Consider the following 54880-nt stretch of genomic DNA (forward strand, 5'->3'; position numbering starts at 1 on the left):
GACCGGGACCATCATCGGACTGGCGCAGGCCCTGGGGGAAACCGCGCCCTTGCTGCTGATCGGCATGGTGGCATTCGTGCGCAACTATCCCGATGGTCTGCCGGGCGGGCTGATGGACCCGGCTTCGGCGCTGCCGGTGCAGGTCTATAACTGGACGCAGCGGTCCGATCCGGCCTTCATCGAACGGGCCTCGGGGGCGATCATCGTGCTGCTGGTGTTTCTTCTGTGCATGAACCTGCTGGCGATCTGGTTGCGCCGCAAGTTCGAGCGCCGCTGGTAATCTCGGCCAAGGAGTCCACAATGTATGATACGAGCCGCCGCGTGGAGAATGCCGTGACCCCCAACGATATCAAGATTCAGGCCCGCAATGTGCAGGTCTATTACGGCGACAAGCAGGCGCTGAAGGATGTGGACGTGGACATCCAGGACAAGACCGTGACCGCCTTCATCGGTCCGTCGGGCTGCGGCAAGTCCACCTTCTTGCGCTGCATCAACCGCATGAACGACACCATTCCCATCGCCCGGGTCGAGGGCGAGATCCTGCTGGACGGCGAGGATGTCTATGACCGCCGCGTCGATCCGGTGCAGTTGCGCGCCAAGGTCGGCATGGTGTTCCAGAAGCCGAACCCGTTCCCCAAGTCGATCTATGACAACGTGGCCTATGGCCCCCGCATCCACGGGCTGGCCCGCAACCGCGCCGAACTGGACGGCATCGTCGAAAGGGCGCTGCGCGGCGCCGCCCTGTGGAACGAGGTCAAGGACCGTCTGGCGGAACCCGGCACCGGGCTGTCGGGCGGCCAGCAGCAGCGGCTGTGCATCGCCCGCGCGGTCGCGACCTCGCCCGAGGTGCTGCTGATGGACGAACCCTGTTCGGCGCTTGACCCGATCGCCACCGCCCAGATCGAGGAGCTGATCGAGGAACTGCGGACCACGTTTTCCGTGGTGATCGTGACCCATTCCATGCAGCAGGCCGCAAGGGTCAGCCAGAAGACGGCCTTTTTCCACCTGGGTAACCTGGTGGAATACGGCGACACCGACGACATCTTCACCAAGCCCAGGGACAGCCGGACCGAAGCCTATATCTCGGGCCGGATCGGCTGATATCTGACAAGGGGGCAGACCATGAACCGCGAGAAGCATATCTCATCGGCATTCGATCGCGACCTGGAAACGATCGAGGCGCTGGCCGTCAAGATGGGCGGCATGGTCGAGGCGGCCATCACCGACGCCGCAACCGCCCTGGAAACTAGGGACGAGGAACTGGCCGAGCAGGTGCTGCGCCGCGACAGGTCCATCGACGATCTGGAACAGAGGCTGAACGACGAAGCCGCGCGGCTGATCGCGCTGCGCGCGCCCACCGCCACCGATCTGCGCATGGTGCTGGCGGTGATGAAGATCTCGCATTCGCTGGAGCGTGTGGGGGATTACGCCAAGAACATGGCCAAGCGCACCAGCGTGCTGTCGCAGATGCCGCCCATCGATGGGGCGGGCCTTGCCTTGCGCCGGATGAGCAATGTGGTGGGAAAGATGATGCAGGACGCGCTGGACAGCTATATCCGCCGCGACGCCGGATTGGCGCAGGACGTGCGCCAGCGCGATCTTGAGGTGGATCAGATGTATAACGCGCTGTTTCGCGAATTCCTGACGCATATGATGGAAGACCCGCGCAACATCACCGCCTGCATGCACCTTCATTTCATCGCCAAGAACATCGAACGCATGGGCGATCTGGCCACCGCGATCGCCGAACAGGTGATCTATCTGGTTTCGGGCGACCTGCCCGACGATTCGCGCCCCAAGGCCAACAGCGTTCCGATGGCCGATACGGACGCGGCGGCCGGAGGCTGAGGACAATGACCCGTCAATCCCCCTGTGTCCTGGTGGTCGAGGACGAAGGCGCCCAACGCGAGGTGCTGCAATACAACCTCGAGGCCGAAGGGTTTTCCGTCGTGGTGGCCGACAATGGCGAGGACGCCCTGCTTCTGGTGCAGGAGGAGCAGCCCGACCTGATGGTGCTGGACTGGATGCTGCCAAAGGTGTCGGGCATCGAGGTCTGCCGCCAGGTCAAGGCCGATCCGGCCACCCGGTCGATCCCGATCATCATGCTGTCCGCGCGCAGCGAGGAAACCGACCGCGTCCGCGGCCTGGAAACGGGTGCCGACGATTATGTGGTCAAGCCCTATTCCGTCGTGGAACTGATGGCCCGCCTGCGCACCCAGTTGCGCCGCACCCGCCCCGCCAGCATGGGCGAGCGGCTGTCCTTTGGCGACATCATCCTGGATGCCGCCGAACACCGGGTGTTTCGCGCGGGCCTGGCGCTGCATCTGGGCCCGACCGAATTCCGGCTGCTGTCCACGCTGATGGAGAAGCCGGGCCGGGTCTGGACCCGCGAACAGTTGCTGGACCGGGTCTGGGGGCGCGACATCTATGTGGACACGCGCACCATCGACGTTCATGTGGGGCGTCTGCGCAAGGCGCTGATGCAGAACGGCGGATCGGACCCGGTGCGCACCGTGCGCGGCACCGGCTATTCCCTGGGCTGAGACCCGGGATCAGGTTCGCCCGGCGATAAAGGCCATCACCTCATCCAGCCCCGGAATGGCCTCGCCCGCGCCGGGCCGCGTCACCTTCAGCGCCGCCGCCCCAGCCGCCAGCCGCAGCGCGTCGGGCACCGTGTCGCCGCGATCCAGCGACGCCGCGAAATAGCCCGCAAAGGTATCGCCCGCCCCCGTGGTATCGACCGGACGCACGGCAAAGGCCGGCTGGCGATAGACCGCGCCGGTGATCAGGTCGCGATACTCCGCACCATCCGCGCCGCGCGTGATCAGCAGGCCCCGGACCGGCAGCGGACCGGGAATCGCCGCGAACAGCGCCTCGGCCTCGCCCGCGTTCATGGCCAGGATCGTCGCATGGGGCAGAACGGCGCCTACCGCGTCGATGTCGAAGGGCGCGGCGGAATAGATCACCCGGGCGCCCGCTGTTCGGGCGATCCGGGCGGCCTCGACCTGGGCGCTTGTCTCGTTCTGGATCAGCAGGCTGTCCTGCGCCGTGATGGCCGACAGCGGCTTTTCCAGCATGGCGGGGGCGATGGCGCGATTGGCGCCCGGGTGGATGACGATGGCATTCTCGGCGGCGCTGTCCAGCAGGATGACGGCATGGCCCGTCGGCTGGTCCGCCAGCCGCAGGATGCCGGCGGTATCGACGCCGCGTTCGGTCAGCCGGTCGATCACCCAGCCGTCGCCCGCCCCCATGGCGCCCAGATGGTGGGTCACGGCACCCGCGCGGGCGGCGGCGATGGACTGGTTCGCCCCTTTGCCCCCCAGGCCGCAGACATGACCGCGCGCCGCCAGCGTCTCGCCCGGCCGGGGCAGGCGGTGCAGTCGATAGACATGGTCGATGTTGATCGAACCCAGGTTCCAGATGGCCATGGCATTTCCTCCAGGCGGATGTTGACCGAACCGTGCGGCATGTCCAGCAATGAAAAACGCGCCCCCCAGGGGGCGCGTCGGGATCCCTATCAGGCGGAAGGATCAGGTCTTGCGGTGCAGTTTCTGCTTGTGCGGCGCCCAAAGCCGCTTGTTGGTCAGATACAGAAGCGAGGTCAGCACGATCAGGAACAGAACCGACACCAGGCCCACCTGCTTGCGGTCGGTCAGCTTGGGTTCGGCCGTCCACATCATGAAGGCCGCCACGTCCGCGGCCATCTGGTCCACCGTCGCGGGCGTGCCGTCGGCATAGGTCACAAGATCATCCGACAAGGGCGCCGGCATGCTGATGAGACCGCCCGGAAAGGCGGTGTTTTCGTAAAGCACGCTGCCGGCCTGTTCGACCTCTTCACCGGTATAGCCGGTCAGGACGGCATGGATGTATTCCGGGCCGCCGATACCGTTCACCAACTGGCTGATCCCGGTGCCATAGGGACCGCTGAATCCGGCCCGGGCCTTGGCCATCAGCGACAGGTCAGGCCCCATGCCCTCGCCCACGACCGTCGGGAAATGGTCCGTCGGCAGGCGGGCGCGTTCTTCGCCCGTTTCGGGGTCCAGCAGGGGCGCCAAGCCTGCGGCATAGGCGCGGACCTGGTCTTCGGGCAGGCCGGGGCCGCCATCGTCGTGCAAAGTGCGGATCGGCACGAACTTCATGCCATGGCAGGCGGCGCAGACCTCGGTATAGACCTGCAACCCGCGCTGAAGCTGGAACTGGTCGTATTTCCCGAAAGGCCCTTCGAAGCTGAAGGCGATATCCTCGATCGTGGCGGCGCCATGATCGCCGCCGTCCTTGGCTTCCTCGCCATGCTCGTCTGCGGCCATGCCCTCGATGTCGTCATGACCCTCTTCGGCGACCACCGTGCCGCTGGTTTCGGCCGGTGCTGCGGCCTCGTCGCCCTCGGTTACGGCAACGGCATCCCCGGCGGGTTCGCCGGCGCCCTCGGGCTCGGTGGCATCGGCAGCCCCCGCATCGGCCCCGGATGCTTCGGCGGCGGGCTCATCGGTTGCTGTCTCTCCGGCCGGGGGGGCCTCGACTGCGGTTTCAGCGACCGGAGCTTCCCCAGCCGCGGTTTCCCCGGCGGGGGCCTCCCCGGAAGGGGTGCCCTCGGCAGGGGTCTCGGACGTGCCAGGAGCCGGGGCCGCATCGGCGGCAGGAGCCGCGCTCTCGGGCGCCCCCTCTGTGGTGGCCGTGGGGGCCGCCGGGGCCTCCATCGGGGTTTGTTCGGCCGCTCCGGGAACCGCGGTGGGCTCGGACGACTGGGTCGGCGCGGTCGCCGATTCCCCGGCGGGGGTCTGACCCGAACCCGCCTGGGCAGGGGCCGCGGGCGCCTGGGTCTGATCGGCCGATGGCTCGGCGGCGGGCGGCGTCACGGTTTCCTGCGCCGGCTGCGGGGCCGGGGTGGTGGTGACGGCCTCCTGGGCAAGGGCGCCGCCCCCGCCGCAGATCGCAAGGGCCAGGGCGGCAGAAAGCGTTTTTGTTCTGAGCATCATTCCTTGGCTTTCCTTACTCGGCCATGCGCGTGGGGGAATCGTAATGCGCAAGGTAGTCTTCCTCGATCGTGGCGGGCATCGGTTCCGGCTTCTCGATCACGCCCAGCAGCGGCAGGATGACCAGGAAATAGGCGAACCAGTAGGCCGAGGCGATCAGCGAGATGGTGGCATAGGGTTCCTCGGCCGGCATGGCGCCGCACCACATCAGCAGCACGAAATCAAACACCAGGATCCAGAACCACCACTTGAACTGCGGGCGATAGCGTCCCGACCGGACCCGGCTGGTGTCCAGCCAGGGCACGAGCGCCATCACCAGGATCGCGCCGAACATCGCCAGCACGCCGAAGAACTTGGCGTCGATGATGCCGAAGGACAGGAACTGGACGATCTGCACGACCCAGACATCGGCGGTGAAGGCGCGAAGGATCGCGTAGAAGGGCAGGAAGTACCATTCCGGCACGATATGGGCCGGTGTCGCCAGCGGGTTCGCCTCGATATAGTTGTCGGGGTGGCCCAGGTAGTTCGGCATGAAGCCCACCACCGCAAAGAATACGATCAGCACGACGCCCAGCGCGAACAGATCCTTCAGCACGAAATAGGGCCAGAAGGGCAGCGTGTCGCGGGCGGCCTCTTGCTTGCTGGTGCGGCGCACCTCGACCCCGGTGGGGTTGTTGTTGCCGGTGGTGTGGAACGCCCAGACATGGACGATGGCCAGCCCGAGAATCACGAAGGGCAACAGATAGTGCAGCGAGAAGAAGCGGTTCAGCGTGGCGTTGTCCACTGCCGGTCCGCCCAGCAGCCACTGCTGCAGCGCGCCGCCGATGCCCGGAATCGCGCCGAACAGTCCGGTGATCACGGTCGCGCCCCAGAAGGACATCTGGCCCCAGGGCAGCACATAGCCCATGAACGCCGTGGCCATCATCGCCAGATAGATCAGCATGCCGATGATCCAGGTGACTTCGCGCGGCGCCTTGTAGCTGCCGTAATACAGGTTGCGGAAGATGTGCAGGTACACCGCCACGAAGAACAGCGAGGCGCCGTTCGCGTGCAGATAGCGCAGCATATAGCCGCCGTTGACGTTGCGCATGATGTGTTCGACGCTGGCGAACGCCATGTCCACATGCGGCGTATAATGCATCACCAGGACAATTCCGGTAACGATCTGCAGCACCAGGCAGAACATCAGCACGATGCCCCAGATCCACATCCAGTTCAGGTTCTTGGGCGTGGGGATCATCAGGGTGTCATAGATCAGCCCGACGATCGGCAGGCGGCGGTAAAGCCATTTTTCCGAACCCGTCCTGGGCTCGTAATGGTCATGCGGAATTCCGGCCATGAAAAGCCCTCCTCAGCCCAGTTGGATGGTGGTGTCGCTGATAAACTCGGCGACGGGAATATGCAGGTTCTGCGGTGCAGGGCCGCGGCGAATGCGCCCGGCGGTATCATAGTGCGAGCCGTGGCAGGGGCAGAACCAGCCGCCGAAATCGCCGGCGCCGTCGCCGATGGGCACGCAGCCCAGATGGGTGCAGACGCCGATCTGGACCAGCCATTCGCCGGCCTCGTCCAGGGTGCGGTTCTCGTCCGTGGCGGGCAACGAGGGGTCGTTTGCGTTCTGCGCGTTCTGATCCATCAGGTCGGTCAGCGGAACGGCACGGCCGGCCTCGATCTCCTCGGGGGTGCGGCGGCGGATGAACACGGGCTTGCCCAGCCATTTCACCGTCAACTGGGTGCCTTCGGCGACCCCGCTGACATCGACCTGGATCGAGGCGAGCGCCTGGACATCGGCCGAAGGGTTCATCTGGTTCACAAGCGTCCAGGCGGCGGCGCCGGCGGCCACGGTGCCTGCGCCCGCCGTGGCGTAATAGAGGAAATCCCTCCGGGTGCCTACGTGTTCGTCTGCGTGGGACACGGGTGTATTCTCCAATTCCAGGCCGGGACCGGCCGATACGACAATCCGGGCCGCGTATCGTCGCAGCCTTCGCGCCCGCGGTTCTAGCCTTCAATTATGTGTCAGTCCAGCGGGTAAGCCAGCCTGTTCGGGCCGAGGGTCCGGGAGGTGTTGGAAAAGTGTCGCGGGCATTTCGTCGCAGCCCTGCGCGAAACGGGCATCAGCCCCCGGCCGCAGGGGTCGCGCCGCCATGGGGATATTGCGTGCCAGAGGTCAGAGCAGCCTCTGGCTGCGAAAGCTGAGTTCGCGCGATTTGCCGATGATCAGGTGGTCATGGATGGTGATTCCCATGCTGTCCGCGGCCTGGGCGATGCGGGCGGTCATGGTGATGTCGGACTCGGAAGGGGTGGGATCGCCCGAGGGATGGTTGTGGACCAGGATCAGGGCCGAGGCGTTCAGTTCAAGCGCGCGGCGGATGATTTCGCGCGGATAGACCGGAACATGATCCACGGTGCCACGGGCCTGTTCCTCGTCCGCGATCAGGACGTTCTTGCGGTCCAGATACAGGACGCGGAACTGTTCGATCTCGCGATGGGCCATCGTGGTATGACAGTAATCCAGCAGCGCGTCCCAGCCTGACAGGACCGGGCGGTGCATGATCCGGGCCCGCGCCATGCGCTGCGCCGCAGCCTCGACGATCTTGAGTTCGGTGACAACCGCGGGGCCAACCCCGTCGATCTGTTCCAGCCGCGTGGCGGGGGCTGTCAGCACGCGGTTGAAGTCGCCGAAGGCTTCAATCAGGCGGCGGGCCAGCGGCTTTACGTCTTGGCGGGGAATGGCGCGGAACAGGACCAGTTCCAGCAGTTCGTAATCCGGCATCGCGGCGGCCCCGCCCAGCATGAAGCGGTCGCGCAGCCGGGCGCGGTGATCGGCCAGATAGGACGGCGCCTTTCCTTCCGGAACGGGGGACACCATCGCCTCGTCCGATGCGGGTTGGAACAAAGGCAACGATATTTCGGCAAAGGTGCGATTCGGGTCCATGGCGCCACCATTGACCCGCAAATGTGAAGGAAGGGTTAACGCCGTCCGTCAGCCCCGCATCCCGTCCCAGAAGCTTTTCACCTTGTTGAAGAAGCTATCCGACTGCGGGCTGTTGTCGGCCTGTTCGGCCTCGAAGTCGCGCAGCAGCTCGCGTTGGCGGGGGGTCAGGTTCACGGGGGTTTCGACCACCAGTTCGATCAGCATGTCGCCCGCCTCGCCAGCGGCGCCGGGGCCGTGGCGCAGCGGCGGCATCCCCTTGCCGCGCAGGCGCATCTGGCGGCCCGACTGGCTGCCTGCAGGCACCTTGACCCGGGCGCGGCCGCCGTCGATGGTGGGCACCTCGACCTCGCCGCCCAGGGCTGCGGTCGCCATGCTGACCGGCACCTGGCAGGCCAGCACCTTGCCGTCGCGCAGAAAGATGGCGTGGTCCCTGACCTCGATGAAGATGTACAGATCGCCCGCCGGGCCGCCGCGCAACCCGGCCTCGCCCTCGCCGGCCAGACGGATGCGGGTGCCGGTTTCGACCCCCGCCGGGATGTTCACCGACAAGGACCGTTCGCGTTCGATCCGGCCCGCGCCGTGGCAGGCCTTGCACGGATTCTTGACGATCTGGCCCTGGCCGCCGCAGGTGGGGCAGGTGCGTTCCACGGTGAAAAAGCCCTGCTGGGCGCGAACCTTGCCCATGCCCGCGCAGGTGGGACAGGCGGCGGGCTGGGTGGCGCCCTCGGCCCCGGTGCCCTGGCATTCCTCGCAGGCCGTCGATCCGGGAACGCTGATGGATTTCTTGATGCCGGTATAAGCCTCTTCCAGGCTGACGCGAAGGTTGTAGCGCAGATCCTGGCCGCGTTGCGCGCGAGAGCGGCCCCCGCCGCCACCACGCCGGCCCATCATGTCGCCGAACAGATCCTCGAACACATCGGCAAAGGCGGTGCCGAAGTCGCCCGGATGGGCGCCGCGTCCATTGAAGCCGCCGCCCATGCCGCCATCGAAGGCCGCATGGCCGAAGCGGTCATAGGCTGCCTTTTTCTGGTCGTCCCTGAGGCAGTCATAAGCCTCGTTGGCTTCCTTGAAGCGGGACTCGGCCTGGGGATTGTCCTTGTTGCGGTCGGGATGCAGTTCCTTCGCCTTCTGGCGATAGGCCTTCTTGATTTCCTCGGCCGAGGCCCCGCGCGTCACGCCCAGAACCTCGTAATAGCAACGCTTGGCCATTTTCTGTCCTGTCTTGTTCCCCAACGAAACGGCCGGCCCGCGTCATCGCACGGACCGGCCCCGAAAGGGTGCGGCCCGGATCAGCCGCGCTTCTTGTTTTCGCCCAGGTCTTCGAAATCGGCATCCACGATGTCGTCGTCGACGTTGCGGGGCTGATCGCCATCGTCATCGCCCGCGTCGCCCGCACCCTGCTGCGCCTTGTAGATGGCCTCGCCCAGCCGCATCGACGCATCCATCACATTCTGGATGCCGCCGCGGATCTTGCCCGCGTCGTCGGACTTGAGCGATTCCTCCAGCGCGCTCACGGCCAGTTCGATCGCCTCGACCGTCGATCCGTCCACCTTGTCGCCATGATCCTCGAGCGATTTCTTGGTGGAATGGATCAGGCTTTCGGCCTGGTTCCTGGCCTCGACCAGCTCGCGGCGCTGCTTGTCGGCGTCGGCATTGGCCTCGGCATCCTTCACCATCCGCTCGATATCCTCGTCGGACAGGCCGCCCGAGGCTTGGATGGTGATGTTCTGCGTCTTGCCGGTGCCCTTGTCCTTGGCGCTGACCGAAACGATGCCGTTGGCGTCGATGTCGAAGGTCACCTCGATCTGCGGCATGCCGCGCGGCGCGGGCGGAATGTCCTCGAGGTTGAACTGACCCAGCAGCTTGTTGTCGGCCGCCATTTCCCGTTCGCCCTGGAACACCCGGATGGTCACGGCATTCTGGTTGTCCTCGGCGGTCGAGAAGATCTGCGACTTCTTGGTCGGGATCGTGGTGTTGCGGTCGATCAGGCGGGTGAACACACCACCCAGGGTCTCGATGCCCAGCGACAGCGGCGTCACGTCCAGCAGCACCACGTCCTTGACATCGCCCTGCAGAACGCCCGCCTGGATGGCTGCGCCCAGGGCCACCACCTCGTCGGGGTTGACGCCCTTGTGGGGTTCCTTGCCGAAGAACTCGGTCACGGCCTCGATCACCTTGGGCATCCGGGTCATGCCGCCGACCAGGACCACCTCGTCGATGTCGGATTTCGACACGCCGGCGTCCTTGATGGCGTCCGCCACCGGCTTCATGGTGCGCTTGATCAGGTCGGCAACCAGGCTTTCCAGCTTGGCGCGGGTCAGCTTGATGACCAGGTGCAGCGGCGTGCCGCTGTTCTTGTCCATCGAGATGAACGGCTGGTTGATTTCGGTCTGCGACGACGACGACAGCTCGATCTTGGCCTTCTCGGCAGCCTCCTTCAGGCGCTGGAGGGCCATCTTGTCGCGGGTCAGATCGACACCGTGTTCCTTTTTGAACTCCTCGGCGAGGTAGTTCACGATCCGCATGTCGAAGTCTTCGCCGCCCAGGAACGTGTCGCCGTTGGTGGACTTCACCTCGAACAGGCCGTCGTCGATCTCCAGGATGGTGATGTCGAAGGTGCCGCCACCAAGGTCATAGACGGCGATGGTCTTGCTGTCCTTCTTGTCCAGGCCATAGGCCAGGGCTGCCGCGGTCGGCTCGTTGATGATGCGCAGAACCTCGAGGCCGGCGATCTTGCCGGCGTCCTTGGTGGCCTGACGCTGCGCGTCGTTGAAATAGGCGGGCACCGTGATGACGGCCTGCGTCACCGGCTCTCCCAGATAGCTTTCGGCGGTTTCCTTCATCTTCTGAAGGATCATCGCGCTGACTTGGGCGGGGGAATATTTCTCGCCCTTCACCTCGACCCAGGCGTCGCCGTTGCCGCCATCCACGATGTTGTAGGGGACAAGTTTCTTGTCCTTTTCCACGGCCTCGTCGCCGATGCGGCGGCCGATGAGGCGTTTCACCGCAAAGACGGTGTTGGTGGGGTTCGTGACCGCCTGGCGCTTGGCCGGCTGGCCGACAAGGCGTTCGCCATCCGTGAAGCCCACGATCGAGGGCGTGGTGCGGGCGCCTTCGCTGTTCTCGATGACCTTGGGCTGGCTGCCGTCCATGATCGCGACGCAGCTGTTCGTGGTGCCGAGGTCGATGCCGATGACTTTTGACATGGGTCTGTTCCTTCTTGCGGCGATTTTTCTGGACTTCAGGTCCGTTACGGCCCCCGAGGCCCGATCCCAAAATGCATGAACGCGTCCGGCAGGCCGGGCGCTTCGGGGGTGTATATAGGGATGGTTTCAAACCCCGCAAGCACCGCATGCAGGCAATTTGCACCGTTCAATCGGCTGCGCCCCAGCTCAGCGATTCATGGCGGCGGGTCGTGAAGTTGATCAGCAGGCCCAGCATCAGCGCCGCCAATGAAAACCACAGCCCGTAGAACGGGTCGGTCCTGAGAGGGTCGTAGTTGATGAACAGAAAGCCCCGCTGCTGGTCGATGATGTGGAACAGGGGGTTCCACATGAACCAGGGCAGCAGCAGGCCGGGAACCAGATTGCCCACGAACATCTTGCCCGAGGCGAACATGTTGACGCGCTGAAAGACCGTGGTGATCAGCCGCGACCCGCGCGGCGACCAGGGCCGGATGCCCAGAAACACCACCCCGATACAGGCGCCCGACAGCCAGGACAGCAGATACATGGCAAGGCAGCCGGGCCAGAACTCCACCTCGAGCGGGGCGATGGACACATGATACAGCCACAAGATCGCGATGCAGCCGATCGTCTGGCGATACAGCACCGCCAGCGCCGCCGCCGTGATCAGGATCGCCGGGCTAAGCGGTTCGTGCTTGCCCAGCCCCCCCGAGACCGAATGGCTGCCCGCCACCGCGCCCGTTGTCTGCACATGGATCATGAACATGAAGATCCCCGACAGCATGTACAGCATGAAGTCGCCGCGGATCGGGGATTGGCGCACCCCCATGACCAGATAGATCGCCAGAAAGGCCAGCAGGAAGATGGCCGATTGCGCCACGGTCAGCAGCAGGCCGACAATGGCGTTGCGATGGTCGTTGCGCAGGTTGTAGACGGTCTGATGATAGATCAGGCCCAGCCTGCGCCCCGCCGCCGCCAGCATGGTGCCGCTTTGCCGCTGGCTGAACACGATCCGCACCTGTCCCTGGTTGCCGGTGGCCGGCAGGCGCTTGCCCAAGCCGTTGTGCCCCACCATAAAGGTGATCGGCCGTTGCCACAATCGGCCAGGCCGCGCCGCATGGGCCGTTTCGGAAGGAAACTGTATGGAATTTGAACGACTCATCGGGGAAATGCGGCGCCTGGCGCTGCAGGCCGGCGCGCGCATCATGGAAATCTACGAGGCCGAGGATTTCGACATCCGCGCCAAATCCGACGAATCGCCCGTCACCGCCGCGGACGAGGCGGCTGACGCGCTGATCTCGGCCGGGCTGCGGGCGGCCTTTCCCGACATCCCCCTGATCACCGAGGAGCAGGCCGCCAGCCATAGCCAGGCCGCGCAGACCTTTCTGATCGTCGACCCGCTGGACGGCACCAAGGAGTTCGTGCAGCGGCGCGGCGATTTCACCGTCAATATCGCCTATGTGGAAAACGGCGTGCCCCTGCACGGCGTGGTCTATGCCCCCGCCAAGGGGCGGCTGTTCCACACCACGGCCGACGGCCGCGCCGTCGAGGAGCATGGCCCCTTTGGCGACACGCCGGGCCAGACCGTGGCCATCGGGGTGAACCCCATTCCCGACAATCGCGCGCTGATGGTGGTGGCCTCGAAATCGCACCGGGACGCCGCGACCGACGACTATATCGCGCGATACGGCGTGCGCGACATGACCAGCGCGGGATCGTCGCTGAAGTTCTGCCTGGTCGCCACGGGCGAGGCGGATCTGTATCCCCGCCTGGGCCGCACGATGGAATGGGACACCGCGGCAGGCGACGCGGTCCTGCGCGGCGCGGGCGGAGAGGTGGTGCGATTCGACGACCACACGCCCCTGACCTATGGCAAGCCGGGGTTCGAGAATCCGTTCTTCATCGCCTATGCGCCGGGCGTCCTGCTGGTCCGGGGCTGAGATGTCGGTCTGGATCGTCATTCCCGCGCGTCATGCCTCGACCCGCTATCCGGGCAAGCCGCTGGTCGATCTGCGCGGTGCCTCGGGGCAGGCGCGCAGCCTGATCCGGCGCAGTTGGGACGCGGCGATGGCAGTGCCTGGCATCGACCGGGTTGTGGTGGCCACCGACGACGACCGCATCCGCGATCATGCCCAGGGCTTCGGGGCCGAGGTGGTGATGACCAGCACCGCCTGCCGCAACGGCACCGAACGCTGCGCCGAAGCCGTGACCCGGATGGGCCTGCCCCCCGACATCGTGGTCAACCTGCAAGGCGACGCGCCGCTGACCCCCGCCTGGTTCGTCGAGGATCTGGTATCGGCCCTGCGCGCCGATCCGGGATCGGACGTGGCCACGCCGGTCCTGCGCTGCACCGGGGCGATGCGCGCCGACCTGATCGCGGACCGCCGGGCGGGACGCGTGGGCGGAACCACGGCGGTCTTTGGCCAAGACCGCCGCGCGCTGTATTTCTCCAAGGAGGTGATCCCCTATGGGGGGGACGATGTCGGCCCCGGCGATCCCAGTCCGGTCTTTCATCACGTCGGCGTCTATGCCTATCGCCCCGCGGCGTTGGCGGACTATTCCCTGTGGGGGGAAGGGCGGCTGGAACGGCTGGAAGGGCTGGAACAGTTGCGCTTTCTTGAACAGGGCCGCCGCATCCTGTGCGTCGAGGTCGAGGCGCGCGGCCGCCAGTTCTGGGAGCTGAACAATCCCGAGGATGTCCCCCGGATCGAAGCCATGATGAAGGCGATGGCCCAGGACTGAATGTTCGCGGCGGCGCGTCCGTTGATTTATGAAAATGCAATGTGCTTTGACGATGATAATAATGGCGTCATTCCGCCGGCGGGGATATGGTCCGCAGGAATGATGCAGCTTTCCAAGGCGGTGGGCGTTATGCTGCGCATGGCTCCGGTCGCAGTGTTGAATCGAACAAGGGTGTCAGAAGAATGACTCGCAAGGTAACAAAGGCCATTTTTCCGGTCGCCGGTCTGGGAACACGGTTTCTTCCCGCCACGAAAAGCATCCCGAAAGAGATCATGACACTGATCGACCGGCCGCTGATCCAGTATGCCATCGACGAGGCGCGGGCGGCGGGCATTACCGAGTTCATCTTTGTCACCTCGCGCGGCAAGGGCGCGCTCGAGGATTATTTCGATCACGCGCATGAACTGGAAAGCAGCCTCAAGAAATCCGGCAAGACCGCGCTTCTGGACCTGCTGCGCACGACCAACATGGAATCGGGCGCCATCGCCTATATCCGCCAGCACAAGGCGCTGGGCCTGGGCCACGCGGTCTGGTGTGCCCGGCGCCTGGTCGCGGATGACGAGCCTTTCGCGGTGGTGCTGACCGATGACGTCATCATGGGCGAGCCCCCCTGCCTGCAACAGATGATCGAGGCTTATGGCGAAACCGGCGGCAGCATGGTCGCCACCATGGAGGTTGCGCCGGAAAAGGCCCAGGCCTATGGGGTTCTGGACGTGGCCGAGGATATGGGCGCCATCGTCAAGGCGCGCGGCATGGTCGAAAAGCCTGCCCTGGGCACGGCGCCGTCGAACCTGGCGGTGATCGGTCGCTATATCCTGGCCCCCAGCGTGATGCAGAACCTCAACAAGCTCAAGGCCGGGTCGGGCGGAGAGATCCAGTTGACCGACGCCATCGCCGACGAGATCGAGGCCCGGCGCGACGTGTTTGGCCTGCGTTTCCGCGGCCAGCGCTTCGATTGCGGATCGAAGGCGGGTTTCCTGCAGGCGACGGTGGCCTTTGGGCTGGAACGCGACGATCTCAAGGAGGAATTCGCGGAATACCTGCACGATCTGATGTCGCTGCGCCGGGCCGCCGAATAATCCATGTCGCAAACGGTTCTGGTAACGGGGGGTGCGGGCTATATCGGCTCGCACGCCTGCAAGGCGCTTGCGGCTGCCGGCTACAGGCCGGTGACTCTGGACAATCTGTCGACCGGCTGGCGCGACGCGGTCAGGTTCGGCCCCTTCGTCCATGCGGACCTGCTGGATCGGGCCGCGCTGGATGCGGCGTTCGCCGAGCATGACCCCGTTGCAGTGCTGCATTTCGCCGCCCTCAGCCAGGTGGGCGAGGCGATGGCAGAACCCGGCAAGTACTGGCGCAACAATGTCACCGGGTCGCTGAACCTGATCGAGGCCGCGATCGCTGCGGGATGCCTGGATATCGTGTTCAGTTCCACCTGTGCGACCTATGGCGACCGCGACGGCGAGGTTCTGGACGAAGCCACCCCACAGGCGCCCTTGAACGCCTATGGCGCCTCCAAGCGCGCGATCGAGGACATGCTGGCCGATTTCGGTGCCTCCCACGGGCTGCGGTCGGTCATCTTTCGCTATTTCAACGTGGCGGGCGCCGATCCCGATGGCGAGGTGGGCGAATACCACCGTCCCGAGACGCATCTGATCCCGCTGATCCTGGATGCGGTAGATGGCAAGCGGGCGGCGCTGACGGTCCACGGGACCGATTATCCCACCCCCGACGGCACCTGCATCCGCGATTATGTGCATGTGATGGATCTGGTCGATGCCCATGTGAAGGGTCTGGAATGGCTGCGTGCCGGGCGCGGCAATCGGGTCTTTTGCCTGGGCACGGGATCGGGCTTTTCGGTGCGCGAGGTGGTCGATGCCACCTGCCATGTCACCAACCGGCCGGTTCCGGTGGTCGATGGCCCGCGCCGGGGCGGCGATGCGGTCAAGCTGGTCTGCGGCAGCACCCGCGCCCGCGCCGAACTGGGCTGGCAGCCGCACCGTTCGACCATGCGACAGATGATCGCCGACGCCTGGCGCTGGCATCAGAACGGTGCCTATCGGGCGTGACCGACGCGCCCCCCCCGGCCTGGCGGCGGGCCTGGTCGGCCTGGAGGCTGCAGGGAAAGCGCCGCACGCTGCTGCGCCGCTGCCTGCGTGCCGGGCGCGAACTGACCCCGCTGGCTGATCGGACGGCGGCAATCCGGCCCGGCGACATCCTGTGCCTGGCTACTGTCCGCAACGAGATGTTGCGCCTGCCCGAGTGGCTGGACCATTACCGCCGCCTGGGGGTATCGGCGTTTCTGATCGTGGACAATGCCAGCACCGACGGCACCGACCGCTTTCTGCGCGGCCAGCCCGATGTGTCGCTGTGGCGCGCCGCGGGCGCCTATCGCGAGGCGCGGTTCGGCATGGACTGGCTGGGGGCGCTGCTGTTCCGCCACGGCCACGGGCACTGGTGCGTCACGGCGGATGCGGACGAATTGCTGATCTATCCCGGCTGGGACAGCCGCCCGCTTCCCGACCTTGTCGCGCATCTCGACGCGGCGGGGCGCCCGGCCATGGGCGCGATGATGCTGGATCTGTATCCCCGTGGCCCGCTGGACCGGGCGGATGCGCCCGAGGGCGCGCCCCTGACCGATCGGCTGCCCTGGTTCGACCCCGCGCCCTATCGCTGCCGCATGGTGCATCCACGACGCAACCGCATCCTGCACGGCGGCGCCCGCGAGCGGGTCTTTTTCGCCAGCGAACCGCAGCGCGGCCCGACGCTGAACAAGCTGCCCCTGATCCGCTGGGACCGGCGGTATGTGTACATCAACTCGACCCATTCGGCCCTGCCGCCCCGGCTGAACGACGAATACGACGGTCCCGGCGACCCGCGCCTGTCGGGCATCCTGCTGCATGGCAAGTTCCTGCCCGACAGCGCGGCCCGTGCCGCCGAGGAACTGGACCGCGGCCAGCATTTCATCGACCCCGTGGCTTATCGCCCTTATCACGCAGCCGTCGTCCAGGCGCCGGTGCTTTGGCATGAGGATTCGGTCCGTTACCGGGACTGGCGACAACTGCAGAACCTGGGACTGATGGATTCCGGTGACTGGATGACAACCGAAGGTTGACCAGACCCCGGTTGTCTTGCCAAATGGCGCCGGTCGCTGTGGGGCAGGCGGGATGGCGGACGGGCACGGAACATTCCGAGGACAGGGCGTACCATGTCGCGGCTAGGCATCCTGGCCGATCGCCTGCGCCGCCGGATCGAACGGCGGCGGCTGATCCTGCGTGCCATCCGCGGCCGGTTCGCCTTGCGCGCGGTGACGGACCGCACGGCCCGGATCGGGCCAGGCGACATCCTGTGTTTCGTCACGCTGCGCAACGAACGCGCGCGGCTGGCCTTTTTCCTGGACTACTACCGGTCGCTGGGGGTGCGCCATTTCCTGGTGGTGGACAATGCCAGCACCGATGGCGGCGGGGATTGCCTGCGCGAACAGCCGGACGTGTCCCTGTGGTGGACCGACGCCAGCTACAAGGCGGCGCGGTTCGGCATGGACTGGATGAACGGGCTGCTGCGGCGGCACGGGCGGGGACATTGGTGCCTGACGGTCGATCCCGACGAATTCCTGGTCTATCCGCATATGGAGGACCGGCCCCTGCCTGCGCTGACGGCCTGGCTTTCCGATATCGGCCGGCAGTCCTTTCCCGCCATGCTGCTGGATCTGTATCCCAAGGGGCCGATCGAGGATGCCGTCTGCCCCGAGGGTCAGGATCCCTTTGCCATCGCCCGCTGGTTCGACCCCGCCAACTATTCGATCCACAAGAACGGCCATTTCGGCAACCTGTGGATTCAGGGTGGACCGCGCAGCCGGGTGTTTTTCCGGGATGACCCCTGGAATGCCCCGGCCTTGAACAAGATTCCGCTGGTCCGGTGGTCGGGGCGCAGCGCCTATGCCAGTTCCACCCATATGCTGCTGCCCCGCGGACTGAACCGCGTCTATGACGAGGACGGGGGCGAACGGATCTCGGGCTGTCTGCTTCATGCCAAGTTCCTGTCCGGCCTTGCCGACAAGTCTGCCGAGGAACTGGACCGGCGCCAGCATTACGCCGACAGCCGGGAATACCGCGCCTATCGCGACGGCCTTGGATGCGGCACGGGCCTGTGGTGCAGCCAATCGCGCGAATACCGCGACTGGCGCCAGCTCGAGGATCTGGGCCTCTTGTCCAGCGGAAACTGGGCATGACGCGAACCGTGCACCTGGGGGTCGTGCTGCTGTGCCATGCCGATCTGGATCTGGCGGCCCGGCTGGCCCGGATCTGGGCCGAGGGCGGGGCACGGGTGGCGATCCATGTCGATGCGCGGGTGCCCGGCGCGCATCTGGTCGGCCTGCGCCATGCGCTGCAGGATTGCGAAGGGGTGATCTTTACCCGTCGGCGGCGCTGTTCCTGGGGACGCTTCAGCCTTGTCCGCGCGACCCAGGACGCGGCAGCGGCCCTGCTGAGTCGGTTTCCCGAAACCACCCATGTCTATCTGGCCAGCGGGGCCTGCCTGCCGCTGCGGCCCATTGCGGATCTGGTGGCCTTTCTGGGGGCCGATCCCGACCGCGACCATATCGAAAGCGTCAGCAGCCGCGAGGTCGGCTGGACCGTGGGGGGGCTGAACGAGGAACGTTTCACCCTGTTCTTTCCCTTTGACTGGCGCCGCCAGCGCTGGCTGTTCGACCGCTCGGTCGGCTGGCAGCGGCGCCGGGGCATCCGGCGGCGGATGCCGGCCGGTCTGGTGCCGCATCTGGGATCGCAATGGTGGTGCCTGACCGCGAACACCCTGCGCGCGATCCTGACCGATCCGCGCCGCGCCGAATTCGAGCGCTTCTTCCGGCTGAGCTGGATTCCCGACGAAAGCTATTTCCAGACGCTTGCGCGGCGCCATTCGACCCGCATCGAAAGCCGGTCGCTGACCTTGACCAAGTTCGACCACACCGGGCGGCCCTATTCGCTGTATGACGACCATATCTCCATGCTGGCCGAATCGCGCTGCTTCGTGGCCCGCAAGGTCTGGCCGGGGGCGGCGCGGCTGCTGGCGAATTTCCCCGCGCAAGGCGATGCCCTGCCGCAAACGGACCCGCCGCAGCCCGACCGGGCGATGCGGATCATCGAACAGACCGTGCGTCGCCGCGCTTTCGGGCGCCCGGGGCTTTACATGCAAAGCCGCTTTCCCCGAAAGGACGCCGAGAACGGCAAGTCCGCTGCCCCCTATGCGGTGATCGTGGGGGTGGGGGACATCTTTCCCGGCTTCGAGGACTGGCTGCGCGCGCATCTGACCTGCGATGTCCACGGCCATCTGCTGGGGCCGGACGGGGCTGAATTCGGCGGCCGTCCCCCGGTGGGTCCGGGCGCCCTGTCCCCGGCTGCCGCGGTGCGCGACCACGATCCGCAGGGATTCCTGACCTCGCTGATCCGCATCACCGACCGGATGCAGGTTTTCCAGTTCGCTCCGCGAGACAACCAGGCCTTGAACTGGTTCGTGGCGACCGATCCCCACGCGCATATGCTGGTGGTTCTGGGCGGCTGGATGCTGCCGCTTTTGCATTCGGGAATGCCCTTTGACGACATCCGCCGTGTCTTTGGGCGTCTGCAACGCATCGAACTCGAACATCTGGACGTGCTGAACTCGATCTGGGTCCGTGCCCGTCTGCACCAGCACGACCTGGACCATTTCCTGGCAAATCCCGGTCCGATCCTGCTTGATTTCATGCGCCGGATCGACCCCGACTGCCGGCCCCTTGCGGCGCTGCCGGCGATGCGCGATCCGTCCGGGCTGAACGCCATGCTGCACCGGCTGCGCAACGCAGGCCTGCGCCCCCGCCTGAGCAGGATCGAGATCGCCGCCGATCCGGGGCAGGTGCCGGCCCCTGCCGTGGAAAGGGCCGCCGAATGACCGGACCGTTCCGCAGCTTTGTCATCTTTGCCGAGATGCGCACCGGATCGAACCTGCTGGAGGCGACGCTGAACGGCGTCACCGGCGTCACCTGTCATGGCGAGGCCTTCAATCCCTATATGATGGGCTGGCCCGACAAGGACGAGTTGCTGGGTGTCACGCGGGCAGAACGCGAGGCCGACCCCCTGCCGCTGCTGGCGCGGCTGACCGGACGGCCGGGACATCTGCCGGGATTCCGCTATTTCCACGACCACGATCCTCGTGTGCTGGAACCCATCATCAGGGATCGGCACTGCGCCAAGATCATCCTGACGCGCAATCCGCTGGACAGCTATGTCTCGACCCGTCTGGCCCGGGAAACGAACCAGTGGAAGCTGAACGAAACCGAAACCGCGATTCCTGCCCGCATCACCTATGAAGGGGCCGAGTTCCGGGCCATGCTGGATGCCGCCAATGCGTTTCGCCGGCGCGTGGCCAAGGCGTTGCAGGCTTCGGGGCAGGCGGCGTTTCATCTGGACTATGAGGATCTGCGGGATGCGGAGGCGATGACCGGGTTGCTGCACTGGCTGGGCCGCACCGATCTGGACCGGGTGGAACCGGCGCGCGACCAGGTGCCCCAGAATCCGCAGGAACTGGCGCAGAAGGTCGCCAATTTCGACGCGATGCAGGCCGATCTGCGCGGCATGGACCCGTTCGGGCTGCATTGCCCGCCGGTGTTCGAGGCCCGGCGCGGCCCGGGGGTGCCCGGCTTTGCCGCCGCCGATGCGGGGCGGGGGCTGCTGTTCATGCCTGTCAGGGGCGGGCCGGACAAGGTGGTGCGCGACTGGCTGGCCGGGTTGGGTCCGATAGAGGGCGGCTTTACCCAGTCCACCCTGCGCCAGTGGAAACGCGCGCGCCCCGGCCACCGCAGCTTCACGGTTCTGCGCCACCCCCTGCTGCGGGCATGGGACGCCTTCGATCATCTGCTGAGGCACGGCAGTTCCGAACAGCGCGACCTGCTGCGCCGCCTGCATCGCGTGGCTCTGCCGCCCGAGGATGGCCGGGCCAACCTGTCAGGCGATACGCGCATCGCGGTCTTTGCCGATTTCCTGGCATTTTTGCGGCGCAATCTGAACGGCCAGACCTCGTTGCCGACTCATCCCCTTTGGGCCAGCCAGACCGAGGTTTTGTCGGGATTCGCGCGTTTCGCCCTGCCCGACATGCTGGTGCGCGAGGATCGCCTGGCCGAGGATTTGGTCCACCTGGCCCGCACGGTGGGTTTCAGCGGCGCGGGACCGGCGGCCCTGACCCCCGCCCCGGTTCCCGACGCGCTGCGCGATCCGGTATTGGCCCAGGCCGCGCAGGCGGCATACCTGCGCGACTATGTGACGTTCGGCTTTGGCCTGATGCCCTAGCCTTTCAGCAGCGCGGCCAATTCCGCCTGCTTTTCCTTGACCAGGGCCGGGTCGCCGTCGGATTCCAGGTTCAGTCGCACCACCGGTTCGGTGTTCGACTTGCGCAGGTTGAAGCGCCAGTTCCCGAAATCCAGCGATACCCCGTCCAGATCGTCGCGGCTGTTTGCCTGCGGTTCGTATTTCGCAATCAGCCGGGCAATGGCCGCGTCGGGATCGTCGATGTGATAGTTCGTCTCGCCCGACGAGGGATAGAGCCGCATCCGTTCCTCGAGCAGTTCGGCCAGCGTCTTGCCCTTGCGCGACAGCAGCTCGATCATCAGCAGCCACGGGATCATGCCGCTGTCGCAGTAATAGAAGTCACGGAAATAATGATGCGCCGACATCTCGCCGCCATAGATGGCGCCCACGTCGCGCATCTTGCGCTTGATGAAGGCGTGGCCGGTCTTGCTGACCACGGCCTGCCCGCCGGCTTCAGCGATCATGGCGCGGGTGTTCATGATGACGCGGGGGTCGTGGACGATCTTTTCGCCAGGGGATTTTTCCAGAAAGGCCGCCCCCAGCAGGCCCACGATGTATTCGCCGGGAATGAAGCGGCCGTTTTCGTCGAAAAAGAAGCAGCGGTCGAAATCGCCGTCCCAGGCCACCCCCAGATCGGCTTTCTCGGCCTTCATGCGTTCGACGGTGGGGGGCTGGTTCTCGTCCAGCAGGGGGTTCGGGATGCCGTTCGGAAAGCTGCTGTCGACCTCGTGGTGCATCCGCACGAAGGTCAGCGGCGCGCCGCGGGCCAGCAGTTCGTCGGCAATCGCGTCAAAGGTCGGCCCGGCGGTGCCGTTGCCGGCATTGACCAGGATCTTCATCGGCTTCAGCGCCGACACATCCACGAAATCCGCCATCGCCTTGGCATAGTCCGCGCGGGCATGGCTGAAATCGGTGACGCTGCCCTTGTCCGCCGGGGCAAAGCTGCCGCTGGTGGCCAGTTCCACGATGGGGGGCAGCTCGGTCGCCGGATCCAGCGGCGCCGATCCCCGGCCCACGATCTTCATGCCGTTGTAATTGATCGGGTTATGGGATGCCGTCACCTCGATCCCGCCGTCGGTGTGGTGGAAACCGGTGTGGAAATACACTTCCTCGGTTCCAGCCAGGCCCAGATCCAGCACGTCGGCGCCGCCGTCGGTCAGCCCCTCGATCAGGGCCGCCGCCAGTTCGGGCGAGGTTTCGCGGCTGTCGCGGCCCACCACCACGCGCTTGGCGTCGCGGGCCTGCGCAAAGGCGCGGCCGATACGATAGGCCACGTCGGTGTCCAGGTTCTTTCCCAGTTCGCCGCGCACGTCGTAGGCTTTGAAGCAGGTGATCTCTCGGGGGCCAAGGTTGCTGCGGTCGGTCATGGGCGCGGATCCTTTATGCGCAAGGGTTGGTCAAGGGCTAGCAGCTTGGCCCGGAAGTTCAAGGGAATGGTCCGTTCGAACCACATGACACCGGGCATCCGCCGCGCTAGAGGATGGCAAACGCACAAGAGGGGACAATGGATACGAAATCCTTGATCGGCGCCTATTACGATGCCTTCAACGCGGGCCGCACGGACGACATGCTGGCCCTGCTGCATGACGACATCGAACATCATGTGAACGAAGGCCAGATCCGCCGGGGCAAGGCGTTGTTTGCCGATTTCAACGCGCACATGACCGACAGCTACAAGGAAACCCTGACCGACCTGGTGATCTTTGCCAACGAGGCGGGCGACCGGGCGGCGGCGGAATTCGTGGTGAACGGCACCTATCTGAAGACCGACGAAGGCCTGCCCGAGGCGCGGGGCCAGACCTATCGCCTGCCGGCAGGCAGCTTTTTCACGGTCCGCGACGGCAAGATCGCGCGCGTCACGACCTATTACAACCTGGCCGACTGGACGCGGCAGGTCAGCCAATGACCGTCACGACGCGCGTCCTGACCGGAGAGGCGCTGGCCGCCGTGCTGGAGGACGTGGCGCGTCTGAGAATCCGGGTATTTCAGGATTTTCCCTATCTCTACGACGGCAGCGCCGACTATGAACGCGATTACCTGCGGGCCTATCAATCCCCCGGCGCGGTGGTCGTGGCGGCGATGGACGGTCCCCGCGTCGTGGGGGCCGCGACCGGGGCGCCGATGGCCGATCATGCCGCCGATTTCGCGGCCGCCTTTGTCGACCGGCCCGAACCGCTGGACCAGATTTTCTATTGCGCCGAATCCGTTCTGCTGCCCGAATATCGCGGCCAGGGCATCGGCCATGCTTTTTTCGACGCGCGCGAAGCCCATGCCTGCGCCCTGGGCCTGACCCACAGCGCCTTTTGCAGCGTGATCCGCCCTGCCGATCATCCTGCCCGGCCCGCCCATTACCGCCCGCTGGACGGCTTCTGGCAAAAGCGCGGGTATCAGCCGCTGCCGGGCGTCATCGCGCGGTTTTCCTGGAAAGACCTGGGCGAGGCGGACGAGACGGAAAAACCCCTGCAATTCTGGATGCGCCGGTTGTGAGAATCGCCGCCGCCGCCTATCCGATCGACTGGTTCGACGGCTTTGCCGATTACGAGGCAAAGCTTTCCCGCTGGGTTGCGGACGCGGCGGGTGCCGACCTGCTGGTGTTTCCCGAATATGGCGCGATGGAACTGGCCTCGTTGGGCGGGCGCCAAGCCGCGGGCGATCTGGAAGCGTCGCTGCACGAGGTCGGGCGGCACTGGCCTCGGGTCCGGGCCCTGCATTTGCGGCTGGCGGCAAAGCACGGATGTTACATCCTGGGCGCCTCGGGTCCGGTGTTCGATGGCCCGCGCCCGGTCAATCGGGCCGTGCTGTATGGGCCCGAGGGGTTTGTCGGCCACCAGGACAAGCAGGTCATGACCCGGTTCGAACGCGAGGAGTGGGACGTGACCGGCGGCCCCGGCCTGCGGGTTTTCGACACCGCCCTGGGGCGGATTGGCGTGCTGATCTGCTATGACAGCGAATTTCCGCTGCTGGGACGCCTGCTGGCGCAGGCGGGGGTCGAACTGCTGCTGGTGCCAAGCTGCACGGATACGGTTGCGGGCTTCAATCGGGTGCGCATCGGCGCCATGGCCCGCGCGCTGGAAAGCCAGTGCGTCGTGGTGCAGGCACCGACCGTGGGGCCGTGCGATTGGATGCCCGCGCTGGATGAGAATCGCGGCCGGGCAGCGATCTATGGCCCGCCCGACGGATTTTGGCCGGAAACCGGAATCATCGCCGAAGGCGGGATGGACCGGCCGGGCTGGGTGACGGCCGATGTGGATCTGTCGCGCGTCGCCCACAGCCGCCGCCATGGTGCCGTGCTGCCCCATGCCCACTGGCCCGAAAGCGAGTCCGTCGGCCTGATCGGCTGAAACACTTTCTTAAGGATTGGCGTTCTAAAAGCAGGAAGGCGCTTTTCCCGTGCCCGCCACACGCCATATCCATTGGACCATGCTGCATGTCACCGACGCCATCACCATCGAGGAATGGGAACTGACCGAACAGTTCACCCGGTCCCAGGGACCGGGCGGCCAGAACGTCAACAAGGTCGAGACCGCGGTCGAGTTGCGGTTCGAGGCCGCGCGGTCCCCAAACCTGTCCGATGCCGTCAAGCGCCGCCTGGAACGGCTGGCCGGGCGGCGCTGGACGCGCGACGGGGCGGTGGTGATCCTGTCGCAGGAAACCCGCAGCCAGGCCCGCAACCGCGAGATCGCGCGCGAGCGTCTGGCCGATCTGATCCGGCGGGCGTCGGTATCCGCCCGCCCCCGGATCGCCACAAGGCCCACCTGGGGCAGCCAGTTGCGGCGTCTGAAAGCCAAGTCGGGCCGGGCCGGGGTCAAGGCCCTGCGCGGCAGGGTGGAGGACGGGGAATGAACGCGATCCGCCAGTCGCTGGGCATCCTGATGGGCCGTCGCCCGCCCGCCTTGCAGGTGGGGGCGGTCTGCCGCTGCCCGCGCTCGGGGGATGTGGTGCTGATCACCAGCCGCGGCACCGGCCGCTGGGTCATTCCCAAGGGCTGGCCGATGGAGGGCAAGAGCCTGTCCGGCGCCGCCGCCGCCGAAGCCTGGGAGGAGGCCGGCGTCGAGGGGCGCGTCCACGAGTCCGAGATCGGCCGCTATCGCTATGACAAAGAGCAGGATCAGGGCTGGTCCATCCCGGTCGAGGTGCGGGTGTTCCTGCTGGAGACCGACCGGCTGCGGCCCGAGTTTCCCGAAGCGGGTCAGCGCCGCCGCCGCTGGTTTTCGCCCGCCGAGGCGGCCGCCCGCGTGACTGAGCCCGGCTTGAAGCAGATCCTGCTTGCGCTGCCGCCGGTTGCGGGCTGACATGGGGGGATGACCAGGCCCGCTCGTCACTTTCATACGCTCGACAAGGATCTGGGGCGCTTCACGGATGCGGAATCGGCGCAGTTCCACCTGTTTCGTCCCGTTCTGCGCCTGGGGGCGGCCGTTCTTCTGACGGTGGCGCTGATCTTTCTGGTTCTTGGGCTGACCGGTCAGCAGCCCGGTCTGGCCGTGGCCGGCGCGGGGCTGGTGGTCGCAGGCTGGCTGGGCCTGTCGATCGGGGCCAACGATGTCGCCAACTCGCTGGGTCCTGCCGTCGGGGCGGGCGCCGTCGCGCTGGTTCCGGGGCTGGCGCTGGTGGCCTTGGCCGAGGTGGCCGGCGCCGTCCTGGCCGGCCATGCGGTGGCGGACCGGCTGGCCCAGGGGATCGTGGACAATGCGGTGCTGACAGCGGGCGGCGGGCAGGTCGTGATGCTGGCCGCGCTGATCGCGGCGGCGGGCTGGATCACGCTGGCGACAGGGGCGAACCTGCCGGTCTCGACCTCGCACTCCATCGTCGGGGCGATTGCCGGCGCGGGCCTCGCGGCGGCGGGGATACAGGCGGTGGCATGGGATGGGATCGCCGTCATGGCGCTGGCCTGGGTCGTGACGCCGCTGGCTTCGGCGGTTCTGGCCGGGGCGCTGCTGGCGCTGCTGCGCCTGAAGGTGGCCGAGGCGGATGACCGCATGGCTGCGGCGCGCCGCTGGCTGCCGCCGATGATCGGCGCGACGATCGGCCTGTTCGTGGCATTCGTGGCCACGCGCCTGCCCGGTCTGGCGCCCGGTGCGGTGCAGATCCTGCTGCCCGGCATCGGCGCGGGTCTGGCGACCGCCTGGGTGATGCGCCGTCGCCTCGATCAGATCCGCAGCGAAATCGCCAATGACAGCCCCGGCATGAAACGGCTTCTGGGTCAGCCCCTGCTGCTGGCCGCCGTGATGATGGCCTTTGCCCATGGCGCGGGCGATGCCGGAAACGTAGCGGGTCCCCTGATGGTGATCCTGGCGCCCGGAGCGCAGGGCGGCGCGCCCGGTGCGCTGCTGCCGCTGGCCCTGGGCGGTGTGTCCATCGCGCTGGGCGCTGTCCTGTTCGGCCGCCGCCTGGTCGGCATGGTGGGCGAGGGGATCACCCGGCTGAACCCGGTCCGCGCGCTGTGCATCACGCTGTCCACGGCCGCCATCGCGCTTGTCGCTGCGGGCCTGGGTCTGCCGGTATCCACCACCCATGTGGCGGTGGGCGGGGTCTTTGGCGTGGGTTTCGTGCGCGAGATGCTGGACCGCCGCAAAAGCGTGCAAGCCGCCCTGCTGCCTGCCGAGGAACGACGCCGGCGCCAGTTGATCCGGCGCAGCCATGTCGTCACCATCACCGCCGCCTGGATGGTGACGGTGCCGATCACCACCCTGCTGGGGGCCTTGTGCTGCCTGGCACTGCTGTGGCTGACCGGTGTGTGACGGCGGTCAGACCACCACCTCCATCGCGGCCTGCCGACCCACGCCAAAGACCCTGCGATAGCGCGCGATTTCATCCGCGGGGCCGGTTGCCTTGGCGGGGTTGTCCGACAGCTTGACGGTCGGGCGGCCATCGGCGGACACCGCCTTGCAGACCAGGCTGAAGGGCGCCAGCCCGTCGCCCGCGACCAGTCCCCGGAAATCGTTGGTCAGCAGCGTGCCCCAGCCGAAGCTGACCTTGACGCGGCCGTGGAACCGGCGGTGCAGGTCCATGATCCGGTCCACATCCAGCCCGTCCGAAAAGATGATCAGCTTGCGCCGGGGATCCTCGCCCCGGTCCTGCCACCAGCGGATCGCGGTTTCCGCCCCTGCCGCGGGATCGCCGCTGTCGATGCGGATGCCCGTCCAGCCCGCCAGCCAATCCGGGGCGCCAGCCAGGAAACCCGTGGTTCCATAGGTATCGGGAAGGATGATGCGCAGGTTGCCGTCGTGTTCCTCGTGCCAGTCGGCCAGGACCTCATAAGGGGCGCGGCGCAAATCCTGGTCCGTGTCGGCCAGGGCGGCATAGACCATCGGCAATTCGTGGGCATTGGTGCCGATCGCCTCGATGTCGCGGCGCATCGCGATCAGGCAGTTTGACGTTCCGGTAAAGCGGTTGCCCAACCCTTCGATCATCGCCTGCACCGCCCAGTCCTGCCACAGGAAGCTGTGGCGCCGACGGGTGCCGAAATCGGCGATGCGCAGATCCGGCAGGGTGCGCAGCGTTTCGATCTTTTCCCACAGCCGGGTCATGGCGCGGGCATAGAGCACCTGCAATTCGAACCGCCCCAGTTCCTTCAGCGCCGCGCGCGAGCGCAGTTCCATCAGGATCGCAAGCGCGGGAATTTCCCACAGCATCACCTCGGGCCAGGGACCCTCGAAGATCAGTTCGTATTGTCCGTCGCGCTTTTGCAGGTGATAGGGCGGCAGGCGCAGGTTTTCCAGAAACGCCATGAAGTCAGAGCGGAACATCTGGCGCTTGCCGTAAAAGGTGTTGCCGCGCAGCCAGGTGGATTCGCCGCGCGTCAGGGACAGGCTGCGCACATGATCGAGCTGCTCGCGCAATTCGCCCTCGTCGATCAGGTCGGCCAGGCGGATCGAGGCGGTTCGGTTGATCAGTTGGAACCGCACCGTCGTATCGGGGCGATTGCGAAAGATCGACTGGCACATCAGCAGCTTGTAGAAATCGGTGTCGATCAGCGACCGGACGATCGGGTCGATCTTCCATTTGTGGTTATAGACGCGGGTGGCGATATCGGCCATCGGCTTATTCCAGGGCGACGCCGGCGGCGCGCATGTCGGCGCGGGCACGCTCAAGGCTGCCATTCAGGTCGATGGCGCGGGTCGCCCGCTCGATCACGGTGGCATGAAAGCCCAGCCGGGCCGCGTCCATCGCGCTCCAGGCGACGCAGAAGTCATGGGCAAGGCCCACGAAGAACAGATCGGTCAGACCCCGGTCGCGCAGGTATCCGGCAAGTCCGGTCGGCGTGGTGCGATCGTTTTCGAAAAAGGCCGAATAGCTGTCGATCCCGGCCCGGAACCCCTTGCGGATGACCAGATCGGCGCGGTCCAGATCCAGGCCGGGGTGAAAGGCCGCGCCCGGCGTGCCGATGACGCAATGGCGGGGCCACAGCACCTGCGGGCCATAGGGCATGTCCACCATGGAAAACGGTTCGGCGCCGGGGTGGTTAGCCGCAAAGCTGGCGTGATCGGCGGGATGCCAGTCCTGCGTCAGCACGACGGCCCCGAAATCGCCCATCAGGGCGTTGATCGGCGCCACGATGTCGTTTCCCCCGGCAACGGGCAGCGCCCCGTCCGGGCAGAAATCGTTCTGCATGTCCACGACGATCAAGACGCGCGTCATCCGCTTTCCCTTTTCGGTGGTTCTATGGGTAGAAACCCGCTTGCTGCGCGTCAATGGGCGTTTCGCTCTGCCGGACCGGCTGCTTGACGCGCGGTCGCTTGCCGGGCCGAAACCGTCACCCGACCCGACCCGATCGCACGGCAGGGCCCCCGCGCCGCCGCATCGCGCCCCTGCCACGGGGCCGGATGGGGCGACGCGCGAACGGGGTCGTCCCCGGGGGTCCCTTATCTCGGGCCCTTGCCGTCTCTGGGGCGGCATGGACTATGAGGCAGGAGTTTTGAATCGCTGGACTTGGCGGTCGCGGCTGTCTATGGCCGCGCCCATGCTGACCGTTGCCGCCCTGTATCACTTCACCCGTTTCGACGACCCTGCGACGCTGAAAGGCCCGCTGGCGCGGATCGCCTGCGCAAACGGCGTGCGCGGCACGCTGCTGCTGGCGGCCGAAGGCATCAACGGCACCATTGCCGGTTCGCGCCAGGGCATCGACCGGGTGCTGGCCCATATCCGCGGCCTGCCCGGATGCGCCGGCCTGACCTGGAAGGAAAGCAGGGCGACTGCGATGCCCTTTGGCCGCATGAAGGTCAGGCTGAAACGCGAGATCGTGACCATGGGCCAGCCCGATGTCGATCCGCGCGCGGCCGTCGGGCATTATGTGGATCCTGCCGACTGGAATGCCCTGATCAGCGCGCCCGACGTCGCGGTGATCGACACCCGCAACGACTACGAGGTCGAGATCGGCACATTCGCCGGCGCGGTCGATCCCGGCACCCGCAGCTTTCGGGACTTTCCCGGCTGGTGGCAGGCCAATGCCCACCGTTTTGCGGGAAAGCGCGTGGCGATGTTCTGCACCGGCGGCATCCGCTGCGAGAAATCGACCAACTGGCTGCTGTCGCAAGGGGTCAAGGACGTGTTTCACCTGAGGGGTGGAATTCTGAAATATCTTGAAGAGGTGCCCGAGGCGGACAGCCTGTGGCAAGGCGACTGCTTTGTTTTCGACGGCCGGGTCAGCCTGACCCATGGCTTGCATCCGGGCCGCCACGGATTGTGCCATGCCTGCCGCCGACCCCTGGCCCCCGAGGATCGCGATCGCCCCGAATACGAAGAGGGCGTCTGCTGTCACCGGTGCCGGAACGAATACGACGAGTCCGACCGCGCCCGGTTCCGCGAGCGCCAGCGCCAGTTCCGCCTGGCCGAAACGCGCGGAGCGTTCGGGCCGGCCTGACGGGTTTGCCGCGCCCGCAGGATATTTCCTCCGGGGCAAAGGGCCGGGAACGGCTGCGGCCGACCGTCAGGCATATCTGGAAAGGCCGGTCAGATCCGGATGTTGACAAAGCTGTCGCGCAGGGCGGCAGACCAGGCCGCGCTCATCCGGGCAAAGTCTGAATCGCCGTCCAGAATGCGGCGGCGATGCGTGACGGCGCAGGCACCCTTTTCGATGATCGCCAGATCCAGCGGCATTCCAACCGACAGGTTCGACCGCAGCGTCGAATCCATCGACAGCAGCACCGCCTTTTGGGCGTCCGCCAGATTGGTCGCAGGCGTAACGACCCGATCCAGGATCGGCTTGCCGTATTTATGCTCGCCGATTTGCAGAAAGGGCGTATCCTCGGTGGCCTCGATGAAGTTGCCCTCGGGATAGATCAGGAACATGCGCATGTCGCCGCCCTGGCGCTGGCCGGCGACGATCAGGCTGGCCGATGGTTCTCGGGACAGGTCGCGGCATTGCTCGGCGATCTCGCGGCGCGTGCGCGACAGGGTGTCGCCGATGATCGTGGCGACCTGCAGCATGGTCAGCGCCTTCATGATCGAAGTCGTCTCGTCCGCCATGTCGTCGTGGATGGCCTCGGTCAGGCGGGCCAGGGTGGTCTGCGTCACCGAGAGCGAGCCGGCGGTCATCACCACGATGGCGCGTTCGCCCGGCTTTTCGAAAAAGAACATCTTGCGATAGCAGGCGATATTGTCCAGCCCGGCATTGGTCCGGGTGTCCGACAGCAGCACCAGTCCGGCATTCAGCTTCAAGCCGACGCAATAGGTCATGGCTGCGTCTTTCCCGTCATGATTGGCCCGCAATCTAGTCGCGGCGTCCAGCCGCCGCAATCGGTCCTTTCCCGCGCTGCAGGCGGTTGCGGCAAATAGGCCGCAGACCATGGGGGGGCGGCAGCCCCCGTGCCGTCAGCTTTGCGTCTGGCCCGCGCTCTGCTCCTGAAGACGCTCCAGGTCCTCGATGTTGACGGTGACATCCATGGTCTCGATGCCCTGACCCGCAGCAATCCCCCGGATCGGCGCCGCGTCGAGGGCATCCAGCCCCGATCCCAGCCGGACATAGCGGTCATCGGGGCAACAGCGGTTGGCCGGGTCGAAACCCACCCAGCCCAGGCTGCCCACATGAATCTCGGCCCAGGCATGGGCGGCCTCGCGCGCCTCGCCGGTGGTTGTGACGTGCAGATAGCCCGACACATAGCGCGCGGGAAGACCGTTGCAGCGGGCCACCGCGATCAGGGCATGGGCGTGATCCTGACAGACGCCTTCGCCCTGTTCCAAGGCCTCGGCAGCCGTCGTGTGAAAGGCGGTCCGGCCCGGAGCATAGGCGATGGCGTCGGATACCGCCGCCGACAGCCGATGCGACTGATCCAGCGAATCGGTCGCATCCGCCACGGTCGCCGCCAGATCCCGCAGCGCCCCGTCGGGCCGGGTGGCGGCGGTGTCGCGCAAATAGGCCAGGGGGTTGATCAGTTCGCGATAGCCGCGCAGGACACCCGCCGTGTCGCGCGTCTCGACCCGGCCGGTGATGGTCACCACCACCTCCTCGGTCGGGCCGCGCACGGTCCAGCCCTCGATCCAGTCGCCCGCCCCGTCGCGGAAACCGGGACCGCGGATGCCCCCCGATACGTCGATGGCCCAGTCATGCGCGCGCTGCCCTTCAAAGATCGAGGGCGTCAGCCGCAGGCTTTGCACCAGGTTTCTGACCGGCCGGTCATAGCGATAGACGGTTTCATGAACAATGCGCAGCTTCATGCGTCACGCCCCCCCAAGCAGGTAATCCTCGTGCACCAAGGTCGAGATGGTGCCGATCTCGCCGATGAACCAGGTCAGGAACTCGTGCAGCCCCTCGTCGAAGATCATGTCGATGTCGTGGGCCTGCAAGCGTTCCAGAACCTCGCGGGCCTTGTCGCGGGCCGTGGTGGGCACGGTTTCCCCGTATCGCTTGGCCAGCCCCTCGAGGTTCCAGACCGCCTCGTACAGAGAGGTGATCAGCGACCGGGGGCTTTCGCCGTTCAGGATCAGGAAATCGACCACCCGCCCCGCCGTGATGTCGCCGCCATAGGCCCAATGATAGGCCCGGTGGGCCGACAGGGCGCGCAGGATCACCTGCCATTGATAGGTATCGAGCCCCGATCCCACGAACTCGATCCGGGGCAGCAGGACATAGTATTTCACGTCCAAGAGCCGCGCGGTGGCATCGGCGCGTTCAAGCCCATAGCCCAGGTTCATGAAGTGCCAGCCGTCGTTGCGCAACTGCGTGGCATTGATCGCGCCCCGCACCGTCGAGGTGTGGCTGGTGGTAAAGTCGGTCAGCGATGTGGAATGCAGCCTGTCGCGCGGGGTTTTTTCAAGCCTGCGCAGGTCCTGATAGGCCATGTTCAGCGCGTCCCATACCTGACTGGTCAGGGCCGTGCGGACGATCCGGCCCGCCTCGCGCGCCTTTTCGACGCAGGACAGGACCGAGGATGGGTTCTGGCGGTCGAAAAAGATGAACTCCTCGATGTTTTCCTGGCTGATCTCGCCGTATTTCGCGGCGAACAGGTTGGCCGTCCCCGAGGCCTGCAACAGCGAATTCCATTCGTTCTGATAGCCCGAGGCGGTGTTGGGCAGCAGCGTGATGCGCTGGCCCACGTCCAGCAGGCGGGCGGCGGTGTCGGCGCGTTCCAGGTGGCGGCCCATCCAGAACAGGTTCGCGGCGGTGCGGCTGAGCATGGCTGGTTCCCCCTTATTCCGACAGAACCCAGGTGTCCTTGACGCCGCCGCCCTGAGACGAGTTCACGACAAGGCTGCCTTCGCGCAGCGCCACGCGCGTCAGTCCGCCCGGCACCAGTTCGATCCGGTCCCCGCACAGGCAATAGGGACGCAGGTCCACATGCCGGGGGGCCAGTCCTTCCTCGACAAAGGTGGGGCAGGTGGACAGGGCCAGCGTCGGCTGGGCGATATAGTTGCCGGGATTGGCCTCGATCTTGGCGCGAAACGCCTCGATCTCCTCCTTCGTGGACCGGGGCCCGACCAGCATTCCATAGCCGCCCGAGCCATGGACCTCCTTGACCACCAGATCGGCCAGGTTTTCGATGACATACCGGTAATCGTCCTGTTTCCACAGCGTCCAGGTCTGGACATTTTGCAACATCGGCTCCTCGCCCAGGTAGAAGCGGACCATCTCCGGCACGAACGTATAGATCGCCTTGTCGTCGGCCACCCCCGCGCCCGGCGCCGAACAGATCGACACCCCGCCAGAACGATAGACATCCATCAGCCCCGGCACGCCCAGCATCGAATCGGGACGAAAGCACAGCGGGTCCAGGAACGGATCGTCGATCCGGCGATAGATCACGTCAACGCGCCGTGGGCCCTGCGTTGTGCGCATATAGACGAATTCCCCGTCCACGAACAGGTCGGCCCCCTCGACCAGTTCCACCCCCATGAGATTCGCCAGGAAACTGTGTTCGTAATAGGCGCTGTTGAAATGGCCCGGTGTCAGGATCACGCAGGTTGGCCGGTCGTGGCATTTCGCAGGCGCCACTGATTCCAGCGTGCGGCGCAAGAGTTCTGGATACTGGTCCACCGGCTCGATCCGGTTGCCGCGGAACAGGCCGGGAAACATCCGCATCATGATCTCGCGGTTCTCCAGCATGTAGCTGACGCCGGACGGGGTGCGGCAATTGTCCTCCAGCACGAAGAACTCGTCCTTGGAGGTGCGCACCAGGTCGATGCCGATGATGTGGGAATAAACCCCGCGCGGGGGCACCACGCCCACCACGGCCTTTTCATAGGCATTGTTCTGATACACCAGCCGGGCAGGGATGCGGCCCGCGCGCACGATCTCGGCCCGGCCATAAACATCGCGCAGAAACGCGTTCAGGGCACGGGCGCGCTGCTTGATGCCGCGTTCCAGCCTGCGCCATTCGGATTGTTCAAAGACGCGCGGCATCATGTCGAAGGGAATCAGCCGGTCGGGATCGCCGCCCTCGCCATAGACGGCAAAGGTGATTCCGATGCGGCGGAACAGGGCTTCGGCCTCGGCCTGCTTCATCTGCCGAAAGTCGGCCGGCATTCCCTCGACCCATTGGCTGAGGCGCGCATAAGGGTCGCGAACCCGCGACCCTTCGTACATTTCGTTGTAATAGTTCATCGGTCCACCGCTGATGTCGGACCCGCCGCAGGCCGTCCTGACGGCAATGATCGGAGACGGTTTGTGTCAAGTCCACAGGGTAATCCGCGTGACTGCCCGAAAGTTTCGCAGATTCCCGTTGTTCGCCGGGCAACGGAACAGACGGGGCCCGTGCCGTGCCGGTCTTTTGGGCAGAGCCGGACAACCCGGCGATACCGCGGATAGTCTGGGCGCGCTTACCGGATGGTAACCTTTTGGCCCTAAGGCTGGCAGAAGAAAGCGCAGGACACCAGGATGCAACTCATCGTCAACGAAACCGAAAGCCAACTGAGCGTCACCGTGGCGGAATCCCGTATCGATGCGGCCATCGCGACGCGCTTCAAGGACCGGATGAAGGAAATCGTGGGGCGTGGCCGCAAGCCGGTCGTGATGGACATGCACCGGGTCGATTTCATGGACAGTTCGGGCCTGGGCGCCATGATCGCTGTCCGCAAGGCCCTGCCCGAGACGTTTCCCCTGATTCTGGACGGACTGACGCCCAATGTCGAACGGGTCTTCCGTCTGACGCGAATGGACAGCGTTTTCCAGATCCGCCCCGCCCCCACCCCGCAGGAGTAGAGAGCGATGACCCCCACCGAACGGCCCGACGCCGGGCGACAACCTCGTCCCGACCTGCGTGTGCAGCCGATGTTCCACCGCGTCCTGAGCGCCGGGCCAGAGGATGTCCGGCAGGCCCTGACCGACCTGCGCGGCCGATTTGAGGCCGTCGTCGATGCTGACGCGATGGGGCGGCTGGAACTGGTTCTGGCCGAGGTGATGAACAACGTGGCCGAACATTCCGGAACGCCGGGCGTCGCGCCAGGGCTGATGCATCTATGCGTGGTGATGCACGACAGCGGCCTTTCCTGTGCCATCACCGACAATGGCAACCAGCTTCCTCCCGACTGCCTGAGGCCGCGTGCCCTGCCCGTCATGGACCCGTTGGACCTGCCCGAAGGCGGCTTCGGGTGGTTCCTGATCCAGGGACTGACGCATTCGCTGTGCTATTACCGCGAAGACCACCGCAATTGCCTGGCCTTCACCGTGCCCTGGCACCCGTTCAGTTGAGCTGACCCATCAGCGGATAGCGCCCGTCCTCGAAATCGCCGAACATCTCCATCACCTCCGGGTGGTCCAGCGGCTCGCCCGACGGGTCGGGAACCAGATTCTGCTCGGACACATAGGCCACGTAATAGGTGGCCTCGGTTTCGGCATACAGATGATAGAACGGCTGGTCCTTCGCCGGGCGCACATCCTCGGGGATCGAATCGTACCATTCCTGGGTATTGGCAAATTCCGGGTCCACGTCGAAGATCACCCCCCGGAACGGGCGATGCCGGTGACGGACGACCTGACCGAGGCTGTATTTGGCGATGCGGTGATGGGCCTGCTGCATGAGTGTTCGACTGCACCTGTTGTCAAAGCTGTCAGGCGTTTTAGCCCTCTGGCGCGATTCTGTCCACCGGATCACCGGCATTTGCACCATTTCAGACCCGGCAGCCTGTCTTGCGGATGGCCCATGGTCACTGGCTGGGCGCGGCCGGGCTGCCGTCGGGGGGCAGGGGTACCGTGGACATCGACACCTTGGCGGACCCCTCGCTCAGTTCACTGGCGTGGGCCAGATAGATCAGAACGCGATTTTCCGCGTCATAGATGCGCTTGACGCGCAACGACTTGAACAGCAGCGACCGGCCTTCGCTGAAGACATCCTCGGGTGTTCCCGGTTGCAGCCCGCCAACATCGACCGGTCCGGTGCGGGTGCATTGGATGGCGCTGTTCGACGGGTCTTCGAACCAGTTGCCCTGGCTGAGACGATCCAGAACCGAACGGTCGAAATAGGCCAGATGACAGGTGACGCCCCCCACCGCGGAATCGGCGATCGCCTCGATCACGATATCGTTGCCCATCCAGTCCACGCCGACCTGCGCGATCTCCTCGGCCTGGGCCGGGCTTTGGGCCAGAAGGGGCAGAAGGCAAAGAGCAGTGGCCGTTATGCGCATGGCATGGTCTCCGGTTCCAAGGACGTGCGTCCATCATCGGTCAGCAGATATACAGCGCCCGCCTCGATCGCCACCGCGCACAGGGGACGGCCATAGGCCGCGCCGCCATCGACGTTCAGGCGGTTGCCGTAATGCGTCGCGGTCTGGATCGCGGTATGGCCGTGGACCACCAGCGGGCCATGGTCATGGGCGCTGTTCAGGAAGCCCTGCCTGATCCAGACCAGATCCTCCTCGGTCTGATCGCACAGATCGACCCCGGGCCGCACCCCGGCATGGACCACCAAGGCCAGCGGATGCAGGAAATACAGGGGCAGGGATGCCAGATAAGCGATATGATCCGCAGGCACCGCGCGCCTGGCCTCGGCCAGCAGGCGCTGGGGAGGCAGGGTGGTATCGACGCCATAGGATCGCAGCGTTTCGGGCGCGCCCAGGCTGGAATGCAGCGTCCAGTGTTCCCGGGAACTCAGCCCCGGATCGACCCATTCGGGCTGCAAAAGGTATTGGGGCAGGAAACGGTCATGATTGCCCCGTGTCACGATCCAGGGCCGGCCCTGGGACTGTCCGGTCATCAGGTAATCGACGACGCCGCGCGAATCGGGTCCCCGGTCGATCAGGTCGCCGACATGGGCGATCACCGCGTCCCGGCCGCCGTCGCGAAAGATACGCTCATGCGCGGCCTTCAGCTTGTCCAGATGCCCGTGGACATCGCCAATGACGTAAAGCGGCATCCCCGTGCCCCCGCGTGATGAAAACCGCGCCCCCTGCGTAAGGGGACGCGGCGGGATCGTCAAACCTCGAACTGCAAGCGGCGGGCCTGCAGGAACTTGCCGGTCTTCTGCAAGGCCGCCAGAGCCTCGTCGCTGATCGCCTCGTCCAGATACAGGATCGCTATGGCGTCGTTGCCCTGCGCCGACCGGCCCAGGGTAAAGTTCGCGATGTTCACGCCCAGATCGCCCAATGTGGTGCCCAGCGCGCCGATCACCCCCGGCACGTCCTTGTTGCGGGTATAGAGCATATGCGCCCCCACCTCGGCGTCGATGGTGATGCCGCGGATCTGGATGAAGCGCGGCTTGCCGTCGCTGAACACCGTGCCGGCGATGGACCGTTCGCGCGTGTCGGTGACGACGGTCAGCTTGATATAACCCTCGAAGACGCCGGCCTTGTCCTGGGTCGTGGTGGCCACCTGCACGCCGCGTTCCTTGGCCATCACCGGGGCCGACACCATGTTCACGTCCGGGTTGGTGGCCTTCATCACGCCGGCGATGACAGAGGCGTTCAGCGCGTTCAGGTTCATCGTCGCGGCCACGCCGTCATACAGCACGTTGATGGCCTTGATCGGCTCGTCCGTCATCTGGCCCACGAAGGCGCCCAGATGGCCCGCCAGCCTGATCCACGGCCCCATGACGGCGGCTTCCTCGGCCGTGACCGAGGGCATGTTCAGTGCGTTCTGCACCGCGCCCGTCAGCAGGTAGTCCGACATCTGCTCGGCCACTTGCAGGGCCACGTTCTCCTGCGCCTCGGTGGTCGCCGCGCCCAGATGCGGGGTCACGACGACATTCGGCAGGTTGAACAGCGGGCTGTCGGTTGCGGGTTCCACGGCGAAAACGTCAAAGGCGGCCCCAGCGACGCGCCCGTCCTTCAGCGCCTCGGCCAGCGCCTCCTCGTCCACCAGGCCGCCGCGGGCGCAGTTGATGATCCGCACGCCGGGCTTCAGCCTGGCGATCGCCTCGCGCGAGAGAATGTTCCGGGTCTTTTCGGTCAAGGGGACATGGAGGGTGATGAAATCCGCGCGGCCCAGCAGCTCGTCGAGCTCCACCTTGGTCGCGCCGATCTCCTTGGCGCGCTCCTCCGACAGAAAGGGGTCATAGGCCAGCACCTTCATGTGCAGCCCCAGGGCGCGGTCGATGACGATGGACCCGATATTGCCCGCGCCGATCACGCCCAGGGTCTTGTTGAACAGTTCGACCCCCATGAAGCGGTTCTTTTCCCACTTGCCCGCATGGGTGCTGGCCGACGCCTCGGGCAGTTGCCGGGCCACGGCGAACATCATCGCGATGGCATGTTCGGCGGTGGTGACGCTGTTGCCGAAGGGCGTGTTCATCACGATCACGCCCTTCTTGCTGGCCGCCGGGATGTCCACATTGTCCACCCCGATCCCGGCCCGGCCGATCACCTTGAGATTGGCCGCGCTCTGCAACAGCTTTTCCGTCACCTTTGTCGCGGACCGGATCGCCAGCCCGTCATACTGGCCGATCACCTCGGCCAGCCTGTCCTTGTCCTTGCCCAGATCGGGCAGGTAATCCACCTCGACGCCGCGATCGCGAAAGATCTGGACGGCGGTTTCCGACAGCTTGTCGGAGACGAGAACCTTCGGCATGTCATTCATCCTTGTCTGGGAACGTCCGGGCATGGCCACGCTGACGCCCTGCTTCTTCGTTGAAAAATACCCCGGGGGTCCGGGGGCTGGCCCCCGGTCCCGCCGCCTACTGGGCGGCCAGTTCGGCGCGATAGGCCCATTCGATCCAGGGCATCAATGCCGCGACATCGCTGGTTTCCACCGTCGAGCCGCACCAGATCCGCAGGCCCGGCGGCGCATCGCGATAGGCGCCCGCATCCAGCGCCACGCCTTCCTTCTCCAGCCGCTTGGCAACGGCCTTGGCGAAGGCAGCGCCGTCCCTGATGGCCGGATCGGTGAAACGCAGGCAGACGCTGGTGGTCGATGCGGTGGCCGGATCCTCGGCCAGATCGGCGATCCAGTCCTTGCCCGCGATGAAATCGCGCACCGCGGCCGCATTGGCATCCGCCCGTGCGATCAGCGCCTTGAGCCCGCCCAGGGACTGCGCCCATTTCAGCGCGACCAGGTAATCCTCGACCGCCAGCATGGACGGCGTGTTGATCGTCTCGCCCTGAAAGATGCCCTCGATCAGCTTGCCGCCCTTGGTCAGGCGAAAGATCTTGGGCAGCGGCCAGGCAGGAGTATAGGTTTCCAGACGCTCGACCGCGCGGGGGGACAGGATCAGCATCCCATGCGCGCCCTCTCCGCCCAGCACCTTCTGCCAACTGAAGGTGACCACATCCAGCTTGTCGAAGGGCAGGTCCATGGCGAAGGCGGCGCTGGTCGCGTCGCAGATGGTCAGGCCCGCGCGATCCGCCGGGATCGCGTCGCCGTTCGGAACGCGCACGCCGCTGGTGGTGCCGTTCCAGGTAAAGACGACATCCTTGTCGAAATCGACCTGCGCGAAATCGACGATCCTGCCGTAATCGGCCTTGCGGACGGTCGCGTCCAGCTTCAACTGCTTGACCGCATCCGTGACCCAGCCCTCGCCGAAACTTTCCCAAGCCAGCATCTCGACCGGGCGGGCGCCCAGCAGGGTCCACATCGCCATCTCGACCGCGCCGGTGTCAGAGCCGGGGACGATGCCGATGCGATAATCGGCGGGGACGCCCAGAACCTCGCGGGTCAACGCGATCGCCTCGGCCAGCCTGGCCTTGCCGACAGCCGCGCGGTGCGAGCGGCCCAGGGGCGCGTCCGACAGCATGTCCAGCGAATAATGGGGAATCTTGGCGCAAGGGCCAGAAGAAAAGCGCGGATTGACCGGGCGCGCAGCCGGGATCGTCAGATCCTTCATGTCAGCCTTCCAGCTAAAAGCCCTTCGTTGGGGAAGGGTGTCCCGCCGCCGGGAATAGCTTTCCCAAGGGCATCTGGCAAGCGGAAAGCAGGCTTGGCCCTAGGCACGGTCGCCGAAGATGGCCGATCCGACGCGCACATGGGTCGCACCCTCGGCGATCGCGGATTCGAAATCCGCGCTCATCCCCATGGAAAGATGGGGCAGGCCATGGTCGTGGGCCAGGCGGCGCAGCAGACGGAAATGGGGCAGGGGGTCGTGGCCTTCGGGCGGGATGCACATCAGGCCCGACGGCGACAGGCCAAGGTCATGGCACGACGACAGGAACACCGGCAGTTCGTCGGCAAGAATCCCGGCCTTCTGAGGCTCGTCACCGGTATTGACCTGGATAAACAGGTGCGGGCTGCGCCCCTGCTGATCGGCCTGCTGGGCCAGCTTGCGCGCCAGGGTCATGCGGTCCAGCGTGTGGATGGCGTCGAACAGGTCCACCGCAGCCTTGGCCTTGTTGGATTGCAGCGGGCCGATCATGTGCAATTCGACCCCCGGCCAGCGATTCCGCCAGTCGGGCCATTTGCCTTGGGCTTCCTGCACGTAATTCTCGCCAAAGACGCGGTGGCCCGCATCCAGAACGGCGGTCACGCGCCCCTCGGGCTGCACCTTGCTGACCGCGATCAGCGTCACGCTGCCTGGCGCGCGCCCGGCCCGTTCCTCGGCCGCGGCGATGCGGCGCTTGATGTCATCCAGTCCCATGAGGCGACAAGACAAAAAGAAAAGAGCGGGCGCAAGGCCCGCTCCTCAAGTTTGACGTCCGATCCTTGGGATCAGAAGTCGAAGCGCACGCCCATGTCGGCGGTCACGCGCTCGTCATACCCACGCTGGACCGAGGCACCCAGACGGGCACCGCCCAGGTCGTAGTTGACGCCGATGCCGTAGGCATTGTCGGATTCATTGTCTTCGTCGTCGTTGTTGGCGACATAGGCTTCGATGTTGGTCAGGCCGTCAGCCAGCGTATAATCGCCATACAGGGTGAAGGTATCACCCACATCCGCGTCGCTGTCGTTGCTGGCGTCGATGTAGTTCAGGCCGACCCGAGCGTTTTCCATGACGGCATAACGCCCGCCCAGGAACAGGATGTCGTTGTCCTCGACCCCGCCACCGTCCATCACGTAGGCGCCGGACAGTTCCAGACGGTCGTTCCACTTGTAGTCGACCGAGAAGCCCAGTTCCTCGTCGTCGGCAATCAGGCCCGACTGGTCCGGATCGATATAGGACACGCGAACGGTTGCGCCTGCGATCGAGTAACGCGCCGCGATCCCGTTATAGGTCGAGAGCTCTTCAACGTCATTGCCGTCGATGATGCCATCGCCGTTCACGTCAACGATAGCCTGAGCCAGTTGGTTGTTGTAGCGATCCGAGTCATAGGCAAAGAAAGTGCCGCGGCGAACGAGGTCGCGGTCATACGAGCCAAGTTCCGATGCGTAGAGCAGGCCGGCCGTATCGAAGGCGGTATCGACGTTGCCGACCTCGACCGTCAGGCCGCTGCTGGTCACGAACAGCTTGCCGGCGTTCAGTTCGCCTTGGCTGCCACGCGAACTGCTGTTCTGGTCCCACTGCAGACGGAAGCGGGCACCGAAATCCACGCCCTGTTCGCTGGAGGTGGCGGCGTCGATGTTCATCCGCAGGCGCGAGACGATCTGGGTTTCGTTCACGCCGCGTGCGTCCTGGGCATCGGTGTTTTCCTGGTAAATGATACCGGTCCGGCCGTAACCCGAGATGGTGACGTCGGCAGCAGCCACACCGGCGGTCAGGATCAGCGCGGTGGAGGCGATAAGAGCCTTTTTCATGGTCAAGTTCCCTCTTGTCTCTCTGATGCCCAAACCGGCATTACCGCCTTGGGTATGCTGCCTGTTTCCCCCGTCCGGTTCCGCGATGCAACGAAATCGCGCAAGCCCGGCGGCCTTGGTCCGGCCTGTGATGCACAAGGGCCACACCCTTTCGTGACCAAAGCAATGCGGCTTTCGCATCGCTGCGGCCAAGGCGCTTGTCGGGCAGGGCCCATCCGGGCTAAAGCTGACGCCGACATGACAAACGCCCACGGGGGCGGGGGGACCGCATGATATTCGCACAGGCCGCGCGCATCGTGATGGCGGCAACGCTTTGCGCCGGACTGGCCGCGTGCGGCGGCAGCGGCCGTTCGTCCGAAGGGCCTGACGGGTCCGACATGCGCCCCGAGGTGCGGCGCACGACGATCTGGGACGCGCTGCGCAGTTCGGAAAACCCCAATACCACGGTGGGCGTGAACAAGTACCTGTGGAACGCCAGCCTCGAGGTGCTGAACTTCCTGCCGGTGCAGACGGTCGATCCCTTTACCGGGGTGATCCAGACCGGCTATGGCACGCCGCCGGGCGGCGGGCGGTCCTATCGCGCGACGATCAAGATCGCCGACCCGGCGCTGGATGCGCGCAGCCTGAAGCTGTCGCTGCAAGGCCCCGGCGGGGCGGCGGTGGAACCCGGCACCGTCCGCGCGGTCGAGGACGCGATCCTGACCCGCGCGCGGCAGTTGCGCATCCAGGACGGGCGGCTCTAGCAGGGCAGCCCACTGGACCCGCCATCCGCCGCCGTATAAACCCGGCGGCGACGCATGACGAAGGTCCGCACGATGCCCTATGATCCCTCCGGTCTTGAACCCCGCTGGCAGGCCGCCTGGGAACAGGCGGGCAGCTTTACAGCGATCCGCGACGACCGGCCCAAGTATTACGTGCTGGAGATGTTCCCCTATCCGTCCGGGCGCATCCACATGGGGCATGTGCGCAACTACACGATGGGCGACGTGGTGGCGCGGTTCAAGCGCGCCCAGGGGTATTCGGTCCTGCACCCGATGGGCTGGGACGCCTTCGGGATGCCCGCCGAGAATGCCGCGATGGAACAGGGCGGCCATCCGCGCGACTGGACCTATGCCAACATCGCCACCATGCGCGACCAGTTGCGCCCGCTGGGCCTGTCCATCGACTGGAGCCGCGAATTCGCCACCTGCGACGACGCCTATGTGGCCCAGCAGCAGGCGCTGTTTCTGGACATGCTGGACGCCGGTCTGGTTACCCGCAAGTCGGCCCAGGTGAACTGGGACCCGGTGGACATGACGGTGCTGGCCAACGAACAGGTCATCGACGGCAAGGGCTGGCGGTCGGGCGCCCCGGTGGAACGGCGCGAGCTGACCCAGTGGTTCTTCCGCATCTCGGATTATTCCGACGAATTGCTGGCGGCGCTGGACGGGCTGAGCGGCTGGCCGGAAAAGGTGCGGCTGATGCAGTCGAACTGGATCGGCAAGTCGCGGGGGTTGCAGTTCCGGTTCAAGACGGTGGACGCGCCCGAGGGGTTCGAGGCGATCGAGGTCTATACGACGCGTCCGGACACGCTGATGGGCGCCAGCTTCGTGGCGCTGTCGCCCGATCATCCGCTGGTCCGCGATCTGGCGGCGGCGGATCCCAAGGTCGCCGCATTTGTCGAGGACTGCCGCAGGATCGGCACCACCGAGGAAGCCATCGAGACCGCGCCCAAGCTGGGCTTCGATACCGGCCTGACCGTGCGTCACCCGCTAGACGCAGACTGGCACCTGCCGATCTGGATCGCGAACTTCGTGCTGATGGATTACGGCACCGGCGCGATCTTCGGATCGCCCGCCCATGACGAACGCGACCATGGATTCGCGACGAAATACGGGCTGCCGATCCGCGCGACCTTCGGCGAACGCGGGATGTCGCTGGAACAGGCCGATGCGATGGTCGCCACGGCGCCCTATGTGCCGCCGAAAACCGAAACCGTCACCTATGTCCGCGGTTTTTCAGGCGCGTCGGACCAGACCGGAGAGGCCGCCGTGGATGCCGCCATCGCCCATGCCGAGGCGAACGGCTGGGGCGAGGCCGTGACCAAGTTCCGGCTTCGCGACTGGGGCATCTCGCGCCAGCGGTACTGGGGATGCCCGATCCCGGTGCTGCATTGCGATGCCTGCGGCACGGTCCCCGAGGCCAAAGCGAACCTGCCGGTGCTGCTACCGCAGGATGTGACCTTCGACGTGCCGGGCAACCCGCTGGACCGCCACCCGACCTGGCGCCAGGCCACCTGTCCGCACTGCGGCGGGGCCGCGCGGCGCGAGACGGACACGATGGACACCTTTGTCGATTCGTCCTGGTATTACGCGCGCTTCACCTCGCCCCATGCAGCGACGCCGACAACCCAAGCGGATGCCGATTACTGGATGAACGTGGACCAGTACATCGGCGGCATCGAACACGCGATCCTGCATCTGCTGTATTCGCGGTTCTTTGCCCGCGCGATGGTCAGGACCGGGCACCTGCCGGAGAGTGCCAAGGAGCCGTTCGACGCGCTGTTCACGCAGGGGATGGTGACGCACGAGATTTACATGACCCGCGACGACCGGGGCCGTCCGGTCTATCATTTGCCCGGCGATGTGACAGACGGCAAGCTGGCCGATGGCACGGCGGTCGAAATCATCCCCTCGGCCAAGATGTCGAAATCCAAGAAGAACGTCGTCGATCCGGTCAACATCGTCGCCAATTTCGGCGCCGATACCGCCCGCTGGTTCATGCTGTCCGACAGCCCGCCCGAACGCGACGTGGAATGGACCGCCGCCGGGGCCGAGGCCGCGCACAAGTTCCTGGCTCGTGTGTTCCGTCTGGCCGAGGAGGCGCCGGTCGATGGGGACGACGATCCCGACCTGACCCGCGCCGCGCATCGCGCGATCGCCGACGTGACCCGGGCCATCGAGGGGTTCGCCTTCAACAAGGCCGTCGCGAAAATCTATGAATTGGCGAACGCCGCGGGCAAGTCCAGGGCCGGGGGGGAATCCCGCAAATCCGCCCTGCGCATCATGGCGCAACTGATGGGGCCGATGGTGCCGCATCTGGCCGAGGATGTCTGGGCCATGGCCGGGGGTCAGGGCCTGCTGGTCGATGCGCCCTGGCCAAAGGCCGATCCGGCGATGCTGGAGGATGATACCATCATCCTGCCGATCCAGATCAACGGCAAGCGCCGGGCCGAGATCCTGGTGGCCAAAGACATGCCCAGGGACCAGATCGAGGCAATGGTGCTGGCCGACGAAACCGTGCGCCGGTTCCTGGAAGGCGCGGCGCCCAAGAAGCTGATCGTGGTGCCGGGGCGGATCGTCAATGTGGTCGCCTGACCGCATCCCCCGGCGCGCAGCCCTGCTGGGGCTGCTGGCCGTCGCGGGCTGCGGGCTGACGCCGGTCTATGGCCCGAACGGCGCCGGGCGGCGGCTGTTCGGCAAGGTCCGCCCGCGCGATCCCGACACCTATCAGGATTTCGCCTTCAACCGCCGCCTGGGCGAACGCCTGGGGGGCGAGGGGTCGGACTTCGACCTGGATTACCGCCTGACCGTGGGGGTGGTGCCCCAGGCCATCACCACCGACGAGGTGACGAACCGCTATGCCCTGAACGGCACCGCGGATTTCACGCTGACCGACCGGACGGGCCGGGTGCTGGCACAGGGCCGGGTCAGCAACTTTTCGTCCTATTCCACCACCGGCACCACCATCGCCACCCTGACCGCCGAAGGCGACGCACGCAATCGCCTGGCCGAGATGCTGGCCGATCAGGTCGTCACGCGGCTGCTGGCGGCGTCCGGCCAACTTCCGGGATGATCCTGAAGGGTGCGGAAATCGCGCGCTATCTGGCCCGGCCCGACCCCTCGCGTCCGGCGCTGCTGATCCATGGGCAGGATCCCATGCGCGTGGCCATGAAGCGCGTCGAGGCGGTCAGGACTCTGACCGGCGAAAAGGCCGACGAGGAAATGCGGCTGACCCGTATGCCCGGCGCAGGACTGCGCAAGGACGCCGCGCAACTGCTGGATGCGGTAAAGGAAGTGGGCTTCTTTCCCGGCCCGCGCGTGGTTCTGGTCGAGGATGCGCCCGATGCCGCCGCCGATGCCATCCGCGCGGCGCTGTCGGACTGGAAGCCGGGCGATGCGGTGATCGTCGTCACAGCGGGCGCGCTGGGCAAGGCATCCGCCCTGCGCAAGCTGTTCGAGCCGCATCCGGCCGCCGTCGCCGCGCCGATCTATGACGATCCGCCGGCCGAGGACGAAGTGGCGCGGTGGCTGGCCGATGCCGGGCTGCGTCAGGTGCCGCCCGCCGCGATGCGCGAGATGATGGTTCTGGCCCGCGCGCTGGATCCGGGCGACCTGCGCCAGACCATCGAAAAGATCGGCCTTTACAAGCACGGCGATCCCCAGCCGCTGACGACGGACGAGATCGCCCTGATGGCCCCCGCGACCATCGAGGCCGACCTGGACGAACTGATCCACACCGTCGCCGAACGCCGCGAGGCCGAATTCGGCCCGATGATGCGCCGGATCGAGGGGCAGGGCGTGAACCCGGTCACGCTGTGCATCGCCGCCCTGCGCCATTTCCGCGCCCTGCATCTGGCCGCCGCCGATCCGGCCGGTCCGGGCGTGGCGCTGTCGCGGATGCGTCCGCCGGTGTTCGGTCCGCGCCGCGACCGGATGGAACGGCAGGCGCAGGCCTGGGGCATGGGACCGCTGGAGGAGGCGGTGCGGTCGCTGCTGGACACCGACCTGACCCTGCGCAGCAGCACCCGTGCGCCGCAGATGGCGCTGGTGGAACGCACCCTGATCCGCCTGGCGATGACACGGGGACGGCGGTGACCGAAATCGTCGATGCGCTGGTGATCGGCGCGGGACCGGCCGGACTGATGGCGGCCGAAGCCTTGATGGCGCCGGGCCGCCGCGTCCTGGTGGCCGAAGCGATGCCCACGCCCGCGCGAAAATTCCTGATGGCGGGCAAGTCGGGGCTGAACCTCACCAAGGACGAGCCGTTCGAGGCGTTCGTGCAAAGCTTCGCCCCTGGCAGCGGGGTACTGCCCGGGGCGCCGGGATATTTCGGCGGAAAAGAACGATTCGGGCCTGCCGAAGTCATGGCCTGGGCGCGGGGCCTGGGGATCGACCTGTTCACCGGATCGACCGGGCGGGTGTTCCCGACGGGCATGAAGGCCTCGCCCCTGTTGCGGGCCTGGCTGGCGCGGTTGCGGGGGGGCGGAGTGGAACTGCGAACCCGCTGGCGCTGGACGGGGGCCGGGTTCCGGTTCGAAACCCCCCAGGGAATGCGCGATGTCGCGCCGCGCGTGGCCGTTCTGGCGCTGGGCGGGGCAAGCTGGCCGCGGCTGGGATCGGATGGGGCCTGGGTGCCGTGGCTGGAGGCGGCGGGGGTCCGGGTCATGCCGCTCCGGCCTGCGAACATGGGTTTTCACGTCGCCTGGTCGCCGCAGATGGCGCGCCACTTCGGATCGCCGGTCAAGGGCGTCGCCCTGCACGCGGGCGGGCTGAACAGCCGGGGCGAATGGATCATCGGGGCCGGGGGAATCGAGGGCGGCGGGGTTTACGCGGTATCAGCGCCGCTGCGCGACGGGGCCGCGGGCCATGTGGATCTGGCGCCCGATCTGGACCCGCCCGCCTTGGCCGCGCGGTTTGCAAGGCCCAGGGGCAGGCTGTCGTTGGGCAACTGGCTGCGGCGGGTGCTGGAGGATCCGGTCAAGGTCGCGTTGATCCTGGAATGGACCCGGCCCCTGCCGCTGTCTGCGGCCCCAGGTGGCTGGGCTGCCCTGGCCAAGGCCCTGCCGCTGCGCCATGACGGACCGATGGGCTTGGACCGCGCCATTTCCTCGGCCGGGGGCCTTGCCTGGGATTCGGTCACGGCGGATCTGGAGTTGCGCGCCATGCCCCATGTCTTTGCCGCGGGCGAGATGCTGGACTGGGAGGCGCCCACGGGCGGCTATCTGCTGACGGCCTGCCTGGGCAGCGGGTTGCACGCCGGACGGGCAGCAGCCGCACGGCTTGACGCCAGAGCGCCCCATGGCGGCGGGCCGGGCTTGAAGATCTGAGCCTTTGAAGATCAGAACGGAACCTGCCCGCCATCCGGAAAGGCTTTTCATGGCCTATACGATCACGCCCTTCACCCCCGAGACGCGCCGACGGATCGACGCCTTTTTCACCGGTCCGGAGCAAGGCACGCGCCCCTGTCCGGACCGAAAGCCGCCCCAGGACCATATCGGGACGACTGGTTCGAAATCGGATTCCGGGCCGGCGGCCCTGGGACCGGGCTGTGGCCGGATCGTGGCTATGAGGTCCCGTCGCCTTTCCAGTCGATCACCATCTGGGTCTGCGTGACGATCGCCGCCACCTTGCCGTCGCCGCGCGTGATGGTGGTCTGCCAGATCTGCGTCGTGCGACCCAGGTGCAGCGGCAGGGTGACCGCCCGGGCGGTATCGCCCAGCCGGATGGGACGCAGGAAATTCGTCTTGCTTTCCAGCGTGGTGGTCGATTTTCCGGGCGGCAGGTTCAGGAATGTGCCGGTGCCCCCGGCATTGTCGGCCAGCCCCATGATCGCGCCGCCGTGAAGCACGCCGTTGCGGTTGGCAAGCGCGCGGGTCACGGGCATCTCGAACTCGACCCGCTGGGGGGTCGCCGAAACCAGGCGGGCGCCGATATGGATGGCGAATTCGGGCTGATCCTCGGCCTCGCGCCGGATGTGGTCGTCGCTCATGCGGTGTTTTCCCCCTGCTGCCCGGCCATATCAACCGGCCGGCCCGGCAAAGGGCAAGCCCTCAGGCCCGGCGGCACGCCACAAGTTGCGACCGGTACATCTGGGCGCGCTGTCCGACATCGTTCGCGACCCGGACCAGCCAGGGCTTGTTCAGATAGGACTGGCGCGCGAAACCCGAACGCCCCTCGTGATAGGCCAGGTATTGCGCGCCTGCATCGGCCTTGGAGATGCCCAGGCTGCGGGTCGAGTTGTGCATGTACCAGCCCATGAAGTCGGTCGCGTGGCGGATGTTGTCGCGCTGGGCGCGGCGGTTTCCCGTGGCCTTCTGATATTCCTCCCACGTGCCGTCGAGCGCCTGTGAATAACCGAAAGCACTGGACTGGCGTCCGATGGGGATCACGCCAAGCGCGTATTGATGCGGCGTGCGGGCATCGCCGATGAATTTCGATTCCTGATAAAGCGTGGCCATCTGCACCGGGACGGGCACGCCCCATTTGCGTTCGGTGGCCTTCATCGCCCGGAAATAGGCCGGACGTTCCGCCACGATGGCGCAGGCGTTGTCCAGTTGCCGAGGGGCCGAATAATTGCCGCCGCCGCATGATGCGACCAGCCCCACGATCGCCAGTTTCAGAAGCCTGCTCATCCTGCCCTCTTGTCGTTTTTCCGAACTATTACGGAAAATCACGGCAGGGTGAAATCACAAAGCCGGAAGCTCAGACGGACAGGACCGCCTGCACCGCCCGCTGCCAAGCGGAATAGCGCCGATCCCGCTCGGCCTCGGGCATCAGCGGTTCGAACCGGCGGTCAAGCTGCCAGGCCCGGGCATAGTCATCGGGCGGCGGGCACAGCCCCGCGCGATAGCCGGCCAGCCAGGCGGCGCCTTGCGCGGTCGTTTCGGTGTTGGCGGGCCGGTCCACCGGGGCGCCCAGGATGTCGGCCAGGAATTGCATGGCCGGTTCGCTGGCCGTCATGCCGCCATCGACACGCAGAACGGCATCGCCCGCCTGGGGCCAGTCGGCGCGCATCGCCTCCAGCAGGTCGCGGGTCTGAAAGCCCACGCTTTCCAGCGCCGCACGGGCGAATTCGGCGGGGCCGGTGCTGCGGGTCAGGCCAAACACCGCGCCGCGCGCATGGGGTGCCCAGTGCGGGGCGCCAAGGCCGGTGAAGGCCGGGACCATGATGACCTGCTGGCTGTCGTCGGCCTGTCCGGACAGGGATTGGGTTTCGCTGGCCTCGCGGATCAGCCGCAGCCCGTCGCGCAGCCACTGCACCACCGCGCCGGCAATGAAGATGCTGCCTTCCAGTGCATAGGTCGTCGTGCCGTCCAGGCGATAGGCGATGGTGGTCAGCAGCCGGTTCTGCGATCGCACCGCCTGATCCCCGGTGTTCAGCAGCGCGAAACAGCCGGTGCCATAGGTGGACTTCATCATGCCGGGCTGAAAGCAGGCCTGCCCCACGGTCGCGGCCTGCTGGTCGCCCGCCACGCCCAGAATCGGGATTGCCCGCCCGAACAGGTCGGGTCGCGTGGTGCCGAAATCGTCGGCGCTGTCGCGGACCTCGGGCAGCAGCGCGGGGGGGATGTCGAACAGCCGGCACATGTCGTCGGACCATTCCCCCCGGCGGATGTCGTACAGCAGCGTCCGGCTGGCATTGGTGGCGTCGGTGACATGGGACTGGCCGCCGGTCAGCTTCCAGATCAGAAAGCTGTCCACGGTGCCGAAGGCCAGATCGCCGGCCCGGGCGCGGTCGCGCGCCCCGTCCACATGATCCAGCAGCCAGGCGATCTTGGTGGCGCTGAAATAAGGGTCCAGCAGCAGCCCGGTCGTCTCCGTGACCTGATCCTCGGCCCCTTCCTCGCGCAGGCGGTTGCAGACATCGGCGGTGCGCCGGTCCTGCCAGACGATCGCGCGGTGAAGAGGTTCGCCTGTCTTGCGGTCCCAGATCACGACGGTTTCGCGCTGGTTGGTGATGCCGATGGCGTCGATCCGGGGGGCACCCGCCTTTTCGATGGCGGCGCGGGCGGTGCCGGCACTGCTGGTCCAGATGTCGTCCGGATCGTGTTCGACCCAGCCCGATTGCGGGAAATGCTGCGGGAATTCATGCTGCGCGCGGGCCTGCACGCGCAGGTCGTCGCTGAAGACCAGGGCACGAGACGAGGTCGTTCCCTGATCCATGGCCAGTATCGTCATGCGTCTTTCCCCTGTTTCATCAACCCGCCGATGGCCGCCAGATCGTCGGCGCCCCGGTCCGCCAGCAGTCTTTCCAGTGATTCGTAGTGGCGCAGGACGTCGCGCCCCGTCGGCGTCACGGTTGCCCCGCCGCCGCCCGGACCGCCCCGGCTGCTGTCCACCAGCGGCTGGACAAAGGCCCTGTTCAGTTCCTCGACCAGGGACCACGCGCGCTTGTAGCTCATGCCCATGCGTCGTCCGGCGGCCGAGATCGAGCCATGTTGCGCGATCAGCCGCAAAAGCTGCGCCTTGCCCGGTCCCAGCACCAGCGGGGCGTCGTATTCCAGTCGCAGTTTGATCCGGGGGACACCCTTTTCCATCGCGATTCGGTTCCCTGTCGCTCTGGCAACTTAGCCGCAGCCGCAGCGCCGAGGCAAACAGGGGTCACGATCCTCTTGCTGCATCGCAATCCGCCTCTATGCTGCACTGCAAAAACCAAGGGAGGTTCTTCATGTCCGCAAGCGAGATCGTCATCCTGTCCGGCGCCCGCACCGCCATCGGCACCTTTGGCGGCAGTCTGGCCGCCATTCCGCCGATCGACCTTGCGGCAACCGTCACCAGGGCGGCGATGGAACGCGCGAATGTGGCACCCGACCGGATCGGGCAGGTGGTCTTTGGCCATGTCATCAACACCGAACCCCGCGACATGTATCTGTCGCGGGTGGCGATGCTGGACGCGGGCATTCCCGACACCACGCCCGCCATGAATGTGAACCGGTTGTGCGGATCGGGGGTGCAGGCCATCGTGTCGGCGGCGCAGGCTCTGATGCTGGGGGATGCGGATTTCGCCGTCGCGGGCGGCGCCGAAAGCATGAGCCGCGCGCCCTATGCCGTCAGCTCGGCCCGGTTCGGCGCCAAGATGGGCGATCAGCGGATGATGGACATGATGACCGGCGCGCTGACCTGCCCGATGGGCACCGGGCATATGGGCGTGACGGGGGAAAACGTTGCGATCGAACACGGCATCAGCCGGCAGGCGCAGGACGAATTCGCGCTGGAATCGCAGCGCCGGGCGGCGGCAGCCATCGCCGCAGGGCATTTCCGCGACCAGATCGTGCCCATCGAGGTCAAGGGCCGCAATGGGCCGGTCAGCTTCGATACCGACGAACACCCCAAGGAAACCAGCCTGGACAGGCTGGCGGGCCTGAAGGCCGTGTTCAAAAAGGACGGCAGCGTCACCGCGGGCAATGCCAGCGGCATCAACGACGGTGCGGCGGCCCTGGTGCTGGCGCGGGCCGACGCGGCACAGGCGGCAGGTTTGACGCCGCGCGCGCGCATCCTTGGCTATGCGGTGGCGGGCGTGCGCCCCGAGGTGATGGGCATCGGCCCGGTCCCGGCGGTGGAATTGCTGACGAAACGCACGGGCCTGTCGGTCGGCGATTTCGACGTGATCGAATCGAACGAGGCTTTCGCCGCACAGGCCCTGGCGGTGAGCAAAAGGCTGGGGCTGGACCCGGCCCGTGTCAATCCCAATGGCGGCGCCATCGCTTTGGGCCATCCGATCGGCGCGACCGGCGCGATCATCACCGTCAAGGCACTGTATGAACTGGAGCGCAGGGATGCCCGCAAGGCATTGATAACCATGTGCATCGGCGGCGGACAGGGCATCGCGCTGGCCATCGAGCGGCTGTAGCATCTATCCCCGGTTATTCCCGGATCTGGTCAATTTTTTTGACCAGAACCCTTGACGGGCTGTCCTTTTTTGCGGTCTGTGCAAACGGATTTACGGGAGAGAGGATTCCATGGAGGGATTGTTGTTTGTGGCCGCACTGGTGCCGGTGCTGGCGGTGTTCGTCCTGCTGGTGGTGATGCGAAAATCGGCCAAGATGTCGATGCTGGTGGCCTATCTGGCGACCGTCGCGCTGGCCCTGCTGGTCTGGGGAGCCCCTGCCGAGCGTGTTGCCGGGGCGTCCGTTAACGGGCTGGTGACAGCGGCCACGCTGCTCTACATCGTGTTCGGGGCGATCCTGCTGCTGTATACGGTGCAGGAGTCGGGGGCGATCCGGGCGATCCGGCGCGGATTTACGGACATTTCGCCCGACCGCCGCATCCAGGCGATCATCATTGCCTGGATGTTCGGATCCCTGATCGAGGGGGCCTCGGGGTTCGGCACGCCCGCCGCGGTTGCCGCGCCGCTGCTGGTGGCGATCGGCTTTCCGGCCATGGCTGCCGTGATGGTCACGCTGATCATCCAGTCCACGCCCGTATCCTTTGGCGCGGTGGGCACGCCCATGCTGGTGGGCGTCAAGACCGGCCTGTCCAACAGCGACGAGGTGACGGCCGCGATCAGCCCCGCCACGCTGGACCAGTATGTGCCGGTGGTCGCGGCCAACGTGGCACTGATTCACACGCTGATCGGGTTCCTGATTCCGCTGCTGATGGTGGGGATGCTGACGCGGTTCTTTGGCCGCAGCCGCAGCTTTGCCGAAGGCTTCCGCGCCTGGAAATTCGCGCTGTTCGCGGGCCTGGCCTTCACGCTGCCCTATCTGCTGGTGGCGCGGGTGCTGGGACCGGAATTCCCGTCCCTGCTGGGCGGGCTGATCGGCCTGCTGATCGTGATTCCGGCAGCACGCGCGGGGCTGTTCATGCCCGACGACCGGTTCGATTTCCCGCCGCGCATCGAATGGGAACACGACTGGCAGGGCACGGTCGAGGCCGCCGACGCCGATGCCGAGCTTGCCCCCCATGGCGCGGCGGCGCGGCGCGAAATCTCGTTGCTGAGCGCCTGGATGCCCTATGTCATCGTGGCGGGCCTGTTGGTGCTGACGCGCACCATCGCGCCCTTGAAGGCCTGGCTGACGGGGCCGTCCACGACGCTGGCGGTGAACGACCTGTTCGGATCGGGGATCAATGCCTCGGCCCAGTTGCTGTATTCGCCGGGAACGGTGATGATCCTGGCTTCGCTGATCTCGGTCGCGCTGTTCCGGATGCGCGGGTCCGATTATGGACGGGCCTGGGCGATTTCCGGGCGAACCATGCTGGCCGCCGCGCCCGCGCTGCTGCTGGCGGTGCCGATGGTGCAGGTGTTTATCAACTCCGGGTCCGAGGGCATGGCGTCCATGCCGATCACCCTGGCGCAGGGCATGGCCGCCGCCACGGGCGACGCCTGGCCGCTGTTTGCGCCGATCGTGGGGGCGCTTGGCGCCTTCATCGCCGGGTCCAACACGGTGTCCAACATGATGTTCGCGCTGTTCCAGTTCTCGACCGCGCAGGGGATCGGCCTGGATCTGGCCGGCATCACGGCGGTGGTGGCGCTTCAGGCGGTTGGCGGCGCGGCGGGCAACATGATTTGCGTGCACAATGTGGTTGCGGCCTCGGCCACGGTGGGGCTGACCGACCGCGAGGGCGACCTGATCCGCAAGACGCTGATCACCATGGGCTACTATGTGGTGCAGGCAGGCCTGATCGGCATGGGCCTGATCCAGGGCGGGCTCTGGTGGGCCGCCGCCGTCGTGTGGGCCCTGGTCGTGATCGGCGGGATGCGCATCAATCAGGCGGGCCTGGAACCGGTGCGCCGCTGACGGAAAAGGGGGCCCAGGCCCCCTTTTGCCGGTCGCGCGCTTTCAAAAGGAACGGGCCGCCCGGATGGGGCGGCCCGCGAGATCCACGGAGATGGTCCGGTTAGGGATACGCGGATGGTCCGGTCCCAACCAGGGTTTACGACCCTCGGGGCTGCCCTCAGGCCACGGCCCCCCTGACTGTTCCGACACCTCTCTCCAATATCACTCTCGACACTGGACCACCTCCTTTCAATTGGTTGCCGTTATGGGGTGATGGTGCCACAGACCGATCCTGTGTCAATCAGATTGTTCGCCGGGTTCGCAACAAATTGCGCACCGCGATGCGGAAAGGCACAAGGGCAAGTATCGCCAGACCAAGCTTGACCAGCCAGTCGGCAGTTGCCAGCGAAATCCACAGCGCCGTGACCGGTCCTTGACCAAGCAGCGGAACCGCCTCGTTCGCCCAGCCGGTGTTGACGTCAGCCGGCAGGGCGGCGGTAAAGGCGATGCCAAAGAACAGCGCGGTATCCACGGCCGATCCGACAAAGGACGACAGGAACGGCGCCTCCCACCAGCGGCGGTTGCGAAGGGCGTCAAAGACCGCGATGTCGATCAACTGTGCGACGAAAAAGGCCACCCCCGATCCGACGGCGATTCGCAGCGTGGTCTTGTCCAGGCCCGCCGCGATCAGCGAACAGGAAACGCCGAT

The 54880-nt window shown here is 66.2% G+C and carries 56 protein-coding genes (2 of these 56 only partly in view); 29 read left to right on the forward strand and 27 right to left on the reverse strand.

All coding sequences use genetic code 11. The features are described 5' to 3' along the window. The 4 genes in view from pstA to phoB are tightly spaced (at most 21 nt apart) and all read left to right on the forward strand, a layout consistent with a single transcriptional unit that may run on beyond the window. A protein-coding gene (gene pstA, locus EYE42_RS08755; protein WP_425466561.1) for a phosphate ABC transporter permease PstA crosses the window boundary here: on the forward strand, positions 1–280 show its 3' portion. Its footprint begins 1064 nt before the window's first position; only the last 280 of its 1344 coding nucleotides appear in the window; its start codon lies beyond the left edge, outside the window; it ends in the stop codon at positions 278–280. A gap of 20 nt (positions 281–300) precedes the next feature. Continuing rightward, a complete protein-coding gene (gene pstB, locus EYE42_RS08760) occupies positions 301–1101 on the forward strand; it encodes a phosphate ABC transporter ATP-binding protein PstB (RefSeq protein WP_130990936.1) in 801 nt (266 codons plus the stop codon). A gap of 21 nt (positions 1102–1122) precedes the next feature. Next, positions 1123–1848, forward strand: a complete 726-nt coding sequence (gene phoU, locus EYE42_RS08765; protein WP_130990937.1) for a phosphate signaling complex protein PhoU — start codon at positions 1123–1125, stop codon at positions 1846–1848. A gap of 5 nt (positions 1849–1853) precedes the next feature. Continuing rightward, on the forward strand, positions 1854–2543 hold the full coding sequence (phoB, locus tag EYE42_RS08770) for a phosphate regulon transcriptional regulator PhoB (RefSeq protein ID WP_130990938.1): 690 nt from the start codon (positions 1854–1856) through the stop codon (positions 2541–2543). Between the two features lie 9 nt (positions 2544–2552). Here the strand turns inward: phoB and EYE42_RS08775 are convergent, their stop codons facing one another. The 8 genes from EYE42_RS08775 to EYE42_RS08810 form a co-directional block, all read right to left on the reverse strand. After that, a complete protein-coding gene (locus tag EYE42_RS08775; RefSeq protein WP_130990939.1) occupies positions 2553–3428 on the reverse strand; it encodes a ribokinase in 876 nt (291 codons plus the stop codon). A 102-nt stretch (positions 3429–3530) separates the two neighbouring features. Further along, positions 3531–4307 (reverse strand): cytochrome c1, encoded by a 777-nt coding sequence (locus EYE42_RS16320; RefSeq protein WP_281277811.1) that lies wholly within the window; start codon positions 4305–4307, stop codon positions 3531–3533. A gap of 682 nt (positions 4308–4989) precedes the next feature. Then, positions 4990–6312: a cytochrome b gene (gene petB / locus EYE42_RS08785; protein WP_130990941.1), complete on the reverse strand. Its 1323-nt coding sequence runs from the start codon at positions 6310–6312 to the stop codon at positions 4990–4992. 12 nt (positions 6313–6324) lie between these two features. Continuing rightward, positions 6325–6885 carry a ubiquinol-cytochrome c reductase iron-sulfur subunit gene (gene petA / locus EYE42_RS08790; RefSeq protein ID WP_130990942.1) on the reverse strand — a complete coding sequence of 187 codons (561 nt, stop codon included), beginning with the start codon at positions 6883–6885 and terminating at the stop codon, positions 6325–6327. A 252-nt stretch (positions 6886–7137) separates the two neighbouring features. Beyond that, positions 7138–7905, reverse strand: a complete 768-nt coding sequence (radC, locus tag EYE42_RS08795; RefSeq protein ID WP_165455747.1) for a RadC family protein — start codon at positions 7903–7905, stop codon at positions 7138–7140. A gap of 48 nt (positions 7906–7953) precedes the next feature. Further along, positions 7954–9114 (reverse strand): molecular chaperone DnaJ, encoded by a 1161-nt coding sequence (dnaJ, locus tag EYE42_RS08800; protein WP_130990943.1) that lies wholly within the window; start codon positions 9112–9114, stop codon positions 7954–7956. Positions 9115–9194: 80 nt separating this feature from the next. After that, positions 9195–11111, reverse strand: a complete 1917-nt coding sequence (gene dnaK / locus EYE42_RS08805; protein WP_130990944.1) for a molecular chaperone DnaK — start codon at positions 11109–11111, stop codon at positions 9195–9197. Between the two features lie 166 nt (positions 11112–11277). After that, on the reverse strand, positions 11278–12165 hold the full coding sequence (locus tag EYE42_RS08810) for an ABC transporter permease (protein ID WP_246020671.1): 888 nt from the start codon (positions 12163–12165) through the stop codon (positions 11278–11280). 67 nt (positions 12166–12232) lie between these two features. Here EYE42_RS08810 and cysQ point away from each other — a divergent pair, with 67 nt between their 5' ends. From cysQ to EYE42_RS08855, 9 genes are all read left to right on the forward strand, one after another. Continuing rightward, positions 12233–13030: a 3'(2'),5'-bisphosphate nucleotidase CysQ gene (gene cysQ, locus EYE42_RS08815; protein WP_165455748.1), complete on the forward strand. Its 798-nt coding sequence runs from the start codon at positions 12233–12235 to the stop codon at positions 13028–13030. Between the two features lies 1 nt (position 13031). After that, positions 13032–13832, forward strand: coding sequence for a 3-deoxy-manno-octulosonate cytidylyltransferase (locus EYE42_RS08820; RefSeq protein WP_130990945.1), 801 nt, complete (start codon positions 13032–13034; stop codon positions 13830–13832). Next, positions 13833–14018, forward strand: coding sequence for a hypothetical protein (locus EYE42_RS08825; protein WP_130990946.1), 186 nt, complete (start codon positions 13833–13835; stop codon positions 14016–14018). Beyond that, positions 14015–14911 (forward strand): UTP--glucose-1-phosphate uridylyltransferase, encoded by an 897-nt coding sequence (locus EYE42_RS08830; RefSeq protein WP_130990947.1) that lies wholly within the window; start codon positions 14015–14017, stop codon positions 14909–14911. Before EYE42_RS08825 ends, EYE42_RS08830 begins: the two co-directional genes overlap by 4 nt. A 3-nt stretch (positions 14912–14914) precedes the next feature. Then, a complete protein-coding gene (gene galE / locus EYE42_RS08835; protein ID WP_130990948.1) occupies positions 14915–15901 on the forward strand; it encodes a UDP-glucose 4-epimerase GalE in 987 nt (328 codons plus the stop codon). After that, positions 15898–16947 carry a glycosyltransferase family 2 protein gene (locus EYE42_RS08840; RefSeq protein ID WP_130990949.1) on the forward strand — a complete coding sequence of 350 codons (1050 nt, stop codon included), beginning with the start codon at positions 15898–15900 and terminating at the stop codon, positions 16945–16947. Before galE ends, EYE42_RS08840 begins: the two co-directional genes overlap by 4 nt. Before the next feature lie 93 nt (positions 16948–17040). Beyond that, the gene (locus tag EYE42_RS08845; RefSeq protein ID WP_130990950.1) at positions 17041–18063 is read left to right on the forward strand and encodes a glycosyltransferase family 2 protein; all 1023 of its coding nucleotides are present in this window, start codon (positions 17041–17043) and stop codon (positions 18061–18063) included. Next, positions 18060–19757 (forward strand): DUF5927 domain-containing protein, encoded by a 1698-nt coding sequence (locus EYE42_RS08850; protein WP_130990951.1) that lies wholly within the window; start codon positions 18060–18062, stop codon positions 19755–19757. The genes EYE42_RS08845 and EYE42_RS08850 overlap by 4 nt, the downstream gene beginning before the upstream one ends. Then, on the forward strand, positions 19754–21151 hold the full coding sequence (locus EYE42_RS08855; protein WP_130990952.1) for a hypothetical protein: 1398 nt from the start codon (positions 19754–19756) through the stop codon (positions 21149–21151). The genes EYE42_RS08850 and EYE42_RS08855 overlap by 4 nt, the downstream gene beginning before the upstream one ends. Here the strand turns inward: EYE42_RS08855 and EYE42_RS08860 are convergent. Next, complete coding sequence (locus tag EYE42_RS08860; RefSeq protein ID WP_130990953.1) at positions 21148–22536, reverse strand: phosphohexomutase domain-containing protein; 1389 nt, start codon at positions 22534–22536, stop codon at positions 21148–21150. The two genes, EYE42_RS08855 and EYE42_RS08860, sit on opposite strands and share 4 nt — an antisense overlap. A gap of 137 nt (positions 22537–22673) precedes the next feature. Between EYE42_RS08860 and EYE42_RS08865 the strand changes: the two genes are divergently transcribed. The 6 genes from EYE42_RS08865 (at position 22674) to EYE42_RS08890 (ending at position 26907) form a co-directional block, all read left to right on the forward strand. After that, positions 22674–23075 (forward strand): ketosteroid isomerase-related protein, encoded by a 402-nt coding sequence (locus EYE42_RS08865; RefSeq protein ID WP_130990954.1) that lies wholly within the window; start codon positions 22674–22676, stop codon positions 23073–23075. Beyond that, positions 23072–23656: a GNAT family N-acetyltransferase gene (locus tag EYE42_RS08870; protein ID WP_130990955.1), complete on the forward strand. Its 585-nt coding sequence runs from the start codon at positions 23072–23074 to the stop codon at positions 23654–23656. The genes EYE42_RS08865 and EYE42_RS08870 overlap by 4 nt, the downstream gene beginning before the upstream one ends. Further along, positions 23653–24510, forward strand: coding sequence for a carbon-nitrogen hydrolase family protein (locus EYE42_RS08875; protein WP_130990956.1), 858 nt, complete (start codon positions 23653–23655; stop codon positions 24508–24510). The genes EYE42_RS08870 and EYE42_RS08875 overlap by 4 nt, the downstream gene beginning before the upstream one ends. Before the next feature lie 79 nt (positions 24511–24589). Beyond that, on the forward strand, positions 24590–25012 hold the full coding sequence (arfB, locus tag EYE42_RS08880) for an alternative ribosome rescue aminoacyl-tRNA hydrolase ArfB (protein WP_130991012.1): 423 nt from the start codon (positions 24590–24592) through the stop codon (positions 25010–25012). Then, on the forward strand, positions 25009–25461 hold the full coding sequence (locus EYE42_RS08885; RefSeq protein ID WP_130990957.1) for an NUDIX hydrolase: 453 nt from the start codon (positions 25009–25011) through the stop codon (positions 25459–25461). The genes arfB and EYE42_RS08885 overlap by 4 nt, the downstream gene beginning before the upstream one ends. A gap of 9 nt (positions 25462–25470) precedes the next feature. Then, positions 25471–26907 (forward strand): inorganic phosphate transporter, encoded by a 1437-nt coding sequence (locus EYE42_RS08890; RefSeq protein WP_130990958.1) that lies wholly within the window; start codon positions 25471–25473, stop codon positions 26905–26907. 6 nt (positions 26908–26913) lie between these two features. Here the strand turns inward: EYE42_RS08890 and pncB are convergent, their stop codons facing one another. Next, positions 26914–28206, reverse strand: coding sequence for a nicotinate phosphoribosyltransferase (gene pncB / locus EYE42_RS08895; protein ID WP_130990959.1), 1293 nt, complete (start codon positions 28204–28206; stop codon positions 26914–26916). A gap of 4 nt (positions 28207–28210) precedes the next feature. Then, entirely contained in the window at positions 28211–28807 is a 597-nt protein-coding gene (pncA, locus tag EYE42_RS08900) for a bifunctional nicotinamidase/pyrazinamidase (RefSeq protein WP_130990960.1), read from the reverse strand. 322 nt (positions 28808–29129) lie between these two features. Here pncA and trhO point away from each other — a divergent pair, with 322 nt between their 5' ends. Beyond that, on the forward strand, positions 29130–30029 hold the full coding sequence (gene trhO, locus EYE42_RS08905) for an oxygen-dependent tRNA uridine(34) hydroxylase TrhO (RefSeq protein WP_130990961.1): 900 nt from the start codon (positions 29130–29132) through the stop codon (positions 30027–30029). A gap of 89 nt (positions 30030–30118) precedes the next feature. Here trhO and EYE42_RS08910 read toward each other — a convergent pair whose 3' ends face one another. The 4 genes from EYE42_RS08910 to EYE42_RS08925 all read right to left on the reverse strand — a co-directional run bounded on the left by EYE42_RS08910 (position 30119) and on the right by EYE42_RS08925 (position 34205). Further along, the gene (locus EYE42_RS08910; protein WP_130990962.1) at positions 30119–30844 is read right to left on the reverse strand and encodes an Ntn hydrolase family protein; all 726 of its coding nucleotides are present in this window, start codon (positions 30842–30844) and stop codon (positions 30119–30121) included. A gap of 135 nt (positions 30845–30979) precedes the next feature. After that, the gene (locus EYE42_RS08915) at positions 30980–31822 is read right to left on the reverse strand and encodes a transglutaminase family protein (protein ID WP_130990963.1); all 843 of its coding nucleotides are present in this window, start codon (positions 31820–31822) and stop codon (positions 30980–30982) included. A gap of 3 nt (positions 31823–31825) precedes the next feature. After that, on the reverse strand, positions 31826–32782 hold the full coding sequence (locus tag EYE42_RS08920; protein WP_130990964.1) for an alpha-E domain-containing protein: 957 nt from the start codon (positions 32780–32782) through the stop codon (positions 31826–31828). 13 nt (positions 32783–32795) lie between these two features. Beyond that, positions 32796–34205, reverse strand: a complete 1410-nt coding sequence (locus EYE42_RS08925; RefSeq protein ID WP_130990965.1) for a circularly permuted type 2 ATP-grasp protein — start codon at positions 34203–34205, stop codon at positions 32796–32798. A gap of 273 nt (positions 34206–34478) precedes the next feature. Between EYE42_RS08925 and EYE42_RS08930 the strand changes: the two genes are divergently transcribed. Both EYE42_RS08930 and EYE42_RS08935 read left to right on the forward strand, forming a co-directional pair. After that, the gene (locus tag EYE42_RS08930) at positions 34479–34802 is read left to right on the forward strand and encodes an STAS domain-containing protein (RefSeq protein ID WP_130990966.1); all 324 of its coding nucleotides are present in this window, start codon (positions 34479–34481) and stop codon (positions 34800–34802) included. Between the two features lie 6 nt (positions 34803–34808). Then, positions 34809–35291: an ATP-binding protein gene (locus EYE42_RS08935; RefSeq protein WP_130990967.1), complete on the forward strand. Its 483-nt coding sequence runs from the start codon at positions 34809–34811 to the stop codon at positions 35289–35291. Here the strand turns inward: EYE42_RS08935 and hspQ are convergent. From hspQ to EYE42_RS08970, 7 genes are all read right to left on the reverse strand, one after another. Further along, the gene (gene hspQ / locus EYE42_RS08940; protein WP_130990968.1) at positions 35284–35619 is read right to left on the reverse strand and encodes a heat shock protein HspQ; all 336 of its coding nucleotides are present in this window, start codon (positions 35617–35619) and stop codon (positions 35284–35286) included. The genes EYE42_RS08935 and hspQ overlap by 8 nt on opposite strands. Positions 35620–35746: 127 nt before the next feature. After that, positions 35747–36223: a CreA family protein gene (locus EYE42_RS08945; RefSeq protein WP_130990969.1), complete on the reverse strand. Its 477-nt coding sequence runs from the start codon at positions 36221–36223 to the stop codon at positions 35747–35749. Next, a complete protein-coding gene (locus tag EYE42_RS08950) occupies positions 36214–36951 on the reverse strand; it encodes a metallophosphoesterase (RefSeq protein WP_130990970.1) in 738 nt (245 codons plus the stop codon). The genes EYE42_RS08945 and EYE42_RS08950 overlap by 10 nt, the downstream gene beginning before the upstream one ends. Positions 36952–37010: 59 nt before the next feature. Then, complete coding sequence (serA, locus tag EYE42_RS08955; RefSeq protein WP_165455749.1) at positions 37011–38600, reverse strand: phosphoglycerate dehydrogenase; 1590 nt, start codon at positions 38598–38600, stop codon at positions 37011–37013. Positions 38601–38706: 106 nt separating this feature from the next. Beyond that, on the reverse strand, positions 38707–39852 hold the full coding sequence (locus EYE42_RS08960) for a phosphoserine transaminase (RefSeq protein WP_130990972.1): 1146 nt from the start codon (positions 39850–39852) through the stop codon (positions 38707–38709). A gap of 99 nt (positions 39853–39951) precedes the next feature. Next, entirely contained in the window at positions 39952–40599 is a 648-nt protein-coding gene (locus EYE42_RS08965) for a YggS family pyridoxal phosphate-dependent enzyme (protein ID WP_130990973.1), read from the reverse strand. Between the two features lie 71 nt (positions 40600–40670). Further along, complete coding sequence (locus EYE42_RS08970; RefSeq protein ID WP_165455750.1) at positions 40671–41693, reverse strand: porin; 1023 nt, start codon at positions 41691–41693, stop codon at positions 40671–40673. A gap of 272 nt (positions 41694–41965) precedes the next feature. Here EYE42_RS08970 and EYE42_RS08975 point away from each other — a divergent pair, with 272 nt between their 5' ends. From EYE42_RS08975 to EYE42_RS08995, 5 genes are all read left to right on the forward strand, one after another. Next, entirely contained in the window at positions 41966–42436 is a 471-nt protein-coding gene (locus EYE42_RS08975) for a DUF3576 domain-containing protein (protein WP_425466562.1), read from the forward strand. A gap of 72 nt (positions 42437–42508) precedes the next feature. Further along, a complete protein-coding gene (gene leuS / locus EYE42_RS08980) occupies positions 42509–45049 on the forward strand; it encodes a leucine--tRNA ligase (RefSeq protein ID WP_130990976.1) in 2541 nt (846 codons plus the stop codon). After that, complete coding sequence (lptE, locus tag EYE42_RS08985; protein WP_130990977.1) at positions 45036–45527, forward strand: LPS assembly lipoprotein LptE; 492 nt, start codon at positions 45036–45038, stop codon at positions 45525–45527. Before leuS ends, lptE begins: the two co-directional genes overlap by 14 nt. Further along, positions 45524–46549, forward strand: coding sequence for a DNA polymerase III subunit delta (holA, locus tag EYE42_RS08990; RefSeq protein ID WP_130990978.1), 1026 nt, complete (start codon positions 45524–45526; stop codon positions 46547–46549). Before lptE ends, holA begins: the two co-directional genes overlap by 4 nt. A 47-nt stretch (positions 46550–46596) precedes the next feature. Beyond that, the gene (locus EYE42_RS08995; protein WP_246020680.1) at positions 46597–47781 is read left to right on the forward strand and encodes a TIGR03862 family flavoprotein; all 1185 of its coding nucleotides are present in this window, start codon (positions 46597–46599) and stop codon (positions 47779–47781) included. Positions 47782–48017: 236 nt separating this feature from the next. Here EYE42_RS08995 and EYE42_RS09000 read toward each other — a convergent pair whose 3' ends face one another. From EYE42_RS09000 to EYE42_RS09015, 4 genes are all read right to left on the reverse strand, one after another. Further along, positions 48018–48443, reverse strand: a complete 426-nt coding sequence (locus tag EYE42_RS09000; protein WP_130990980.1) for a PaaI family thioesterase — start codon at positions 48441–48443, stop codon at positions 48018–48020. A 61-nt stretch (positions 48444–48504) separates the two neighbouring features. Next, positions 48505–49086 carry a transglycosylase SLT domain-containing protein gene (locus EYE42_RS09005; RefSeq protein ID WP_130990981.1) on the reverse strand — a complete coding sequence of 194 codons (582 nt, stop codon included), beginning with the start codon at positions 49084–49086 and terminating at the stop codon, positions 48505–48507. Between the two features lie 70 nt (positions 49087–49156). Beyond that, positions 49157–50632, reverse strand: a complete 1476-nt coding sequence (gene glpK / locus EYE42_RS09010) for a glycerol kinase GlpK (RefSeq protein ID WP_130990982.1) — start codon at positions 50630–50632, stop codon at positions 49157–49159. Continuing rightward, on the reverse strand, positions 50629–50991 hold the full coding sequence (locus EYE42_RS09015; RefSeq protein ID WP_130990983.1) for a winged helix-turn-helix domain-containing protein: 363 nt from the start codon (positions 50989–50991) through the stop codon (positions 50629–50631). The genes glpK and EYE42_RS09015 overlap by 4 nt, the downstream gene beginning before the upstream one ends. Before the next feature lie 131 nt (positions 50992–51122). Between EYE42_RS09015 and EYE42_RS09020 the strand changes: the two genes are divergently transcribed. Together EYE42_RS09020 and EYE42_RS09025 are read left to right on the forward strand one after the other, a co-directional pair. Beyond that, a complete protein-coding gene (locus EYE42_RS09020) occupies positions 51123–52304 on the forward strand; it encodes an acetyl-CoA C-acyltransferase family protein (protein WP_130990984.1) in 1182 nt (393 codons plus the stop codon). A gap of 109 nt (positions 52305–52413) precedes the next feature. Next, the gene (locus EYE42_RS09025) at positions 52414–54192 is read left to right on the forward strand and encodes an L-lactate permease (RefSeq protein WP_130990985.1); all 1779 of its coding nucleotides are present in this window, start codon (positions 52414–52416) and stop codon (positions 54190–54192) included. A 280-nt stretch (positions 54193–54472) separates the two neighbouring features. On the opposite strand, the gene EYE42_RS09030 is transcribed toward EYE42_RS09025, so the two are convergent. Then, positions 54473–54880, reverse strand: the 3' portion of a protein-coding gene (locus EYE42_RS09030) for a queuosine precursor transporter (RefSeq protein WP_130990986.1). It continues 195 nt past the right edge of the window; only the last 408 of its 603 coding nucleotides appear in the window; the start codon falls outside the window, past its right edge; its stop codon occupies positions 54473–54475.

Source organism: Paracoccus subflavus (assembly GCF_004310345.1).
In the GTDB taxonomy this organism is placed as follows: Bacteria; Pseudomonadota; Alphaproteobacteria; order Rhodobacterales; family Rhodobacteraceae; genus Paracoccus; species Paracoccus subflavus.

What these genes read in the sequence shown, in the direction of transcription:
- phoU (WP_130990937.1), top strand. Translation starts at nt 1,123, where the DNA reads ATGAACCGCGAGAAGCATATCTCATCGGCATTCGATCGCGACCTGGAA.
- EYE42_RS08950 (WP_130990970.1), bottom strand. Translation starts at nt 36,951, where the DNA reads ATGCCGCTTTACGTCATTGGCGATGTCCACGGGCATCTGGACAAGCTG.
- EYE42_RS16320 (WP_281277811.1), bottom strand. Translation starts at nt 4,307, where the DNA reads ATGGCCGCAGACGAGCATGGCGAGGAAGCCAAGGACGGCGGCGATCAT.
- EYE42_RS08930 (WP_130990966.1), top strand. Translation starts at nt 34,479, where the DNA reads ATGCAACTCATCGTCAACGAAACCGAAAGCCAACTGAGCGTCACCGTG.
- dnaJ (WP_130990943.1), bottom strand. Translation starts at nt 9,114, where the DNA reads ATGGCCAAGCGTTGCTATTACGAGGTTCTGGGCGTGACGCGCGGGGCC.
- lptE (WP_130990977.1), top strand. Translation starts at nt 45,036, where the DNA reads ATGTGGTCGCCTGACCGCATCCCCCGGCGCGCAGCCCTGCTGGGGCTG.
- EYE42_RS08970 (WP_165455750.1), bottom strand. Translation starts at nt 41,693, where the DNA reads ATGAAAAAGGCTCTTATCGCCTCCACCGCGCTGATCCTGACCGCCGGT.
- EYE42_RS09015 (WP_130990983.1), bottom strand. Translation starts at nt 50,991, where the DNA reads ATGGAAAAGGGTGTCCCCCGGATCAAACTGCGACTGGAATACGACGCC.
- glpK (WP_130990982.1), bottom strand. Translation starts at nt 50,632, where the DNA reads ATGACGATACTGGCCATGGATCAGGGAACGACCTCGTCTCGTGCCCTG.
- EYE42_RS08810 (WP_246020671.1), bottom strand. Translation starts at nt 12,165, where the DNA reads ATGGTGGGGCACAACGGCTTGGGCAAGCGCCTGCCGGCCACCGGCAAC.
- EYE42_RS08860 (WP_130990953.1), bottom strand. Translation starts at nt 22,536, where the DNA reads ATGACCGACCGCAGCAACCTTGGCCCCCGAGAGATCACCTGCTTCAAA.
- leuS (WP_130990976.1), top strand. Translation starts at nt 42,509, where the DNA reads ATGCCCTATGATCCCTCCGGTCTTGAACCCCGCTGGCAGGCCGCCTGG.
- EYE42_RS08820 (WP_130990945.1), top strand. Translation starts at nt 13,032, where the DNA reads ATGTCGGTCTGGATCGTCATTCCCGCGCGTCATGCCTCGACCCGCTAT.
- EYE42_RS08845 (WP_130990950.1), top strand. Translation starts at nt 17,041, where the DNA reads ATGTCGCGGCTAGGCATCCTGGCCGATCGCCTGCGCCGCCGGATCGAA.
- arfB (WP_130991012.1), top strand. Translation starts at nt 24,590, where the DNA reads ATGCTGCATGTCACCGACGCCATCACCATCGAGGAATGGGAACTGACC.
- EYE42_RS08850 (WP_130990951.1), top strand. Translation starts at nt 18,060, where the DNA reads ATGACGCGAACCGTGCACCTGGGGGTCGTGCTGCTGTGCCATGCCGAT.
- EYE42_RS08825 (WP_130990946.1), top strand. Translation starts at nt 13,833, where the DNA reads ATGTTCGCGGCGGCGCGTCCGTTGATTTATGAAAATGCAATGTGCTTT.
- EYE42_RS09000 (WP_130990980.1), bottom strand. Translation starts at nt 48,443, where the DNA reads ATGAGCGACGACCACATCCGGCGCGAGGCCGAGGATCAGCCCGAATTC.
- pncB (WP_130990959.1), bottom strand. Translation starts at nt 28,206, where the DNA reads ATGGCCGATATCGCCACCCGCGTCTATAACCACAAATGGAAGATCGAC.
- pstB (WP_130990936.1), top strand. Translation starts at nt 301, where the DNA reads ATGTATGATACGAGCCGCCGCGTGGAGAATGCCGTGACCCCCAACGAT.
- EYE42_RS08935 (WP_130990967.1), top strand. Translation starts at nt 34,809, where the DNA reads ATGACCCCCACCGAACGGCCCGACGCCGGGCGACAACCTCGTCCCGAC.
- galE (WP_130990948.1), top strand. Translation starts at nt 14,915, where the DNA reads ATGTCGCAAACGGTTCTGGTAACGGGGGGTGCGGGCTATATCGGCTCG.
- EYE42_RS08865 (WP_130990954.1), top strand. Translation starts at nt 22,674, where the DNA reads ATGGATACGAAATCCTTGATCGGCGCCTATTACGATGCCTTCAACGCG.
- cysQ (WP_165455748.1), top strand. Translation starts at nt 12,233, where the DNA reads ATGGAATTTGAACGACTCATCGGGGAAATGCGGCGCCTGGCGCTGCAG.
- EYE42_RS08925 (WP_130990965.1), bottom strand. Translation starts at nt 34,205, where the DNA reads ATGAACTATTACAACGAAATGTACGAAGGGTCGCGGGTTCGCGACCCT.
- EYE42_RS09005 (WP_130990981.1), bottom strand. Translation starts at nt 49,086, where the DNA reads ATGAGCAGGCTTCTGAAACTGGCGATCGTGGGGCTGGTCGCATCATGC.
- dnaK (WP_130990944.1), bottom strand. Translation starts at nt 11,111, where the DNA reads ATGTCAAAAGTCATCGGCATCGACCTCGGCACCACGAACAGCTGCGTC.
- EYE42_RS08915 (WP_130990963.1), bottom strand. Translation starts at nt 31,822, where the DNA reads ATGAAGCTGCGCATTGTTCATGAAACCGTCTATCGCTATGACCGGCCG.
- EYE42_RS08890 (WP_130990958.1), top strand. Translation starts at nt 25,471, where the DNA reads ATGACCAGGCCCGCTCGTCACTTTCATACGCTCGACAAGGATCTGGGG.
- phoB (WP_130990938.1), top strand. Translation starts at nt 1,854, where the DNA reads ATGACCCGTCAATCCCCCTGTGTCCTGGTGGTCGAGGACGAAGGCGCC.
- EYE42_RS08960 (WP_130990972.1), bottom strand. Translation starts at nt 39,852, where the DNA reads ATGAAGGATCTGACGATCCCGGCTGCGCGCCCGGTCAATCCGCGCTTT.
- EYE42_RS08965 (WP_130990973.1), bottom strand. Translation starts at nt 40,599, where the DNA reads ATGGGACTGGATGACATCAAGCGCCGCATCGCCGCGGCCGAGGAACGG.
- EYE42_RS08945 (WP_130990969.1), bottom strand. Translation starts at nt 36,223, where the DNA reads ATGCGCATAACGGCCACTGCTCTTTGCCTTCTGCCCCTTCTGGCCCAA.
- EYE42_RS08775 (WP_130990939.1), bottom strand. Translation starts at nt 3,428, where the DNA reads ATGGCCATCTGGAACCTGGGTTCGATCAACATCGACCATGTCTATCGA.
- pncA (WP_130990960.1), bottom strand. Translation starts at nt 28,807, where the DNA reads ATGACGCGCGTCTTGATCGTCGTGGACATGCAGAACGATTTCTGCCCG.
- petB (WP_130990941.1), bottom strand. Translation starts at nt 6,312, where the DNA reads ATGGCCGGAATTCCGCATGACCATTACGAGCCCAGGACGGGTTCGGAA.
- EYE42_RS09020 (WP_130990984.1), top strand. Translation starts at nt 51,123, where the DNA reads ATGTCCGCAAGCGAGATCGTCATCCTGTCCGGCGCCCGCACCGCCATC.
- radC (WP_165455747.1), bottom strand. Translation starts at nt 7,905, where the DNA reads ATGGACCCGAATCGCACCTTTGCCGAAATATCGTTGCCTTTGTTCCAA.
- EYE42_RS08995 (WP_246020680.1), top strand. Translation starts at nt 46,597, where the DNA reads ATGGCGGCCGAAGCCTTGATGGCGCCGGGCCGCCGCGTCCTGGTGGCC.
- serA (WP_165455749.1), bottom strand. Translation starts at nt 38,600, where the DNA reads ATGCCGAAGGTTCTCGTCTCCGACAAGCTGTCGGAAACCGCCGTCCAG.
- EYE42_RS08855 (WP_130990952.1), top strand. Translation starts at nt 19,754, where the DNA reads ATGACCGGACCGTTCCGCAGCTTTGTCATCTTTGCCGAGATGCGCACC.
- EYE42_RS08920 (WP_130990964.1), bottom strand. Translation starts at nt 32,782, where the DNA reads ATGCTCAGCCGCACCGCCGCGAACCTGTTCTGGATGGGCCGCCACCTG.
- EYE42_RS08830 (WP_130990947.1), top strand. Translation starts at nt 14,015, where the DNA reads ATGACTCGCAAGGTAACAAAGGCCATTTTTCCGGTCGCCGGTCTGGGA.
- hspQ (WP_130990968.1), bottom strand. Translation starts at nt 35,619, where the DNA reads ATGCAGCAGGCCCATCACCGCATCGCCAAATACAGCCTCGGTCAGGTC.
- EYE42_RS08910 (WP_130990962.1), bottom strand. Translation starts at nt 30,844, where the DNA reads ATGACCTATTGCGTCGGCTTGAAGCTGAATGCCGGACTGGTGCTGCTG.
- EYE42_RS08885 (WP_130990957.1), top strand. Translation starts at nt 25,009, where the DNA reads ATGAACGCGATCCGCCAGTCGCTGGGCATCCTGATGGGCCGTCGCCCG.
- EYE42_RS09025 (WP_130990985.1), top strand. Translation starts at nt 52,414, where the DNA reads ATGGAGGGATTGTTGTTTGTGGCCGCACTGGTGCCGGTGCTGGCGGTG.
- holA (WP_130990978.1), top strand. Translation starts at nt 45,524, where the DNA reads ATGATCCTGAAGGGTGCGGAAATCGCGCGCTATCTGGCCCGGCCCGAC.
- EYE42_RS08870 (WP_130990955.1), top strand. Translation starts at nt 23,072, where the DNA reads ATGACCGTCACGACGCGCGTCCTGACCGGAGAGGCGCTGGCCGCCGTG.
- trhO (WP_130990961.1), top strand. Translation starts at nt 29,130, where the DNA reads ATGCTGACCGTTGCCGCCCTGTATCACTTCACCCGTTTCGACGACCCT.